The sequence below is a fragment of the Mucilaginibacter sp. AK015 genome (assembly GCF_014200785.1).
Taxonomy (GTDB): domain Bacteria; phylum Bacteroidota; class Bacteroidia; order Sphingobacteriales; family Sphingobacteriaceae; genus Mucilaginibacter.
The window spans coordinates 1,954,680-2,012,350 of record NZ_JACHCV010000001.1 but is presented as its reverse complement, the minus strand read 5'-3'; the positions used below and the strand labels follow the sequence as shown (position 1 = coordinate 2,012,350).

At 45.4% G+C, this 57,671-nt stretch carries 49 protein-coding genes and 1 tRNA gene (2 of these 50 cut by a window edge); 23 read left to right on the top strand and 27 right to left on the bottom strand.

The features are described 5' to 3' along the window. Together HDC91_RS08940 and HDC91_RS08935 are read left to right on the top strand one after the other, a co-directional pair. A protein-coding gene (locus tag HDC91_RS08940; RefSeq protein WP_221262132.1) for an FAD-dependent oxidoreductase crosses the window boundary here: on the top strand, positions 1–669 show its final stretch. It extends 828 nt beyond the left edge of the window; 669 of the gene's 1,497 nt are visible here — the last part of the coding sequence; the start codon falls outside the window, past its left edge; it ends in the stop codon at positions 667–669. Positions 670–674: 5 nt separating this feature from the next. Then, a complete protein-coding gene (locus tag HDC91_RS08935; RefSeq protein WP_183550715.1) occupies positions 675–1,385 on the top strand; it encodes a c-type cytochrome in 711 nt (236 codons plus the stop codon). Between the two features lie 54 nt (positions 1,386–1,439). Here the strand turns inward: HDC91_RS08935 and HDC91_RS08930 are convergent, their stop codons facing one another. Next, positions 1,440–1,907 (bottom strand): hypothetical protein, encoded by a 468-nt coding sequence (locus HDC91_RS08930; protein WP_183550712.1) that lies wholly within the window; start codon positions 1,905–1,907, stop codon positions 1,440–1,442. A gap of 77 nt (positions 1,908–1,984) precedes the next feature. Between HDC91_RS08930 and HDC91_RS08925 the strand changes: the two genes are divergently transcribed. Next, positions 1,985–2,743 carry a DUF72 domain-containing protein gene (locus HDC91_RS08925; RefSeq protein ID WP_183550709.1) on the top strand — a complete coding sequence of 253 codons (759 nt, stop codon included), beginning with the start codon at positions 1,985–1,987 and terminating at the stop codon, positions 2,741–2,743. A 1-nt stretch (position 2,744) separates the two neighbouring features. Here the strand turns inward: HDC91_RS08925 and HDC91_RS08920 are convergent, their stop codons facing one another. The 3 genes from HDC91_RS08920 to HDC91_RS08910 all read right to left on the bottom strand — a co-directional run bounded on the left by HDC91_RS08920 (position 2,745) and on the right by HDC91_RS08910 (position 5,564). After that, a complete protein-coding gene (locus HDC91_RS08920; RefSeq protein ID WP_183550706.1) occupies positions 2,745–4,028 on the bottom strand; it encodes a PAS domain S-box protein in 1,284 nt (427 codons plus the stop codon). A gap of 132 nt (positions 4,029–4,160) precedes the next feature. Then, positions 4,161–4,901, bottom strand: coding sequence for an SDR family oxidoreductase (locus HDC91_RS08915; RefSeq protein WP_183550704.1), 741 nt, complete (start codon positions 4,899–4,901; stop codon positions 4,161–4,163). A gap of 75 nt (positions 4,902–4,976) precedes the next feature. Then, positions 4,977–5,564 (bottom strand): TetR/AcrR family transcriptional regulator, encoded by a 588-nt coding sequence (locus HDC91_RS08910; RefSeq protein WP_183550701.1) that lies wholly within the window; start codon positions 5,562–5,564, stop codon positions 4,977–4,979. A 140-nt stretch (positions 5,565–5,704) separates the two neighbouring features. Between HDC91_RS08910 and HDC91_RS08905 the strand changes: the two genes are divergently transcribed. The 3 genes from HDC91_RS08905 (at position 5,705) to HDC91_RS08895 (ending at position 6,992) form a co-directional block, all read left to right on the top strand. After that, positions 5,705–6,394 (top strand): hypothetical protein, encoded by a 690-nt coding sequence (locus tag HDC91_RS08905; RefSeq protein ID WP_183550697.1) that lies wholly within the window; start codon positions 5,705–5,707, stop codon positions 6,392–6,394. A gap of 145 nt (positions 6,395–6,539) precedes the next feature. Then, on the top strand, positions 6,540–6,743 hold the full coding sequence (locus HDC91_RS08900) for a DNA-directed RNA polymerase subunit alpha C-terminal domain-containing protein (RefSeq protein WP_183550694.1): 204 nt from the start codon (positions 6,540–6,542) through the stop codon (positions 6,741–6,743). A gap of 24 nt (positions 6,744–6,767) precedes the next feature. Then, the gene (locus HDC91_RS08895; protein ID WP_183550693.1) at positions 6,768–6,992 is read left to right on the top strand and encodes a DUF4287 domain-containing protein; all 225 of its coding nucleotides are present in this window, start codon (positions 6,768–6,770) and stop codon (positions 6,990–6,992) included. 49 nt (positions 6,993–7,041) lie between these two features. Here HDC91_RS08895 and HDC91_RS08890 read toward each other — a convergent pair whose 3' ends face one another. The 4 genes from HDC91_RS08890 to HDC91_RS08875 all read right to left on the bottom strand — a co-directional run bounded on the left by HDC91_RS08890 (position 7,042) and on the right by HDC91_RS08875 (position 10,663). Further along, on the bottom strand, positions 7,042–8,505 hold the full coding sequence (locus HDC91_RS08890; protein ID WP_183550691.1) for a glycoside hydrolase family 30 beta sandwich domain-containing protein: 1,464 nt from the start codon (positions 8,503–8,505) through the stop codon (positions 7,042–7,044). A gap of 58 nt (positions 8,506–8,563) precedes the next feature. After that, positions 8,564–9,406: a ThuA domain-containing protein gene (locus tag HDC91_RS08885; RefSeq protein ID WP_183550689.1), complete on the bottom strand. Its 843-nt coding sequence runs from the start codon at positions 9,404–9,406 to the stop codon at positions 8,564–8,566. A gap of 101 nt (positions 9,407–9,507) precedes the next feature. After that, positions 9,508–9,891: a DUF3037 domain-containing protein gene (locus tag HDC91_RS08880; protein WP_183550687.1), complete on the bottom strand. Its 384-nt coding sequence runs from the start codon at positions 9,889–9,891 to the stop codon at positions 9,508–9,510. Continuing rightward, entirely contained in the window at positions 9,869–10,663 is a 795-nt protein-coding gene (locus tag HDC91_RS08875) for a HipA family kinase (RefSeq protein WP_183550685.1), read from the bottom strand. The genes HDC91_RS08880 and HDC91_RS08875 overlap by 23 nt, the downstream gene beginning before the upstream one ends. 599 nt (positions 10,664–11,262) lie before the next feature. Here HDC91_RS08875 and HDC91_RS08870 point away from each other — a divergent pair. Further along, positions 11,263–13,692 carry an AsmA family protein gene (locus tag HDC91_RS08870; RefSeq protein WP_183550683.1) on the top strand — a complete coding sequence of 810 codons (2,430 nt, stop codon included), beginning with the start codon at positions 11,263–11,265 and terminating at the stop codon, positions 13,690–13,692. Between the two features lie 3 nt (positions 13,693–13,695). On the opposite strand, the gene HDC91_RS08865 is transcribed toward HDC91_RS08870, so the two are convergent. From HDC91_RS08865 to HDC91_RS08855, 3 genes are all read right to left on the bottom strand, one after another. Then, the gene (locus HDC91_RS08865; RefSeq protein ID WP_183550681.1) at positions 13,696–14,142 is read right to left on the bottom strand and encodes a hypothetical protein; all 447 of its coding nucleotides are present in this window, start codon (positions 14,140–14,142) and stop codon (positions 13,696–13,698) included. Between the two features lie 93 nt (positions 14,143–14,235). Beyond that, a complete protein-coding gene (locus HDC91_RS08860; RefSeq protein ID WP_183550678.1) occupies positions 14,236–15,222 on the bottom strand; it encodes an aldo/keto reductase in 987 nt (328 codons plus the stop codon). 250 nt (positions 15,223–15,472) lie between these two features. Beyond that, positions 15,473–15,829 carry an endonuclease domain-containing protein gene (locus tag HDC91_RS08855; RefSeq protein WP_183550676.1) on the bottom strand — a complete coding sequence of 119 codons (357 nt, stop codon included), beginning with the start codon at positions 15,827–15,829 and terminating at the stop codon, positions 15,473–15,475. Positions 15,830–16,314: 485 nt separating this feature from the next. Here HDC91_RS08855 and HDC91_RS08850 point away from each other — a divergent pair, with 485 nt between their 5' ends. From HDC91_RS08850 to HDC91_RS08840, 3 genes are all read left to right on the top strand, one after another. Next, positions 16,315–18,063: a family 43 glycosylhydrolase gene (locus HDC91_RS08850; protein WP_183550673.1), complete on the top strand. Its 1,749-nt coding sequence runs from the start codon at positions 16,315–16,317 to the stop codon at positions 18,061–18,063. Between the two features lie 253 nt (positions 18,064–18,316). Then, a complete protein-coding gene (locus tag HDC91_RS08845) occupies positions 18,317–19,273 on the top strand; it encodes an acetyl-CoA carboxylase carboxyltransferase subunit alpha (RefSeq protein ID WP_162431018.1) in 957 nt (318 codons plus the stop codon). Positions 19,274–19,343: 70 nt separating this feature from the next. Then, positions 19,344–19,685, top strand: a complete 342-nt coding sequence (locus HDC91_RS08840; RefSeq protein WP_183550670.1) for a cupin domain-containing protein — start codon at positions 19,344–19,346, stop codon at positions 19,683–19,685. Positions 19,686–20,026: 341 nt separating this feature from the next. On the opposite strand, the gene HDC91_RS08835 is transcribed toward HDC91_RS08840, so the two are convergent. From HDC91_RS08835 to HDC91_RS08810, 6 genes are all read right to left on the bottom strand, one after another. Then, positions 20,027–22,900, bottom strand: a complete 2,874-nt coding sequence (locus HDC91_RS08835; protein WP_183550667.1) for a PAS domain-containing protein — start codon at positions 22,898–22,900, stop codon at positions 20,027–20,029. A gap of 9 nt (positions 22,901–22,909) precedes the next feature. Continuing rightward, a complete protein-coding gene (locus HDC91_RS08830; RefSeq protein ID WP_183550664.1) occupies positions 22,910–23,701 on the bottom strand; it encodes an alpha/beta fold hydrolase in 792 nt (263 codons plus the stop codon). A gap of 164 nt (positions 23,702–23,865) precedes the next feature. Further along, on the bottom strand, positions 23,866–24,519 hold the full coding sequence (locus HDC91_RS08825; protein WP_162431025.1) for a response regulator transcription factor: 654 nt from the start codon (positions 24,517–24,519) through the stop codon (positions 23,866–23,868). Between the two features lie 3 nt (positions 24,520–24,522). Next, positions 24,523–25,311 carry a sensor histidine kinase gene (locus HDC91_RS08820; protein WP_183550661.1) on the bottom strand — a complete coding sequence of 263 codons (789 nt, stop codon included), beginning with the start codon at positions 25,309–25,311 and terminating at the stop codon, positions 24,523–24,525. Further along, complete coding sequence (locus HDC91_RS08815) at positions 25,278–25,934, bottom strand: hypothetical protein (protein ID WP_183550658.1); 657 nt, start codon at positions 25,932–25,934, stop codon at positions 25,278–25,280. Before HDC91_RS08815 ends, HDC91_RS08820 begins: the two co-directional genes overlap by 34 nt. Before the next feature lie 5 nt (positions 25,935–25,939). Beyond that, positions 25,940–26,530, bottom strand: coding sequence for a hypothetical protein (locus HDC91_RS08810; protein ID WP_183550655.1), 591 nt, complete (start codon positions 26,528–26,530; stop codon positions 25,940–25,942). 297 nt (positions 26,531–26,827) lie between these two features. Here HDC91_RS08810 and HDC91_RS08805 point away from each other — a divergent pair, with 297 nt between their 5' ends. The 9 genes from HDC91_RS08805 to HDC91_RS08765 all read left to right on the top strand — a co-directional run bounded on the left by HDC91_RS08805 (position 26,828) and on the right by HDC91_RS08765 (position 43,539). Beyond that, the gene (locus tag HDC91_RS08805; RefSeq protein ID WP_183550653.1) at positions 26,828–27,370 is read left to right on the top strand and encodes a phage tail protein; all 543 of its coding nucleotides are present in this window, start codon (positions 26,828–26,830) and stop codon (positions 27,368–27,370) included. 41 nt (positions 27,371–27,411) lie between these two features. Then, positions 27,412–28,332 carry a methionyl-tRNA formyltransferase gene (locus HDC91_RS08800; RefSeq protein ID WP_183550650.1) on the top strand — a complete coding sequence of 307 codons (921 nt, stop codon included), beginning with the start codon at positions 27,412–27,414 and terminating at the stop codon, positions 28,330–28,332. 40 nt (positions 28,333–28,372) lie between these two features. Then, complete coding sequence (locus HDC91_RS08795) at positions 28,373–35,947, top strand: S-layer family protein (protein ID WP_183550647.1); 7,575 nt, start codon at positions 28,373–28,375, stop codon at positions 35,945–35,947. A gap of 333 nt (positions 35,948–36,280) precedes the next feature. Continuing rightward, positions 36,281–37,201, top strand: a complete 921-nt coding sequence (locus HDC91_RS08790; RefSeq protein WP_183550644.1) for a PorP/SprF family type IX secretion system membrane protein — start codon at positions 36,281–36,283, stop codon at positions 37,199–37,201. Between the two features lie 140 nt (positions 37,202–37,341). After that, positions 37,342–38,007: a hypothetical protein gene (locus HDC91_RS08785; RefSeq protein WP_183550641.1), complete on the top strand. Its 666-nt coding sequence runs from the start codon at positions 37,342–37,344 to the stop codon at positions 38,005–38,007. A 55-nt stretch (positions 38,008–38,062) separates the two neighbouring features. Further along, positions 38,063–39,655, top strand: coding sequence for a hypothetical protein (locus tag HDC91_RS08780; RefSeq protein ID WP_183550638.1), 1,593 nt, complete (start codon positions 38,063–38,065; stop codon positions 39,653–39,655). A gap of 13 nt (positions 39,656–39,668) precedes the next feature. Then, entirely contained in the window at positions 39,669–41,759 is a 2,091-nt protein-coding gene (locus HDC91_RS08775) for a ferritin-like domain-containing protein (RefSeq protein WP_183550635.1), read from the top strand. 18 nt (positions 41,760–41,777) lie between these two features. Further along, the gene (locus HDC91_RS08770) at positions 41,778–42,698 is read left to right on the top strand and encodes a DUF692 domain-containing protein (protein WP_183550632.1); all 921 of its coding nucleotides are present in this window, start codon (positions 41,778–41,780) and stop codon (positions 42,696–42,698) included. Beyond that, positions 42,691–43,539, top strand: a complete 849-nt coding sequence (locus HDC91_RS08765) for a putative DNA-binding domain-containing protein (RefSeq protein ID WP_183550630.1) — start codon at positions 42,691–42,693, stop codon at positions 43,537–43,539. The genes HDC91_RS08770 and HDC91_RS08765 overlap by 8 nt, the downstream gene beginning before the upstream one ends. Before the next feature lie 181 nt (positions 43,540–43,720). Here HDC91_RS08765 and HDC91_RS08760 read toward each other — a convergent pair whose 3' ends face one another. The 7 genes from HDC91_RS08760 to HDC91_RS08730 form a co-directional block, all read right to left on the bottom strand. Continuing rightward, positions 43,721–44,230, bottom strand: a complete 510-nt coding sequence (locus HDC91_RS08760) for a hypothetical protein (RefSeq protein WP_221262131.1) — start codon at positions 44,228–44,230, stop codon at positions 43,721–43,723. A 19-nt stretch (positions 44,231–44,249) separates the two neighbouring features. Further along, positions 44,250–44,323 (bottom strand) — tRNA-Ala (locus HDC91_RS08755). A 485-nt stretch (positions 44,324–44,808) separates the two neighbouring features. Next, positions 44,809–45,069 carry a hypothetical protein gene (locus HDC91_RS08750; RefSeq protein WP_162431227.1) on the bottom strand — a complete coding sequence of 87 codons (261 nt, stop codon included), beginning with the start codon at positions 45,067–45,069 and terminating at the stop codon, positions 44,809–44,811. A gap of 232 nt (positions 45,070–45,301) precedes the next feature. Continuing rightward, positions 45,302–45,970 (bottom strand): response regulator transcription factor, encoded by a 669-nt coding sequence (locus HDC91_RS08745; RefSeq protein ID WP_162431228.1) that lies wholly within the window; start codon positions 45,968–45,970, stop codon positions 45,302–45,304. Between the two features lie 6 nt (positions 45,971–45,976). Further along, positions 45,977–46,774 carry a sensor histidine kinase gene (locus HDC91_RS08740; RefSeq protein ID WP_183550627.1) on the bottom strand — a complete coding sequence of 266 codons (798 nt, stop codon included), beginning with the start codon at positions 46,772–46,774 and terminating at the stop codon, positions 45,977–45,979. Positions 46,775–47,453: 679 nt separating this feature from the next. Further along, positions 47,454–47,828, bottom strand: a complete 375-nt coding sequence (locus tag HDC91_RS08735) for a hypothetical protein (protein ID WP_183550624.1) — start codon at positions 47,826–47,828, stop codon at positions 47,454–47,456. 158 nt (positions 47,829–47,986) lie between these two features. Next, positions 47,987–48,187 (bottom strand): YtxH domain-containing protein, encoded by a 201-nt coding sequence (locus HDC91_RS08730; RefSeq protein WP_183550621.1) that lies wholly within the window; start codon positions 48,185–48,187, stop codon positions 47,987–47,989. Positions 48,188–48,773: 586 nt separating this feature from the next. Between HDC91_RS08730 and HDC91_RS08725 the strand changes: the two genes are divergently transcribed. Continuing rightward, entirely contained in the window at positions 48,774–49,787 is a 1,014-nt protein-coding gene (locus HDC91_RS08725) for an NAD(P)-dependent oxidoreductase (protein WP_183550618.1), read from the top strand. Positions 49,788–49,841: 54 nt separating this feature from the next. Continuing rightward, positions 49,842–50,030, top strand: a complete 189-nt coding sequence (locus HDC91_RS08720; protein WP_162431233.1) for a hypothetical protein — start codon at positions 49,842–49,844, stop codon at positions 50,028–50,030. Positions 50,031–50,153: 123 nt separating this feature from the next. Here HDC91_RS08720 and gldB read toward each other — a convergent pair whose 3' ends face one another. Beyond that, complete coding sequence (gene gldB, locus HDC91_RS08715; RefSeq protein ID WP_370576799.1) at positions 50,154–51,149, bottom strand: gliding motility lipoprotein GldB; 996 nt, start codon at positions 51,147–51,149, stop codon at positions 50,154–50,156. 195 nt (positions 51,150–51,344) lie between these two features. Here gldB and HDC91_RS08710 point away from each other — a divergent pair, with 195 nt between their 5' ends. Both HDC91_RS08710 and HDC91_RS08705 read left to right on the top strand, forming a co-directional pair. Continuing rightward, positions 51,345–52,994 carry an NAD+ synthase gene (locus HDC91_RS08710; protein WP_183550615.1) on the top strand — a complete coding sequence of 550 codons (1,650 nt, stop codon included), beginning with the start codon at positions 51,345–51,347 and terminating at the stop codon, positions 52,992–52,994. Positions 52,995–53,091: 97 nt separating this feature from the next. Further along, positions 53,092–53,709 (top strand): DUF4136 domain-containing protein, encoded by a 618-nt coding sequence (locus tag HDC91_RS08705; RefSeq protein ID WP_162431235.1) that lies wholly within the window; start codon positions 53,092–53,094, stop codon positions 53,707–53,709. A 325-nt stretch (positions 53,710–54,034) separates the two neighbouring features. Here the strand turns inward: HDC91_RS08705 and HDC91_RS08700 are convergent, their stop codons facing one another. Both HDC91_RS08700 and HDC91_RS08695 read right to left on the bottom strand, forming a co-directional pair. Beyond that, the gene (locus HDC91_RS08700; protein ID WP_183550612.1) at positions 54,035–54,262 is read right to left on the bottom strand and encodes a hypothetical protein; all 228 of its coding nucleotides are present in this window, start codon (positions 54,260–54,262) and stop codon (positions 54,035–54,037) included. A gap of 12 nt (positions 54,263–54,274) precedes the next feature. Continuing rightward, a protein-coding gene (locus HDC91_RS08695; protein WP_183550609.1) for a T9SS type A sorting domain-containing protein crosses the window boundary here: on the bottom strand, positions 54,275–57,671 show its 3' portion. Its footprint extends 1,649 nt past the window's final position; 3,397 of the gene's 5,046 nt are visible here — the last part of the coding sequence; its start codon lies beyond the right edge, outside the window; it ends in the stop codon at positions 54,275–54,277.

The following is a 57,671-nucleotide window of genomic DNA, read 5'->3' as shown; positions in this document are numbered from 1 at the left end:
CGCCTTGGCTCAAGACTAAAGCTTAACCACCCGGTGCTGGGCATCAAACACGATAGCAAAGGCGTAACCGTTACCTACAAAGCTTTTGGTTTTGATGAAGAGAAGCAAATTACCGCCGATATATTGGTGAACTGTATTACCCTGCCGATATTTAAAAACATCCCGGTTACACCTGCGTTATCGCCCGCCAAACAATATGTGGTGGATAACATGGCTTATTCCTCACATCCATTTTATGTATTTGAAGCTGCCACCCGCTTTTGGCAGGATGATGGTTTCAAAAGCATCAATATGCAGTTTGAGCATCCCGATATCTCATCCATTTGGGAGGAAACCAACCAGGTGGATAGCAAGCGCATTGTGTTAAAAGCCTATGGCCCCGGCGGCCTGTCGCCGCAGCGCGTACTGGCAGCCTTTCGTGAAGTTTACCCGGGCAAGCATGATACCATTGAACAAGCCCTTACCAAAGACTGGACAAAAGATAAGTTTGCCCCGGCCTGCGAAATGGAGCCTTTCCCGATAGGACAAATGAAAAAGTTTTGGCCGCAGTTGATGGTGCCCGAGGGCCGTATTTATTTTGCCGGCACTTATGCCGATAACATGAGCCGGGGGATGGAATCGTGCATCCGCTCGGCGCAGCGGGTAGCAAAGGAGGTGGATAAGCTATAACGGTTATGAAAAGGCAATTTCTATTTATCACGGCTATCGGTATCGCGGTGTCGATGTTTTCATTTACGGCTATTGTACAGCAAAATACCGCACCGTTGGTTAAGATCACTTCACCAAAAGTAAACACCTTTAGCTGGGGCAGCCTTGTAAGCTACAGCATAAGCGTAGCCGACAAAGAAGATGGCGACTCGAAATTTGATGAGATAAATGGCCTCGAGGTGCTGCTGGAAGTAAAATTCGTGCCGGGTAACGCGAAATTACCACCGGGCAACCAGGCATCGCCCGATGAAGCCGGCTTGGCGGTGATGCGTGCGTCAAATTGTTTTAACTGCCACAACTTCAACAATAAATTAATAGGCCCGTCTTTTAACGATATTGTGGCACGGTACCCGCTTTCGGCGGCTAATGTGGCGTTGTTGACCAAGCGCATAAAAGAAGGATCGGTAGGGGTATGGGGCAAGGCAGCCATGCCAACCCATCCTGAGCTTACCGCTGTCGAGATCGAGGCTGCTGTTAAATGGATGTTTAAGCAGGCAGCAGATCCAAACGTTACCTATTACACCGGGCTGGATGGCATATTCAGGACCAAAGCGGCGCCTGCCGGCAATAAAGGCGCTTACGTTATTACTGCCAGCTATACCGACCACGGCCTGAAAGCCTCGCCCGGCAAACAGCGAATGACCGGCCGGGATGTAATGGTGTTGCAAAGCAAATAAAATTAATATAGCCCGGCAGCGGTTGCTTATTCAGCACCGCCACCGCGCGGCAACTTATTTCTGTTTAACGTAAGTTTCTATGATCTCGTGGTCGATATTCAGGCTGTCTATCTTTTCGATGCCTTTTTGAATCAGCGTATCACCTTTAAACATTACAGTAAAGTCAAAGTCGCGGCCTTCCCATTCGCGGGCGTTCAGATAAGCCAGGTGCTCGGTGTATTTATCACCCTTAAAATCATAAGTGCCGCCGCCTGCCGTATAGGTGGCGTCTTTGCCCTTGCCTTTGCTAAGGTCGTGCCGCATAAACGCAAAGTGCGTGTCATTTAAAATTTTTAGCATTTCCTGGTTGGGCACAGGGTAGTCTTTTACGGTGTCGCCTTTGGTAACCGTTACTGCCGATACCAGTTTCCAGGTGCCGATCATTGGCGAGGCGGCAGGTGTTTCTGATGTTGTAGCGGCAGGCTTTTGCGTGCACGATGCCAGCGCAATGGCCGCAAGGGGTAATAAACGTGTAAGTTTCATTTCGAGATTTGAGGTTTGTTGAATTTACTGCTAATATAAGCGCAACAATAGTAAATGCAACTGTGTTAAGCTATTGTATGGAAAACGCCACGCAAAATTTTTACTCGGGGGCCAGCGGCCTGGTGTTGCCGGTACCCAATAAATCGTTATACCCGCCCGAGTTTCAGGACAGGTCGCGATTGTGTTATTACGGCTCGTTATTTAACAGCATCGAGATAAACAGCTCTTTTTACAGGCTTCCGCAAGCATCAACTGTGAAAAAGTGGACAACCGAAGTGCCTGATGGTTTTAAGTTTACTTACAAGCTCTGGCGCGATATCACGCATAACAAGCAACTGCTTTTTAATCCCGAAGACATAGAGCGCTTTATGCAGGTGATAGATGGGGCTGGCGATAAAAAGGGCAGCCTGCTGATACAGTTCCCGGGGAGCAATGATGTGTCGAACATAAGGCAATTGGAAAAACTGCTGATCAACCTGCAGGATACCGGCTTGTGTGTGGGCTGGGATGTGGCGATAGAGTTTAGGAACAGCAGTTGGTATAAAGATGAAGTTTACGAAATGTTAGATAACTACAACTGCGCAATGGTGATACAGGATATGCCCAAATCGCTTACACCAATGGTAGATATGGCAACTGAATTTAAGTACCTGCGTTTTCACGGGCCCAATGGCGGCTATCGCGGCAGTTATACCGATGATTTTTTATATGAATATGCCCAGTATATCACCGAGTGGCTAAACGATGGCAAAAGGGTTTATGCCTATTTTAACAATACCATGGGCGATGCGGTTAATAACCTGGTAACCTTAAACGCGTATGTAAAGCAACTTTAACTTACTGTTTAAGGTCGATGTCTGTGTTCTCGGTCCTGTCAACAATTGCTTTGATAACGCTGTCCAACTCCTGGGCCGAAGTTTCAAGGAAGCTTATTATCTCTTTATTTACCTCGGTATCACTGTCTGTATTGATCATGGGTATCAACCCCAAAATACGGCACAAAGGTGCGCGCACAATATGCGATTGCATGTAGGCTATTTCGCGCAGTTGGGTGTTTTGTTTTTCAATAGCTTGTGTATATAGTATGCTTTCGGTAATGTCGCGGGCTATCACCAAACGCTCGCTTTTACCCCTGTAAACTATACTGCTGCATCTTACTTCTGCATGAAACTCTTTCCCGTTTTTAGTTTTATGAATTACAATAGAAATAGAAGGTACATTGTGGTCTAATTGTTCAAGTGTTTCAATAAGCTTACCGATCTTTTCTGGCGGCCTGATGTCTTTGATGGTCATCGTGTTGAACTCTTCCCTGGTAAAGCCATATTGCCGTATAGCAGCGCCATTTACCTGCAAAAACTGCAATGTATCCGGATCAAATATCCACATAGGCGATGGGTTGCGGAAAAACAGGCTTTTGTAGTGGCTCTCTGTTTCCGTTAGCTGCGCGTTCAGTGCGGTCGTCTCGGCTATGCGCCGCTGCAAATTTTGCCGCAACCTGGCCTCCTTTATAATGTTTTTTTCGAGGCCTATGATTATATGTCGTAATACGATTACAACCGCTATATTCAGAAATATAAAATTGGAGGTATTGAACACCCAGGTATCAAGGGGATACATGGAAATAAGCGGAGAATTGAACAGCCTGAAATATATTACCCCTGCAAAGAATAGATAGATGCCGAAATTTACCATCAACGACAACAATATGGCACGGCCATTAAACAGCAATGTGATAAAAACAGCCAGCGCCAGCAGGTAAATGCTCCCCATTCCAAAAGAACCTAAAGAAGCCATTACAATAATAGCCAGCACATAAAAAACAATAACTACGTATAATTTTTTGAAAGATGTTTTGATACGTCCGTTAAGGGAAATTGCCGGGATTGTTATAATCGCGAATACATCATATGCCGGAATAAAAATGTGGCCTTTGTTCAACAGGATGATAACGCTGGGAATTAACGCTACAAGGCTTGCAGGTGTTGAGTAAAGGATAATTTTAATGAAAAGATTTTCGCGCCAGGCGGTTAAACTTTCAACTTCATCCCCTGAATTATCTTTAAGCGCGTTTTTGCCAAATATCTTATAAACCTTCCAGATATGATGTAATGAGATAGACATGTTAGGAATTAAGTAATAAGATATTTTTCCCAAGATAATTAAAATATGTTTTACAACGCGGGCGATTTATTTTTTTGTAATTAAAAAGGCCGCTATGAATGCATAGCGGCCTTTTATCGTGATACCCGGCAATTACCAGGGCAGCTCTTCCCCTAAATGGATAAAACGGCCATTGGGGCCATCTTCGCCTGCAAGCGCAAGTTCTACACTGGTTTTCGCGCCGTCAACAATCTCCATTGGTGCAACATCGGTACCGCCAAGCTCGGTTTTAACCCAGCCGGGGTGTGCGGAGTTTACCTTAATGCCGGTGCCTTCCAACTCAATGGCCAGGTGATTGGTAAACATGTTCAACGCGGCTTTTGAAGCATCGTACGATAGTACCTTAATATCCTTGATAGGGCTATCGGTTTGCGCATGCAAAGTAAGCGAACCTAATATGCTTGATAAATTAACAATGCGGCCTGCACTGCTTTTCTTGAGCAACGGGAGCAAAGCGTTGGTTACATACACCACGCTGAAAAAGTTTGTCTGAAACACGTATTCAAATTCTTCTTCATCGGTTGCCGCGGTCACTTTTTCAAACAGCGACCGTTTTGGCGCCACGCCCGCGTTGTTCACCAGTATATCCAGCCTGCCGAATTTTTCTTCTACGTATTTTGCCAAAGCAGCGCGGTCGTCGGCGCTGGTTACTTCCAGTTTGGCACCGTACGCATCAATACCCAGTTGTTTAAGCTTATTTGCCGAATCGTTAGCCACATCTAAGTTACGTGCTGTTAAAATAACGGTTACGCCCTGCTCGCCAAGCTGTTTGGCAGTTTCGAACCCTATGCCACGGTTAGCGCCTGTTATAAGGGCTATTTTTTGATCTTTCATGTTTATGTGTTGTTTTGTTGTGAATTGATTGTTAATTACAGACCGTTCGGTCTTTTTTATGTTATAAAAAAAGTGTTATACTACCTGTGCTTCAATTTCCGCCTTAAGCATTTTAATAATGGTACCGATATTATGGTTATTGCCCATAACGCGGGCTATCATAATTGCGCCCTCCATCATTGTAAAAAGTTTTATAGCAAATTCGCGGGCGTTCCACGATGCGTGAAATTCGCCGGTACCAATGCCTTCAATAATCACATTGGTAACCCGCTTTACCGACCACTCCATACCCTTTCGCACCTTTTCGTTGATCACCGCGTTGGTATCATCCGCCTCCATGCCAAAGTTTATCATAGGGCAGCCGCCTTGCAGCGGCGGGTTCTCGGGGTTGCTTAAAAAATCAAGGTAGGCAAACAGTTTTCCTTTGGCCGTTTTCTCTTTGTTCATCGCTGCCGTAATTTTTTCGCTTAACGATGTCAGGCAGTAATCTACCACGGCACAGGATAACGCTTCTTTACTTTCAAAATGACCGTATAGGCCGCCCTTGGCCATTTTGGTGGCTTCCATTATATCACTCATGGCGGTGCCTGCAACACCTTTTGTATTAAACAGCGGCGCCGATTGCTCTATAATAAACTGACGGGTTCTTTCTGCTTTGGTCATCTTTTTTGGTCGACGGATCAAATATAGACCGTTCGGTCTGATTGTGCAACTGATTGTATTATAAATGTTACTATAATGACAAACGCACTGATTAAACCATAAGCCGCCTGATGCAGTCATACATCAAAAATTAACAAAACATGAAAAAATTACTTTTGATGATAACATTCCTGGCAGGTACGGTAGTATTTGCCCAGGCACAAACCCAAAGGGCACATAAAACCCCTGAACAACGAGCACAGTTTGCAACACAGGCGCTTACTAAAAAGCTAAGCCTTTCGGCAGATCAGTCTGCTAAGGTAAGTGCTATCATGGCTAATCGCGCCGCGCAGATGGATAGCCTGCGTGCAAACAAATCGGCCGACCGCAAGGCGAACATGCAGGCACGCAAAGCCATTGCTGTTAAAACCAATGCCGATGTTAAGGCCCTTTTAACTGCCGACCAGCTAAAAGCGTATGCAGGTTTAAGGCATAACTTTAAAGGCAGAATGCACGGTAAACGCGGTGGCCGCCACCTGGCACCCGAACAAAAGGCACAGCGTATGAGCAAAGTGCTGCAAAAGAAATTAACGCTGTCTGAAGATCAGTACGCTAAAGTGAACGCTATTTTGCTGAAACGCGCTACCCAAATGGATAGCCTGAAAGCAAACCGTTCTGCAACCGACCGTAAGGCAAACAAAGAAAACCGTAAGGCCATAATGAGCCAGACCGACGGCGAACTTAAAGCTGTATTAAATGCCGACCAGCTGAAAAGCTATACCGACATGAAGAACAAGTTTAAAGAAAGAATGAAAAACAGGAGAGGCCCTAAAGCGCCAACTGCCGGATAATTTTTTGTGAGTGAGTGATGATAAAGCGGGCAGCCCATGTGGTTGTCCGCTTTTTTTTGGCCGGCCGTCGTAAACAACCTTTAAAATGTCGCGTATGCACCTTACAGGAGAGAGCGAAAGCAGGTAGATTTGTTTAAAAAAGATAATGAGAGAAGTAAAAACCGACCACCCGTTTAATAAATTATCGCAGCCCGCGCAACGGGCGCTGGCCAATGCGGGTATAACCGGTGTGCGGGACCTATCGCGGTTTACCGAGAAAGAGATCATGAAATTACATGGCATCGGCAAAAGTGCTATACCTGTTTTAAAGGAAGCTTTGCATAAGCACGATCTTTATTTCGCCAATTAACGCTACTATCAATCAACAACAATTATGTCATTCCAGGCGTACTTAAACACGATCAAACAGAAAACGGGCAAGGGCCCGGCAGATTTCAGGGCTATGGCCGAAGAAAAAGGCTTCACTAAAAACGGAGAGCTTGTTGCGAAGGCGGGCGATATCACTACCTGGCTGAAAGCAGATTTTGAATTGGGCCATGGCCACGCCATGGCAATTTTTGCCCTGCTTAAAGGCATCAAGAACGAAGACAGCTTATAAAAAGAGAAGCTCCGCCTGCCGGAGCTTCTCTTTTTATAAGGAACAGGAATTATTGCACTACCAATGTAGCAATGGAATGCGGTTCGCTTACGGTTTTGGCGGCCTTGCCTTTTATCCATAAGCTGTATTCTATCTTCTCGTCGGTACGGTTCATAACCACTACGGCTATCGATCCGTTAGGGTTCTGGTAAGCGGTGGTTAACAGTTTGTCGCGGCTTGCCGAGGCGGCGATGCGTTTAGCGCCCGGTTTAATATATTTAGAGAAATGACCAATATAATAGTACGAATTGGTATAACGCAATTGTCCGGTGCGGGTATCGGCATGTACAGGGGCGAAGCAAAAGTTGCCCACGTGGTTTGGTCCGCCTTTTTCATCTAACAGGATGTTCCAGTCGGTCCAGCCTACGGTGCCGGCATTAAAATCGTTTATCATCGACAGGCCGTAGCGCTCGCCCAGGTTCCAGTCGTCCAAACGGTTAAAATCAAATTTCTCTACGCAGCCTTCAGTAAATATCAGGTTCTTATCCGGGAAGGCGGCGTGGGTAAGGCGGGTGTTCTCAAAGTTCTGGCCCGCGCCTGTCCAGGTTTCGTACCAGTGAAAGCCGATACCCCAAACATATTTGGCGGCCGAAGGGTCTTCTAAAATGGTACTTGCACGCTGGTAAAGCAAGTCGCGGTTGTGGTCCCAAACAATAAGTTTTTTTGCTTTCATGCCTTGTTTCCAAAGTGTTGGGCCTAAATAATTCTTTACAAAGTCGCGCTCCTCTTCGGCTGTGTACTTACATGATTCCCACGTTTGCGTAGCCATAGGCTCGTTTTGTACCGAAAGGCCCCATATTGGTATGCCCTGCGCTTCGTAGGCTTTAATGAACTTCACATAAAAGTTTGCCCAGCTTTGCGCAAACGCAGGTTTAAGCTTTCCGCCGTGCAGTACATCGTTGTTATCTTTCATAAATGCAGGTGGGCTCCAGGGCGATACATACATGGTTAGCTTACCGCCTGCCGCCGCGGTTGCCGCTTTTATGAACGGTATGCGGTACTTTTTATCGTGGCTAATGTCAAAGGTTGATAGGGATTTATCGCTATTGCTAACATAGCTGTAGCTGCCGCTGCTGAAATCGCAGCTTTGGATATTGGTACGGGCGAGGGTAAAGCCAATACCCGAGGTTTTACTGTAGTAAGCTTCTAAAAGCTCTGTTTGCTTATCTTTTGGCAGCTTGTAAAATGTTTCGGCAACGGCATCGGTTAATGCGCCGCCAATGCCAAGCATGGTTTGAAACTGCTTTTCGGGGTCAACAAAAACCACCGTTTCTGTTTCGGGCGGTTGCGGGTCCGACGAGAACTTTAGCTCGCCTGCGGGGGCAAGTCTTTTGTTAGAGCCCTTTTCGGTGACATACATTTTTACCGTTTTATTGGCTGCTGAGTACGGCACTTTCTTTTTTGCGGCGGGTGCCTGGCTAAAAGTGCCTGCCGCGAAGCATAACAGGCCGGCAATTAAAAATCCTTTCTTCATGGGGTGAGGGCTGAAGTTATGGTTTGAATTGATTGAATATTTACGAGGTTAAGTTGTGTTATTTTGTTCCGGCCTTTCTGCCGTTTCCCAGCCATAACAGCGCGTCAATTGTCAGCTTATCCTGTACGGGATTGTTAAATGTTTGGGATAGTTCTTTATTGGTATGATGTTCGTAATCTATATCGTTATGACCAAAGTTAAAGTAGATCATTTTATAATTTTTATTTGTCCACACGATAGGATAATAGCCGCTGTGCCATATCTCCTGCGGTTTGGGGCCGGTGCCTAACGGGAAGCTCACCGGATCTATCGAGGCCAGTATCTTTATATCCGGATTTTTAGTAAGGTCTTTTTCCCACCGGTACCATTCGCAGGGCGAGGTTTTAAAATCCTCCGGCATGTTTTTGGTGGCGGGGTGCATCCGGTCTTCTACCTTTAGAACAGCGAAAACCGGTCGCCAGGTGTTGCTTTTATACTGGCCGGCGCCCAAAAACTCGTTGTGGTACCAATCCCAGTTTTGCGGATAATCTGACGGGGTAAGGGCAAATGCCGCGAAGTGGAAACCCATCCAGCCGCCGCCGTTTTTCATATAGGTTTCAAAGGCCGCGCGCTGGGCAGGGTCCTCCGGCCGGGTATCTAAAAATATCACCACCTTATAATTGGCCAGGAATTTAGCGTTAAGGTTGCTCCAGTTACTGGTAGAGTCGTAGGTGAAATTGTATTTTTTGGCCATTTGCGGGAACCACCTGTTGGCCTCGTGCACGAAGCTGATGTGCGCCTGGTCGTTCTTGGCGGTGTAAAAAGCAATTACTTTGAACTTCTGCTGGGCAAAGGCGCCTGTAAAGATGCACAGGCAAAGTACACATAGCGCAAGCGCCCTGGTTTTAAAAATAAAGGTCATGATATCGCTTTGTATTGGTTTCGCAAAGCTAATTTACTATATTATAGTGTACATTTTAAATGCCCTATATTTTATTCTGCGAAAACGATTGAGTGGACTGCCTACTTTACCAACTGTTCATAAAGTTTTTGAAGCGAATCCTCGCCATCCATACAAAAACCCGGGTGCACCTTTGAGGTTTGTACAACCGTGCTACGCGTAGCGGTAAGCCACCTGAAACGCGATGCTGCATCCAGCTCGCCGATAGGGCCGGCATCCTTACCGCCAATAGCGATTCGCTGAAACGACAGCAGGTTTTCTTCCAGCGCCTCAATATCCAGGTCTTTTGAAAGGGCCAGCAGGCGGTCTTTATCAATGCTGTACCTCATTTTTAAAAACTGCTGTTTTTTGCAAAACAACACCACGCCTACGTTTATAAATTCCTCGCGCTCTACCCTGGGCACAACGCGTATAACGGCATACTCAAATAAGTGCCTGTCTTGCATCGTGCGCCTCCTTTACAAAAATATTCGAGTTAGCTAAGCGGGTGTTCAAAAACTTAGCGTATATCTGCCGCTGCTCGTCTGCAGTTTCAAAAGAGCGGTCGGTTAACCATTCATCGGGTATCAGGTTAACCACCGATTGTATGAAATCATGGGTTAGTATCGCTTTAAAAGCAGCATCAACCGCATCCAGTTCAGACGCCTTGCGCAGCAGCACATGGTCTTTTATCTGCACGAAAGGGCGCATGGCCTGTTCTTCCCATTTTTCCATGCTGTGATGAAAATATAGGGCTGCACCGTGGTCAATCAGCCAAAGCTCCCGGTTAAACATCAGCATATTGGTGTTGCGCGCGGTACGGTCAACGTTCATCAGCAGTGCGTCCAGCCATACAATTTCAGAAGCTGTTTCGGGCGTTACAAAAGTAACTGCCGGGTCGAACGTGATAGAACCAGACAAGTAATGCAGCGCCAGGTTTAGGCCTACGCTAAATTTTAGCAGGTCCTGTATCTCCTCGTCGGGTTCGGTGCGGCCGAAGGCTTCATCAAGGTTGGCAAATACCAGCTCGGGCACTTTAAAACCCAGCTTGCGGGCAATTTCGCCGCCTATCAGGTCGGCAATCAGCGCTTTGGGCCCCTGCCCGGCGCCACGAAACTTAAGCACATATAAAAAGCCGTCGTCGGCCTCGGCAATGGCAGGCAGCGAACCGCCTTCGCGCAACGGGGTAACGTAGCGGGTAACATTAACGGTGCGTAATTGCGGTGCAGTATTAGCCATGGTTGTGTGGGGCTAATATAGGGATAATTGGTAAATGGATTCGCTTGCGTTGTAGTTTACTCACCCCGACATCGCTGCGCTTGTCGACCCTCTCTGCTGCGCAAAGAGGGTGGAGAAATTTCTAATCCTCTTTCCGCTTGCGGAGAGAGGGTGGTCGAGCGGAGCAACCACCGGGTGAGTAAAATATAGGAGCGATGAGGATGTCGGTTAGTGACTCACCCCGCGGCACTGCGTGCGCGACCCTCTCTGCTGCGCAAAGAGGGTGGAGAAAGTCCTAACCCTCTTTACGCTTGCGGAGAGAGGGTAGTCGAGCGGAGCAACGACCGGGTGAGTAAAATATAGGAGCGATGAGGATGTCGGTTAGTTTACTCACCCCGCGGCACTGCGTGCCCCACCCTCCCTGCTGCGCAAGGAGGGGGAAGAATTGTTTTGGGTTTACTCGTAGCGATGGGTTTTATACCCGTCGCTACCCTGGGCACAATCAAAACCTGTCAATCGTATAAATCCGCTTCATCCCGGTTTATTCCCGCCCGTTCTTAACCATTCTGTTACAAAGCAAACAAAACACCTTATTTAGGTATTACCCTTGTAAATGCTATATGCCTAAGTGGTTAAAAACTTCGCTTAAAATAATTGCCGGCCTGGTACTGCTGGTTGTGCTGGTATTGATTGGGGCAACCTTGTATATTACTTACAATAAAGCAAAGGTGCTTGAGATGGTAAACCGCCAGCTGGATAAGAGCGTGGATGGCACACTGATCATCGGCGATATGAAGCCCCGTTTCTTCAGCGGTTTCCCTGATGTTTCGTTAACCCTGCAAAACGTACTGATACGCGATAAAAAGTACGCGCAGCATAAACATACCCTGCTGGATGCCAAAGATTTTAATATATCATTAAATACCGTAGCCTTGCTTAGGGGTGTTATAGATATTAACCACATTGATATCAGCAATGCGGCTATCGACCTGTTTACGGACAGCACCGGGTACAGCAATACTGCCGTGTTCAAAAAGGATAACAAAAAGGTAAAGGATAACCCATCGGAGAGCAGTTCGTCTACCATGTTAAAAAAATTCAGCTTAAGTAATGTTAATTTTACTATAGATGACCGCAGCAAGCACAAGCTGTTCAATTTTGCGGTGAACGACATTAGCGGGAAAATGCGGTATCCGGATAGCGGCTGGCGTGCTGATTTCCATTTGGATGTACAGGCCAAAAGCATGGCGTTTAACAGCCTGCGAGGTAGCTTCATCAAAAATAAACAGCTAAAAGGTGATTTTAAGGCCGGGTATAACGAAAAAAGCGGGAAGATAAATGTGGCTGTTTCGCCACTAAAAATTGGCGATGATCCTTTTAAAATAAACGCCGTTTTTGCAACTGCCGATAAGCCATCGGCCAGTTTTACTATAAACATTGTTGCCGACCAGATAATGTGGCGGAACGCTTCGGCTTTGCTGGCACCCAATATTACACAGGTGCTTAACCGCTTTAACATCAGCAAGCCTATGGATGTAACCTGCAGCCTGAACGGCAGCTTTGCAGGCGGCAGCGGCGGCCCTAAACTGTATGTTACCGCTAAGGTAAGGAATAGCAAAGTAACCATACCCGGCGCCGAACTGGACAGTTGCAGCTTTGATGGTATTTACAGTAATAACTATATTAAGGATAAGGGCTACGGCGATGATAACTCCTTTATTAAACTGATGAGGCTTAAAGGCAGCTATAACCATTTGCCTTTTACCATAGATACCGGCAGCATTGTTAACCTGCTGAAGCCCATTGCCACAGGTAATTTTAAATCGAGTTTCCCGGCAGCCGATCTTAACTGGTTTTTGGAAGATGATGTGGCCAAGTTTAATAACGGATCGGCAGATATGAACCTGCGTTATAAGGCTGATATCATCGATTACAAAATAAACAAACCCATCATCCGCGGATCCATCAACCTGCGCAATACCGATATTTATTACCTGCCCCGTAACCTCAAATTAAAAAACAACTCGCTGTCGCTGAACTTTGTTGGCGACGATCTGATACTAAACAACATTCGGCTGCAAAGCGGCCGCAGCGTTGTAACGATGGAAGGCCGGGTAAATAATTTTTTAAATCTTTATTACAACGCCCCCGAAAAGATATTGCTTACCTGGCAAATCCACAGCCCGCAATTATATCTTAACGAGTTTATGGGTTTTCTAAGCCCGCGTAAAGGCGCCCCCGCCGCAAAAAGCCGGGGCAATAGCGGCAACGTGGTCGATCAGTTAAGCAATGTACTTGAACGTGGCAAGGCCGAAATGCACATGCAGGTAGGCAAGGTTTATTATAAAAAGTTTTTAGCTACCGATGCCAATGCGCACCTCATTACCACCGACGATGGCGTGATTATTAAAAATATCAGCCTTAAGCACGCCGGAGGGTCGCTGCGGGTAAACGGCAAGGTGATGCAGGGCAACGCGTTAAACAGGTTTGATGTAAATACAACCATTAGCCACGTTAATATGCGGGAGTTCTTTTTAGCGTTTAACAATTTTGGCCTGCAGGATTTCACTGCCGAGAACCTGAAAGGATTTTTATCGGCCAAAACAAGTATTACCGGTGGTGTAACCGATGCAGGCAACCTGGTTCCCCGATCGATAAAAGGCACGCTCGACCTTAATTTGCAAGATGCCGCTTTAATTAACTTTCAACCATTAATGGGCGTGGGTAAATTCGCATTCCCTTTCCGTAATCTTAAAAACATCACCATACCTAACCTTGACGCGCACTTTTTGGTAAACGGTGATATGATCACCATAAAACCAATGCAAGTAAGCAGCAGTATACTGAATGTGGATGTAGCCGGTGTTTACGGCTTAACCCATGGTACCGATATTGCCCTTGATATCCCCCTGCGTAACCCCAAGGATGATTTCAAAATAAACGACCTTGCGGAGCGTGCAAAAAAACGATACAAAGGCATTGTACTACACATACGCGCCCACGAAGAGGACGGAAAAATGAAGATAGGGTGGAACAAGAATCACAAGTAGCGCTTATATCAACCGCTTGCAGGTAGCCACTAATACCCCTTTATCGTATATCTCCAGGTTGCCTTCGTGGTTTATTTTGTAAACTTCGTCGGGACGTTCAACGCTGATGTATTTATCGCCGTCCTTTTTTATTTCAGATGCCGCCGGGGTAATGGGCGGGGTATCGTTAAGCATAAGATTAGTGCCGGTAAAAGTAATGGCTTGTATATAAATCTTATGGCCGCTGCTGATCACTTCGTAAGCTATTTCTTCGCCTTTATCAGATTTTATAGCCTCATCGTGCCATGCACCCACTAACTTACCCGAATCAACAGCCGCCCCGTGCTTAATTAATGCAGTGCTATCTTTCGCAGGTTTATTGGTTTTGGCCGATCTGTCGCATGATGCGATGGTAATGATAAGTAACGCAAGCGCCGATAGTTGTGCAAAACGGTTTATAATGTTGGTCATAGTTTATAACGGATTAAAAGGCGAAGATAGCAAATACCTTTATATGCTTTTTTCCGTGTACTGTGAAGTTACTACGAGGCCGCACCGAAGTGATCAATTCTTATCCACAAACTTTAAATTGCCCGCGTTATACCTGTCGCCGGTATCGGGGAATTTTTTCAATAAAACTTCAATTTCCTCAAGAATTTTTGGGGACAGTTCTACATCTACACTGCCCGCGTTTTCCTGTAGGTACCTGCGTTTTTTGGTGCCTGGGATTGGGATAATGTTATCACCCTGTTTCAGTACCCAGGCAAGCGCTAATTGCGCCGGGGTACAGTTTATTTCGGTCGCTATATCTGCAAAACCTTCGGCCAGCAAGCGGTTGTTCTCGGCATGGTCCTGCTGGTAGCGTGGCAGGGTTTTCCTGAAATCACCCTCTTTCAATTCGCTTACATCCAGTTTGTTGGTAACCAACCCCCGTGCCAGGGGACTAAACGGAACAAATGATATGCCCAGTTCTTTACACAAAGGCAGTATTTGGGCTTCCACATCGCGGGTTAACAACGAATATTCGCTTTGCAGGGCGGCAATGGGGTGCACCCCATATGCACGGCGGATGCTGTTAGGCGATGCCTCCGAGAGGCCTATATATTTTACCTTGCCCTCCTTTACCAGGTCGGCCATGCCGCCAACGGTTTCTTCAATGGGTATATTGGGGTCTACACGGTGGGCGTAATAAAGGTCTATCACATCCGTTTGCAGGCGTTTAAGGCTGGCCTCTACCGCAGTACGCATGTAAGCGGGCGAGCCATTGAAACCCGAAAGCTTGCCGGTGCTATCGGCAGTAAACCCGAATTTGGTGGCGATGAATATTTTATCACGGTTAGGTTTTAATACCTGCGATACCAGTTTTTCGTTTTGCCCGCTGCCGTAAACATCGGCGGTGTCCCAAAAGTTTATGCCGAGTTCAAGGGCTTTGTTAAGGGTAGCTATAGATTCGGCATCATCAGGTTCGCCGTAAGCGTGGCTCATACCCATGCAGCCCAGGCCAATTGCCGAAAGCTGCACACCGGTTTTGCCTAAAGTTCTGTATTTCATAGTTGGTAGTGTAAATGTAAAGTGAAGGTACGGGTAGTATCTAACATAAGCAACGCTGTAACCCGCTTGTTGTTGTAATATTCGGTAAGGTGACAAAATTGACGGGCAAATCGCTCGTACAGTTTTACTCACCCCGCGGCACTCCGTGCGCGACCCTCTCTGCTGCGCAAAGAGGGTGAAGAAAACGATCAAGCCCCCCCTCTTTGCATAGCAGAGAGGGGGCAGGGGGTGAGTGAAAAAAGCGATAACTCTACAAGTATTCCGTAATCTTATTCAATACGGCATTCATGTTTTCCTCAATTTCTCTGTTCTCAAACCGCAGAATTGTCAATCCTAATTCTTTTAACACTGCATCTCTGTTTTTATCGTATTGCTTTTTTAATAAATGTATCGGACCATCCGCTTCAATGACCAACCGTGCCTCAGCGCAATAAAAATCAGGTATGTAATATTCGTATCTACCCAATGCTGACCTTATGCAAACAGGGTGCTGCCTCAAAAATTTCTTGCCCATTAAAGCGCGATCGCGCAATAAATTCCAAAGCAAGTTTTCTGCGGGAGTTTGCCTTTTTCTCAAATCCCGGCATAACTGAATAATTGAAGGCATGGCTGAATTTACAAAAGTCTTTTTAAAAATATAACACAGCGTCAGTTACTCACCCCGTCCCGACAGCTATCGGGATACGTGCGCAAAGAGGATAAAAAAAAGTAATCAAACACCCCCTCTTTGCGTAGCAGAGAGGGGGCACGGAGTGAGTAATCTCCGCATGCCTCGCAGAGAGGGCAAGAGAAAAGCGATCAAACACCCCCTCTTTGCATAGCAGAGAGGCGGCAGGGGTGAGTAAGACTCCGCCGTTAGATGGTTCCCAGACAAATCGCTCGTACAGTTTTACTCACCCCGCGAAACTTCGTGCGCGACCCTCTCTGCTGCGCAAAGAGGGTGAAGAAAAAGCGATCAAGCACCCCCTCTTTGCACAGCAGAGAGGGGGCAGGGGGTGAGTAAATCTCCGCCAAAACAAGTTCGGCATGACGCATACATATATCCCCATAAAAACAGATATTTGATCTGCTAACCAATTTGCATCATCCGCTATGAAACTACGCGTCTTATCCATACTTATATTAGCGTTTGCCACTAACGCATCGGCACAAACCAAACGCCTTACCTATTGCAACCCGCTAAACCTCGATTACGGCTATACGCCATTTGAAAATTTTGCGGCATGGGGTAAGCACCGCGCCACTGCCGACCCAACCATGACCCTCTTTAAAGGCAATTACTACCTGTTCAGCACCAACCAGTTTGGCTATTGGTGGAGCAGCGATATGCTGAACTGGAAGTTTGTATCGCGCAAGTTTGTACGGCCATATAACGAGGTAAAAGGCGATGAGCTTTGCGCGCCCGGCACATTAGTTTTGGGCGATACCCTGCTGGTTATCGGCTCTACCTACAACAAGGATTTTACCCTGTGGATGAGCACCGACCCGCGTACCGATACCTGGAAAGCAGCCAAGGATTACTTTAAGGTTGGCGCCTGGGACCCGGGTTTGTTTGCCGACGATGACGGCAGGGTATATATTTATCATGGCAGCAGCAATACCCTGCCGATGTACGGGCAGGAGATAGACCGCAAAACATTTGAACCCATCGGCCCTAAAAAGGAGATGATCAAACTCGACTGGGAGAAACACGGCTGGGAGCGCTTTGGCGAGAACAATGATAACGTATTCCTGACCGGTTTTATGGAAGGCGGCTGGATGAACAAGCATAACGGCAAATACTACCTGCAATATGCCGCGCCGGGTACCGAAGGCCGCGGTTACGGGGATGGCGTATATGTGGGCGATAAACCGCTTGGTCCGTTCACCTATCAAAAGCATAATCCCTTTAGCTATAAGCCAGGAGGCTTTGCAAAAGGTGCCGGGCATGGCGCCACCTGGGCCGATAAGTATGGCAACTACTGGCACATCAGCACTATGGTTGTTGATGTAAAGAACAACTTTGAACGCCGCATAGGCTTTTGGCCGGCCGGGTTTGATAACGATGGCGTGCTGTATGCCAATACCGCCTATGGCGATTATCCGCATTACCTCGCTTCAGGCAAAGAAGATCACCTTAAAAGCAATTTTACCGGCTGGATGCTGCTGAATTATAACAAACCGGTGCAGGTATCGTCAACCCTGGGGGCTTATGTGCCGAACCTTGCGGTGGATGAGGATATCAAAACCTATTGGAGCGCAAAAACCGCCAACAAAGGCGAATGGCTACAAACCGATCTGGGCGACGTAAGCACCGTGCGGGCGATACAGATCAACTACGCCGACCAGGATGCTATGTTTATGGGCAAATCGCTGGGCGTATTTCACCAATATATCATCAGCTCATCCATTGATGGTAAAACCTGGAAAACACTGGTAGATAAAAGCAGGAACAAAACTGATGTGCCGCACGATTATGTAGAGCTTAAAACCCCTGCTAAAGCACGTTATTTAAAAATAACCAACCTGCATATGCCTACGGGCAAGTTTGCGCTATCGGGTTTCAGGGTGTTTGGTAAGGGCGCCGGTACACCGCCCGATACCGTTAAAAACTTTATTGTGCTGCGCGGCAAAGCCGAAAGCCGTAACTCGTGGCTGCGCTGGCAGCAAACCGATGGCGCGGTAGGCTATACCATTTACATGGGTACCGAGCCGGATAAGCTGTACAATAACATCATGGTTTACAACGCTAACGAATACTACTTTAACGGCATGGAAAAGGATACGCCATATTATTTCCAGATAGAAGCCTTTAACGAGAACGGGATAAGTAAGCGTACTAAGGTAATGAAGGTGGAATAGATATCCGCCTGGTGACACTTGTGTCAGCGATAATGTCAGCTATCTGATTATGAGGCGTTCACGAGTGTTCACGGTGTTCACGTGCGCCGAACGTGAACGCCCTTTGTCATTCATAACGAACGGGTTAGCCTTTGGCGTAAAATTTGCACGTTTATGCTTTCGCCGGGGCATATCAATAAATTGCAGGCAACGAAATATCTTAATTAAACAATATGCCGTTTGATTTATTTAATTTAGCGGCCAATAAAATTGTATGAAGATTACATTTGATTTTGAAAAACCACTGGCCGAGTTACAGGGGCAGATAGAAAAGGTAAAACAGGTAGAAGAGAAGAACAAGCTCGACATGTCTGCCACCATTGCCGAACTGGAAGCCAAGATGGAAACCGCCAAGAAAGAGATATATGCCAACCTGACCGGCTGGCAAAAGGTGCAGATATCGCGCCATCCTGAGCGTCCGTATACCCTGCAATATCTGGAACTAATGTGCGACGACTTTATAGAAATGCACGGCGACCGTACCGTAGGCGATGATAAAGCCATAATCGGCGGTTTTGGTACCCTTAACGGGCAAACCGTTATGTTTATTGGTCACCAAAAAGGCCGTAATACTAAAGAGCGCCAGTACCGCAATTTTGGTATGGCCAACCCCGAGGGCTACCGCAAAGCATTGAGGCTGATGAAAATGGCCGAAAAGTTTGGTAAACCTGTGGTTACCCTGATAGATACACCGGGTGCGTTCCCCGGCCTTGAGGCTGAAGAGCGTGGACAGGGTGAAGCGATTGCCCGCAACCTGTTGGAAATGGCTGTACTTAAAGTGCCGGTTATCTGCGTGGTGATAGGTGAAGGTGCATCGGGTGGGGCTTTAGGTATAGGTATTGGCGACAGGGTGCTGATGCTTGATAACTCGTGGTATTCAGTTATCTCGCCCGAAAATTGTTCAACCATCCTGTTCAAAACCTGGGAGCAAAAAGAGCGCGCAGCGGAGATGCTTAAACTAACTTCAACAGAAATGCTAAAGAACAAACTGATAGACGGTGTAATAAAGGAACCGCTTGGCGGCGCCCATCAGGATCCCGTTGCTATGGCTGCCATTTTAAAGAAACAATTGCTTAAAGATCTTAAAACTTTAGGCGAACGTAATATTGACGAACTGGTTGCCGAACGTATAGAGAAGTTTTGCAGCATGGGGGTTGTTGAAGAAAATTAATTCTCTCTAACACAGGATAGAAAGCGGCCAATGGCCGCTTTTATTTTTATGGGGTATCACAAAACAAAAAATGGAAACTCAGAACCTAACGGTAGTTGATATAAATGAAGAAACTGCAATTGAGGCAGCATACAAGAATATACCGGTTGCTACGGTGAACAGCCATGTAGTAAGGCTAAGTGTGATGACGGAACCCTACTTCTGGCATTTTCACCCCGAATCTGACGAAAGCTTTTTGGTGTTGGAAGGCTCGGTATTTATCGACCTGGAAGACAGTACAGTTGAGTTATTTCCCAACCAGTTATTTACCATTCCTAAAAATGTTATCCACCGTACCAGGCCAAATGGTAAACGGTCTGTTAACCTCACCTTCGAAAGCCAAAACATTACCACAGTTAAGGTTGAAATATAATGCGGACACAGCTATTGAACCGCTGGATATTGCGTGCATCTCGATTGTTATCACGTCCATTGTTCCGATGATTGCACCATTACGCTTGTTAAGCGCGACACCTTGCCAAGGGGCGGTAGCGGCCGCCTGGTATCATTGCCGTTGACGATATGATAACCGATCGCGCTAAATGAGTACAAAATCATGGTTAACATGGTTAACACAATTAAGCTGTTTTTTTAGTTAAGATGTTGATTATCAATAATTTAATTAAAAATCGTGTTAACCATGTAATTGTCTGTCCACGGCAAGGCAGGTTGTATTGCATATACGCTTAAAGAAGCAATAGCGCTATGGAGCCTTTATAAAGGTAATTCAAAATAAAAGGTGCTGCCGTGGCCCAGCTCGCTTTCGGCCCAGATCCTGCCGTTGTGCTGCTTAACAATTTCTGCACTTACGTACAGCCCTATACCAAAGCCGGCTATATGCTGCGTATCGGCCGAATCCACCCGGTAATAGCGATCGAATATTTTTTCCAGGTCATCTGACCGCATGCCCATCCCTTTATCTTTAACGCTAACCATAACATAATCGCCCTTAATGTTGCAGGATACATCGATATCTGTATGCTTAGGGGAATATTTTACAGCATTGCTGAGCAGATTTGACAGAACCGAGCCGATCTTGTTGCGATCTGCAACTATTTCAATCTCATTGCATGCCGCCAGTTTTATGGCGTGGGCATTGGTTGTTAATTGCACTTCATCTATCATTTCCCTGATCAGCTTGTCGAAATTAAACCGTTGTTTTTCAACGATCATTTTCCCTGACTCCAGGCGGGAGATATTAAGAAAGCCGTTGATCAGGTCGGTCATTCGCTTAACCTGCAGATTGGCTTTTTCCATGGCACCCTTCAGGAATGGATCTGGCGAGTGCCTGAGCTTGGCGTTAGCCACCTGGATAATGGCGTTTAACGATGTTAATGGAGTTTTTAGTTCGTGGCTGGCCATGCCGATAAAGCCATCCTTTTGGCGCTGCACTTTTTTACCGGCTTCCAGTTCCTCCTCGAGCCTGTTTTTGGTGGTGAGCAGTTCTTTTTCGTTTTCTTCTATACGCTGGCGGGCTATTACCTGCTCGGTTACATCAATAGTGATGGCGATAATGCCGATAATGAAGCCCTCTGAGTTTTTGAACGGTTCATATACAAAATTTTGATACACCACCTCTTCTTTTCCGTTGCGCAACAATGTAACCGGCATTTCGCTGGTGGTAAAAGCCACACCGGTATTATATACCGCCGCCATTACTTCCTCAAGTCCCTGGTTGCGCGCGTCGGGCAGGGCTTCAAACACGGGGCGGTTCAAAACATTTTCTATACGCTTGCCCCACAGTTCTACCATCAGCCTGTTGGCCACTTTAATTACATGCTCGGGCCCCACAAGTATACACATGGCAACCGGTGCCTGCAATATCATCTCGTTAAGGTTCTTCTCGTTGCGTTCTACCGCCTGTTTGGCAACGTTCAGGTCGGTTACATCAGCGGCGGTGTTAATTACTCCGTACACATTGTCGGCGGCATCAAACAGCGGTGTAAAGCTGTAGTTGAAATAGTAAATTTGTTGTTCGCCATCAACAAGTATATCCACCCGCTGGTTGCGGGCATGGAAAGGCTCACCAGTTTTAAATACGGTATCGAGCTGCGAAAATATCTCCTGGTTTTCAAGTTCCGGAAGTATCTCTTTATATGATCTTCCAATCACATCGTTGCCCTTTCCCCATACGTCGATAATGTTTTGATTGGCAAGTAGTATCTTCATGTCGGCCCCGATGTAAACACCTATCGGGAACGGGGCGCTTTCTACCACACTGCGAAGCCGGCTTTCGCTTTCTTCAAAGTTCGCTATCATTTCGCGCAGGTTTAGTTGCGTTAAATTCAGCTCTTCGTTTGTTGTGCCCAGTTCTTCGTTCATGGCGGCCAGTTCTTCGTTAAGCGATTGTTGCTCGCAATAGCTTACCTCAAGTTCCTTACGTGCGCTCACCTGGCTGGTAATGTCTTCAGCTGCCACTATCACTCCGGTAACCACGCCATCTTCACCGGTTATCGGGTCGTAGTAAAAGCTTACGTATTTCAGCTGCTCCTGGTTATCTATGGTTAAACGAAGCGCTTCCTCCTGTTGCCCGTAAGGCTCACCTGTACGCATTACATTGCGCAGCAGTTCGGGGAAAGGCTGGTCGCTCAGTTCGGGAAGTATATCCAATAATTTACGGCCCGTGATCTCAGGTAACGATTTGTTCCACAAGGCCGCTAATTGCTGATTGGCGATCTCAACAATGAAATCGGGCCCCTGAAGGATCATCAGGGCGTAATGGGCGGTCATAACAAGCGTACGGAGGCTGCGCTCGCTTTGCTGCACCTGCTCGCGGGCGTATACCATGTCTGTAACTTCTATAACAAATACCATTACCCCGTCGATGATGTCGTGGTTATTGGTGCGTGGCTGATATATAAAATTAAAATAGCGGTCCTCTATGGGGCTATCGAGCGTGCGGCGCAGCGGAACCAGCAATTCTTTACCTTCAAACATACGCCCTGTTTGGTACACATCCTGCAGAATGCCCGATATCTCCTGCCCCTTTATCTCCGGTAATGCATCCAGCAGGGGCTTGCCTAATAAGTGGCGGCCGGGAAATAGCTGCTGGTAAAGCGGGTTTATAAATTCAAATACAAACTCAGGGCCATCCAGCACACATATACCCGCGGGCATTTGCATAAAAAACTGTGATAGTCGCTCCCTTTCTTTTTCAGCCTGTTTACGTGCCAGCAATAGCTCCTGCTCATAGCGTTTACGGTCGGTGTTATCAGTTAATATACAATCAACCGCCAATAGTTGTCCGTCATCATCTTTAACCGATACTGCTCCAAAAAGCACATGCACTATCTCTCCGGTCCGGGTTAGCAATTCGTAGCTTAGTTCTTTAACGCTGCCGCTTAAGTTTAGCATCGGCCGGAAAAACATTTCGTAATGTATCTGCCCGCCTTTTGAAAGCAGTTCGCTGAACTTCATTTTGCCGGTTACTTCTTCGGCAGTGTAGCCCAGCCAATTTAAAAGGGTTTGATTGATCCTGATGATCGTACCGGTCGCCGTAAAGGTAACATAACCGCAGGGTGCCTGATGGTATAAACGCTGCGGGTCCATCGCTGCTTTAAGAAGGTTGTCTTTAATTTCGTCGCTCATTAATGCCTGCTATATAAAAGCTTTAATCGCTTTGATGGTCTCCAGTGGTTCGCTAATATGAGGGCAATGACCTGTTGCGTTTAACATAACAAACTCGTTGCCGGGTGTGTGTTTTTTTACAAATTCGCCAACAGCCACAGGCGCAATGATATCATCGCTGCACTGCAGGGTGAGGCTTTTAACGCCCAGTTTGGCCAGGTCGTCCCGGTTATCAGAAAAAAATGTGACCCGTGCAAATTCCCGGGCAACCTCCGGATCGGTAGCGCAAAAGCTACTGGTTAAAAAAGCGCCCAACTCCGGGCGGTCGGCGTTGCCCATAATGGCCGGCGCCATAGTACTTGACCACCCCAGGTAATTACTCTCCATAAAATCGAACAGGCTCTCCATGTCCGAACGTTCGAAACCGCCCGTGTAATCCTGGTCGTTAAGGTACCGGGGCGATGGCCCTATAAAAATGAGTTTTTTAAAATAAGCAGGTTGTTGCACGGCTGCCAGTAAGCCGATCATGGAGCTGACCGAATGCCCTACGAAGATAACGTCCTGTAAGGAAAGGGCCTCGCAAACGTCAAGCACATCTTGTGCGTACCCGTCAAGGCTGCCGTATTTTGCGGAGCTGTACTGACTCAGGTCGGATTGTCCGGAACCAACATAGTCAAAAAGCACTACCCGGTAATCGTCTGAAAAGGCATCTACAACAAATTGCCATGACCGCTGATCGCAGCCAAAACCGTGTGCAAACAGCATAACTTGCTGACCGTTCCCGATAATATTAACATTGTTGCGTTTAAGAATAGAACTCATAAGTGTAAGGAAGAGCTAAGTGGTTTACCGGACGTTACGGCTAAGAAACAGATTTGATACTTTATTGTTTGGCGTACGCAAAACGATGACCACTTATTCACCTTTAGTTACTATGGAAAAGCCACATCAAAAGCCTGTCCCCCGCAAAAACAAACGGCAGGTTTTTATATCTTAATCAGATCGTTCTTTAAGGCGGATATAACCAGGCCTGTTCTTGATTTTACCTCAAATTTTTGAAACAGCGCCTCGCGGTAATTGTCAATGGTGTGAGGGCTAAGGTTCATCATGTCGGCAATTTGCTTGTAGGTAAGGTCAGAGCAGCACAGCTCTAAAAATTTAAGCTCGTTTTGGTTAAGGCCAACAGGGGCGTTTTTAAGCGGCTGATTGTTTTGGATGTTGCGTAGTAATTTTCCCGACACAAGCTCGTTGATATAAAAAGATTGCGCGGCTATCCCTTTTATTGCGTTCACCAGGTCGGCAGCTTTTGATTGTTTTAGCATATAGCCCCCTGCGCCGCTTTTAAGCATGCCTATTATTGGTGTGTCTTCTTCAAACATGCTTAAGGCAAGCACACTTATGCCTGGGTGGTTTGCTTTCAGCCATTTTGTGCTCTCGTAGCCATTCATTACCGGCATGGTAATATCCATTAATATAACATCCGGAAGGGGGTACGCCGGCAGTTTTTTGATCATATCGGCACCGTTATCAGCGTCAAACAAAACGTTTATCTCGTTAGATTCGGTTAGCAGGCGTGCCAGCCCCTGGCGAAATAAGGTATGATCGTCTACAATGGCAATATTTACTTTGTCGGTTTGCATCAGCTATTGGTAAGGCACTTTTACGGTTATGGCAGTCCCGCTATTTTTTGTGGAAACAATGGAAGCTGTGCCATTTATCATGGCGCTTCTTTTCTTAATATTATAAAGGCCCATACCATCCTTCCGCTCAGATATTTTATCCACATCAAATCCAACGCCGTTGTCGCGGACGGTGAGCCGTAAGTCATCGTTAACCGCTTCTAAAGTAATAAATATCGCTGTTGCTTTTGCATGCTGAATAATATTATTTATGATTTCCTGAAACAGCCTGAAAAGGATCATATCTTTAGCACTATCGCGGGCAAATGGGATATTATTGTGCTCAAATGTAATCGTAAACCTGTCTGACCGTTTTAGCCATTCCAGCTCAAATTCAATCGCTGCCGGCAATCCTTTACTGATAATTTCCTCGGCATGCAACAGGCGCGATAACGCTTTTACTTCCTTTATCGATCGCAGGGTGAGGTCTTCAACCAAAGCTAATTTTTCGGCGGTGTTTTGCTGATCGGTAAGATTAACTGAGCTTAGTGTGATTGTGGTAAGGCTAAGTAACTGGCCAATATTATCATGCAGGTCGTAGGCAACGGTTTTAAGTGTTTGCTCCTGCACCTCCATCTGGGTTTTAAGCAGCTCATTTTCGAAATTTTTTTGCAAAGTAACGGTTTCCTCCTGGTGCTTCTTCTTCCGCCGGTTGTACGATAATACATACAGGATAAGAAACAGGGGCGCTATCAGGAATATAATAGATGTTAACCCTATCAGGGAGATGATTTCCTTTGACGATATCTGCATATAAAGGCGTATGACCAAAAAAGATACATAATAATATCCAATACGTTAAATATAATATACCTGATGGACCTGCTGAAGGTAATGTTCTCGTAATGCGACAAGTAATCTAAAAAATTATTGCACGCTGTGCTTCCAAAATAAAAAAACAGCGTGCCGCTTACCCACCAAAAAGGCGCCGAGAAAAGCAGCGGCTCAAAACGTTCATCGCGCAGTTTCAGGTAGTAAAAATACAAGCAGGCCAATACAAAAACTACCGACATTACTGATGCCGTGGTTGATACAAACTGGCTAAAATGATGGTAAAGCAGATCGGTAACATACATCACCGTAAAAAGGCATAACCATGTAACCAGCCATATAACTTTATAATTATAGGCCTTGTACAGGTGAAAGAAAAAATAGCTTGTAAAGCCGCATTCAAACAATAAGTATACGTTGTATATCTGATAATTTGATACGCCCGCAAATTCCCTTATATATATGCCTGCAACCTCTACCGAGCAGGTTAAAAGTAAAAACGGAATAAATAGCTTCCAGGCCAGGGTCTTTTCCCGGTAAAGGAAAATAACTGCGGCCAGGAAGCATAAAAACTCTGATGCGGTATTAATAGTGACGAAGATCATTACAATTAGGGAAGGAGCGTTGCGCCTGTTTCACTGCATTTTACCGGCGGCGGGCAAAGCTCGCCACGGTTCTCTGGTGTGCCGCCTACCATAAAACCTAATACAGGTTTATTTGATTTTGCCGGTTTGCTGGTGTAATAATCGCGGTGAAATTTTTGGTTTACCGCGTTTGTACTGTCTTTGGTTGATACCAATACCAGGGTATTGTAGCCCCAATAATCGCGCGGGGGCACTATGCCGCCAATGATCTTACTGTTATATGATGTATCATAACTGGCCATGTAAAAGCGGATGCCGTCGCCGCCTTCACTTTTGATCTTATCAAGCAAAGCCTGTAAGCGATCGGCGCTGAACCAAATACAGCGCGAGTTTGGTTTCTTTTTTATTTTCCCCACACCTTTTTCAACATACTGCGAATCTACCCAACCTGCGTGTTTTTCGTAGTTATTTACATAGGCTTTAGCCTTTTCGTAGCTAAGGCTATCATAATTAAACTGCGACCCTTTTGAACTGGCAAGGTCGGCGTGTTGATTTTGGCAGGCGCTAAAAGCAAGCGTTGCTAAAACTGCATACAATAATGGCTTTTTGAATGACATAATAGTTTGGGATTAAGGTTTACCGAAAGTGGCCATTTAAACACAGATATACAAATTAATGCCTTGCCTTTTTTCCACCTTAACAGATATAAAAAAAAGCTGATTTTACCCTATACAGAATGCTATTTATAATGGAGATTTGTTATGCAAACGGCAGCGTTGATGAAAGGGGAAAAGCGGATTTAAGAAAAGGCTAACGTTTTGGAATAAATATTATTGCCAATTAATTAAATATTTTATCTTTACAATCTAATTAATCAAAATATTAACAATATCTAAACCTTATCACTTTAAACTATGGAACCTTTATTGGGAGAGATCAAAATGTTTGCCGGAAACTTTGCGCCTAACGGCTGGTTTACCTGCGAAGGGCAAACCTTGTCTATTAATCAGTATACAGCCTTATTCAGCATATTAGGCACCACCTACGGCGGTGATGGTATGACGACCTTTAAATTACCCGATCTGCGCGGTGCCTTCCCTACACAATGTTCAAATATTGGCGGTTCACACCCGGGCGGCACTTACTCATTAGGCCAGATAGGCGGTCAGCAGCAAGTTACTTTAACTACACCTCAGTTGCCTCCGCACACCCACGGTATCAGCGCGGTAACTCTTGGTAACCAACCACAGCCAAACGGTAATTATCCTGCAGGTTTACTTGTAGATCCTAACACCGGCGAAGGCACAAACAACTGGTCTAACGAAGCGCCTAATGCTACACTTAACCCCGCAACAATAGGGGTTGCAGGTGGTGGCCTGCCGGTGAATATTACGCCGCCGTTCCTTGCCATGCAATATATCATTGCCTGGAGCGGTGTATACCCTTCAAGACCGTAATAATCAATGGATATTGATTTGATAAATCTTTTTTAGCGCCAATGAAAATTGGTGTTGTATCAAATTCAAAAATATGCATACCCCTGCTTTCGTACCTAAGCAGTATAAAAGCAGGGGTTATGTTATACTTCGGCAAGTCGGTTAATGCTGACATCAGCGTAAACGAACTGGCCGGCCTTTGCCGCATGAACAATATACAGTTCCATGCCGAGGATGAAACAAAAGAGCTGTACAACTGGCAGCAACTGAACGAACCGGACATAATATTTATAACCGGTTACGGTCATAAAATAGCGGTTAAGGATTTAAGCGGCGTGCCGAAGGGAATATATAACATACACTTTGGCCGGCTACCGCATTACAGAGGCCCGTCGCCGGTTTTCTGGCAATTAAAAAACGGGGAAGCGCAAATTGGCTTAACCATGCATCAATTAACCGATAAGCTGGATTGCGGAGCGGTTGTTTGGGAGCAAAACATCAGGAACGAAGAATACCATACTTACAATTATATAAACCAGGCTTTTAGCCAGCTTCAGGTAAACGGAGTAGCGCAACTACTTACCAAACTGAATAATAAGCAAACGCCGCACTTTAAAGCGCAAAACGAAACCGACGCCCGATATTACAACAAGCCGCAGCTGGCCGATGTGATGATAAACTGGGACACAATGGACGCGAAAGGGGTACTTGATCTGATAAAGGCCTGCACATCGTGGAATAATGGGGCAGGCACTTTAATAAACGGGTACGAGTTGAAAATATTAGATGCCGAAGCTGCTTCATCAGAAGCCAATAACATACCCGGAACCATTACTATAGCAAATAACAAGTTTACTGTAGCCTGCATAAATAAGCAAGCTTTAAGCATAAACTTTTTTAATATAAATAACACTTGCATACCAGCCCGCCATGCAGGCTTTTACGGTTTAAAAACCGGGCAAACATTCATTAGTAAAATATAGCCGCATTACCGGTAAAACATAGAACGCTAAAAAATTAATTATGAAAACACTTTTACTCTTTGTTAAAAAGTTAATGATCAAAAGCCGAACAGCAATGTCGGCGGCTGTGCTATTGCTTGTTTTGTCGGGTATAACCCAAAGCACGCATGCGCAGGTTTACTACTTATTAACAAGCGGCAAGGGTAACGTAAGCGACCCCGCTAACGCACTCAAAAAAATTGATTACAATGGCGCCAACGACGTAAACGTTACTACCGGCTTCCCTAACCCGGGGCTGATTGAAGTTGATGCACCCAACAACCGTATATTTACCTATAACGGTTTTTTAGGTAGCAGAGTTATTAATGTTATTAATATGACCAGCGGTGCGGTTATCAATACCATTTCTTTACCTTCAGGTATTCAGGTATCCGGCCCCTCTGTTACAGCAATTAAATACGACCCTATTAACGATTGGTTATATTACGTGACCAACAGTAATACAGGCACCGCTAATGATCTGAACGCCTTATACCGTTCTAAACCTGATGGTAGCCAAAACACAACGCTGGCAAAACAATTTGCGCTATTGCCAAATTGGCTGGCACTTGATATACCTAATAACAGGGTATTTATTAACGAGGGGATTTTTAATGCCCGTAAAATATTAACGTTTGATTTGGGCAGTAATACCGTAACAGCTAATGCTGCAATGTCTAATATTGTAAACGCCATAAGTTACGACCCTGTTACAGATTATATCTATTATATCACATCCGATAACGACCAATTAAATACCGGTACTACCAACGGTACAACCAACGATGCATTAAGAAAAGTGCGCCCGGGTGGCGCAGGCGGCGAGATAGTCGTTCGGTCATCGGTGGTAATAAGCCCTCAATACATGGCATTGGATGCCGGTAACAACAGGGCTTATGTTTATAATGGGTACTACGGCTCATCTACAACTATCAGGTTAAGCAACACCGGTATTTATGCGGTAGACCTTACCACAGGTAATACTACCCTAACGCTTGACCATTCGGGGTTACAAAACACGCCGAATTATATCAGGGTTATGGGTCTTTTTGCCCCGGCCCGCCCAATAGTTAATACAACAACAGTGTCTACGTTCTCGTCTTCATCGGCAACTTTGGGTGGTAATGTAACACGCAGCGATGCAGCCGTAACAGCACGGGGAGTGGTATACAGCAGCAGCAACGCTACACCAACCATAGGTGCAGGCGGTGTTACCCAGGCAGCCAACGGCAGCGGGACAGGTTCGTTCTCTGCAAGCGTTACCGGGCTTAGCGCATCAACAACGTATTATGTAAGGAGCTACGCCACAAGTGGCGCCGGTACTACTTATGGTGCCGTTACTTCATTTTCAACACAATCAAATGATGCAACGCTTTCCGGCCTAAGCATAAGCGCGGGTACATTAACCCCTGCCTTTTCAAGCGCTACTGTTTCATATACGGCTTCGGTATCCAACGCTACATCAACAATCACGGTAACGCCTGCAAAAACCAACGGCAACGCAAGCATAACGGTTAACGGCACGGCTGTTAACTCGGGGTCGGCATCGGGCGCTATAAATTTAAACATTGGCGATAACGTTATAACAACTGTAGTAACCGCGCAGGATGGACTTACTACCAAAACCTACACACTTACTGTAAATCGCGCTAAAGCAGCACAAACCATCACATTTGCCGCTACAGCTACCAAAACCTATGGCGACGCCGATTTTGCGCCCGGCGCAACTGCAAGCAGCGGCTTAACCGTTAGCTATAGCAGCGATAATACCAATGTTGCTACCATAGTGGCCGGTCAGGTTCATATTGTAGGTGCCGGTACGGCAAACATCACCGCGTCTCAAGCCGGCGATGGCAACTACTTAGCGGCAAGCAACGCAGTACAAAGCCTCACCGTAAACAAGGCGTCGCAAACTATAACCTTTAGTGCCCCGCCAGCAAAAGTCTACGGTAATGCCGATTTTGCACCGGGCGCAACAGCAAGCAGCGGCTTACCGGTTACCTACAGCAGCGATAACAGCGCCGTGGCAACCATTGTGAGCAACCAGATACATATTGTAGCCCCCGGTTCGGCAACCATCACCGCGTCTCAGGCGGGAGATGCCAACAGGTCAGCGGCAACAAGCGTTACACAACTATTTACATTTGACAAAGCCACCGTTACGGTAACAGCCGCGGCTAAAACAAAAGTTTACGGCGACAGCGACCCTGCACTAACTTATACCGCAACAGGTGTAGTTGGCACCGACGCACCAACAGGCGCCCTGACAAGGGCACCAGGCAGGTTTATTGGCGACTATGCCATTACCCAAGGTACTTTATCGTACGGTGCTAACTATAATATTAACTATGTGAGCGCCAATCTAACCATTACAAAACGGTCTATCACTATTATACCGGTTGATAAAACAAAAGTTTACGGAGATCCTGACCCTAATTATCCTTACCAGCTTCTGGGCGGCGCTTCACCCGAGGACGGGATGACCGGTCAATTTGAGCGTAACGACGGCGAGGATGTAGGGACTCATAGCATATTAATAGGTACTAAAAGACCTATTGACCTGAGTAACGGCCAGCCAACCGCAAGTAATTACAATATTACCTTTATACCGGGCACCTTAACTATTACAGCTAAACCATTAGCCGTTAATGTCTATTCCCAAACAAAAACATACGGCGATGCCGACCCTACGCTTACTTATACCAGTGCGCCTTTAGCATTTTCAGATACATTTACCGGCGCGTTGACACGCGACGCAGGCGAAAATGTAGGTACTTATGCTATCAACCAGGGTACATTAGCATTAAGCAGCAATTATAATATCATATTTGTCGGTGCCAATTTAAACATTGGTGTAAAGACACTAAATGTAACGGCTAACGCACAAACCAAAACTTATGGCGATGCCGACCCTGCATTAACCTACACGGCCGATGCATTGGCAGCGGGCGACAGCTTTACAGGCAGCCTTACCAGGGAGGCCGGCGAGAACACCGGAGCTTATGCAATTACCCAGGGCACATTAGCATTAAGCAGCAACTATACGCTAAATTATACCGGCGCAAACTTATCAATAAATAAAGCTACCTTAACTTACGTGGCAACACCCGCAAGCCGCCCATATCAAAACCCCGACCCAACCTTTACCGGTACAGTAACAGGCTTTGTTAATGGCGATGATCAGGTGTCTGCAACGGCCGGCACTTTAAGCTTTTCAACTACAGCAACACAAAGCAGCCCTGTAGGGAGCTACCCCATAGCAGGGGCGGGCTTAAGCGCAGCTAACTATGATTTTGTACAGGCGGCAGAAAATAGCACCGCATTTACCATCACGGCATCTAACAACGCAACGCTTTCGGCATTAACTATCGACCAGGGTACCTTATCACCAGCGTTCAACAGTACCGATTTTAACTATAGCGCTAATGTTGATAATACAGTAACCTCATTTAATTTTTCGGCTACGTCAAGCAACCCGGATGCAACTATTTTGGTAAACGGGCAACCCTATGCATCGGGCACAACCAAAAACATAGCGCTGAATACCGGGGGTAACTATATTATTATAAACGTAACAGCGCAGGATGGTACAACAGTAAAAGGCTATTCGTTGAATATATTCAGGGCCTACTCAACCAACAACCAACTGGCGAGCCTTACTTTAAACGGTGTAACCTACAGCCCTTCGTTTAATACCAATACGCTTGATTACACCGCGTCTGTTGCTAATCTTGTCGCTTCAACGGATGTAACTGCAACCGCTGCGGATAACACCGCTAAAGTGTTGGTAAATGGTTACGACCTGGCGCAAAGCAGCCCGGTAACTGTTTCATTAAATGTTGGTGAAACCGTGGTGGGGATAGTTGTTAAAGCCGAAAACGGTGACGACAGGGTATACAAAGTTATTGTAACACGCGATAAATCGGCTGATGCTACGCTGGCATCTATTGGAAACAGCAGCGTAACTTTAAACACGCCATTTATCAGTGCGCTGCATACATATAGTGCAACAGTAGCGAGCAACATCAGTTCACTCAACTTTTTACCAATCGCCTCAAGCGATAAGGCTACCATAAAAATTAATGATCAAAGTTTAAATACGGCTTTAGGTAATAACGTTAACCTGGCATTTGGCGCCAATACCATTGTTTTTGATATAACCGCGGAAGATGGCACACATACCGGCAATTATACGTTAAACGTTTACAGGGCGCGATCATCAGATGCCACCCTTGCTAATCTATCTTTCCCGTCTATAACATCACTGAATGAAACGTTTGACCCCGCGGTGTATTCATACACCGCTACTGTAGCTGATTCTACCTATACAGGGATCCCGTTAACTGCAGTTTCTGCGGATGTTAATGCTGTTGTTAAAATAGACGGTACGGTAGTTCCACGTTTCCAAAATTACAGCCTGCCCGTGCATGGCGGCCCAAATACCTATAAAATAGTTGTTACCTCGCAGGACACCAGTGCAGTTAAAACCTATACACTGGTACTTACACGTGCAGGTACGCCTCCGCCGGTACTTTCGCCCGTTGCCGAATTGGCGGCAATAACCATTACCGGTGGTACAGGCTTCTCCAAAAATTTCAATTTATCATTTGACGAACTTACAACAGTTAACGCGCCGAACAGTGTTACTGCAATAGCCATACTCCCGGTTTCGGCAAATTCGGTATCAACAGTGACCGTTAACGGCCAAACTGTGCCTTATGATAATTTTACCGGTCAGTTGCCTTTAGCGGTTGGCGATAATACCTATACCATAATTGTGACCTCGCAGGATGGAGCAAATACCAGGACCTATACACTGCACGTAAACAGGTTGCCTTATGCCGATATAACACTTGCCTCGTTAACCATAAACAAAGGAACTTTGACCCCCGCGTTTTCTCCGGGCACAAAAACTTACACGGTAACTGTACCTAATATTGTAAATGAATTGACCGTAACACCGGTAGCCAGCAGCAATACCGCAACTATAGCCATAGGCGCTACTACCATTAACGCATCAACACCATCGGCTACGGTTAGTTTACCATTTATAAACAACCCTGCAAACAGGATAAGGGTTGTGGTAACAGCTCCCGACGGCGTGAACACACAAACGTATACGTTAAATGTAACCCGCGAACTTTCAGCGGTAACGGCAGCCAGTTTTGTGTTGACACCATCATCAAAATTAGTGGCAAGTACGGGTGCTGCGAATGTAAACTATGTTACTTCTGTTGACCCTGCCACAACAAGTGTGAGCATAAAACCAACTTTAGTTGATGCAGACGGTACGGTTACCATTAATGGCAACCCGGTTACATCCGGCACGGCATCCGCACCCATAACGCTTAGCGGTACTGCAACACTTATAAACATAGTTGTAACAGCGCCCAATGGCAGCACCGTAAGAACATATGGCATCACGGTGAACCGTATGGGCTCGAACAATTCTACCATCGATTTAAAACTTACGCCTGCCTCTAAACTTATTGCAACCACAGGCACCAGCACTGTAAACTATGTAACTTCGGTAGACCCTGCTACAACAAGTGTAACGGTTACACCGGTAGCTCAAAATGCAGGTGCAGTTATTATGATAAATGGTGAGCAGGTTAACAGCGGTACACCGTCAGGCGCAATTCCGTTAAACGGGGGTACAACGGTGATCAATACGGTGGTAACCTCGCAGGATGGTACATCTGTAAAAACGTATAGTGTTACTGTAAACCGCACAGGATCAAATAATGCAATTGCAACTTTGAAAATTAACCCGTTATCTACACTAACATTGGTTGATGGCCCAAGTACGCAAAATTACATAACATCGGTTGACCCCGGAACAACAAGTGTAACGGTTACACCAACCGCCCAAAATGCAGGTGCAACCATAACGGTTAATGGCGCTGTAGTAGTAAGTGGCACGGCATCAGATCCGATTGCGCTTTCGGGAGTAAGCACAACCATTAACACCATAGTAACTGCCCAGGATGGCACAACCATTAAAACATATAGCATTACTGTTAATCGCACCGGATCAACCAACGCCTTTGCAAGTTTAAAACTCGACCCGGCTTCGCCATTGGTAAGTGCAGATGGCCCCGGCACAGTTAATTATACAACTACGGTAAACCCTAACACTTCAAGTGTAAAAGTTACAACAAATACACAAGAACCTAATGCAACTATAAAGGTAAATGGCGTATCTCAAATTAGCGGCGTCCCTTCGGCCCCTATACCGCTTACCGTAGGTGTCAACACTATCGAGACGGTGGTTACCGCGCAGGATGGTGTTACTGCCCGCTCGTATATAATTACAGCAACCAGGCCAAAATCAAACAACGCCATAGCCAGCCTTAAACTTACCCCCGCTTCATCATTGGTTGCGGCAACCGGCCCAAGCACGGTTAATTACGCTGCTTTTGTAGCGCCATCAACTACAAGCGTGATAATTACACCAACAGCTGGAGACGCAAACGCTACCATTAAGGTAAACGGGGTATCGGTAGTAAGCGGCAGTCCTTCGGCCCCTATAGCGCTTAACGCCGGCGCTACGCTCATCACCACCGTAGTAACTGCCGATGACGGTACCACAGTAAGGTCATACAGCATAACCGTGAACCGCACCGGTTCAAATAATGCTATTGTGAAACTGAAGCTTACACCCGCATCAACCCTTATTACAACCACTGGTGTAAGTACTGTTAATTACAATGCCATGGTAGCGCCCGATATAACCAGCGTAAACGTAACCCCGGTAGCGCAGGACCCTACAGCTACGATAACCATAAATGGGGTAAACGTGGCTACAGGTACGGCTTCGGCGGCTATTCCGCTCAATGACGGCCCTACGCTTATAAATACGGTGGTAACTGCACAAGACGGTGTTACAATAAAAACATATAGTATTACGGTATACCGTACCGGTTCAAACAATGCTATATTGTCTTCTATCAGATTAAGTCCTAACAAGCTTCTTACTGCTACCACGGGGAGCGCAACGGTTAATTACTCGGCTAATGTAGATTTTGGTACCACCAGTATTGCTGTGGTTCCGGTAGCGCAGCAAGCCGATGCCACCATAGATGTTGCGGGCGAGTTGGTAGCCAGCGGTGCAACATCAACCCCTATAGCATTAAGCGTAGGTGCCAATACTATCCTTACCACTGTTACAGCGCAGGATGGTTCAACAGTAAAAACCTATGCCATAACAGTGAACAGGGCACCTAATACCTTTATGGTTAATAAAGCAGATAGCAAGCTGCTGTTTGCCAATAATACAGGTAATAACCTGACGCTGGCAGATGATGACGGAGTTGTAGTGCACCAGGGTGTATCACCAAATGGCGATGGCTCAAATGATTTCCTTTACATTGAAGGTATCGATGCTTATGCAGGCAACAAGCTTTCTATCATGAACACCAGCGGCAGCCTGGTATTCCAGGCCAGTAATTACGGTAAGGACGGCAATAACGTTTTTGATGGGCACTCAAATAAAACCGGTGCGCAGCTTAAACCGGGCACTTACTACTATAGCCTGGAATATAAAGTTGGAAACAACAACAAACGCAAAACAGGCTATATCATACTGAAGTATTAAAATAGCTTTTACACAAATTTAAAGCCCCCTGCTGTACAGCAGGGGGCTTGTGTTTTCAGAATTTTCTTAAGTTTTTTACCCTGTTTTTTGAAATAAATAAGCTGTTTTTACCCTATAGTACCATTGATTTTTAACACAGATTTGTAACAGGGGAGCAACAGCATTAAGCCATTTAATCTGGATATTAAATGCCATTAATATTGTAAATTGCCTGCAAATAATTGCCCTGATCAAGACCATTGTGAGATGTGAAAACGTGAGCGCAGGATTTTTAAAAGTAACCCTATTTTAAACAGATTAACAAAACGACAAGTGGCCCGAAAAACCTTAAGCATGTGTATTAACGCTTACAAAAAGCAACTTTTATTTATTTTATGCTTAATACTGCTTGCTGGGGAAAACAGGCTTATGGCACAGCAGCAGATATACGCCTACAGCCAGTATGCCGATAATTTAACACCCATAAACCCTGCATACTCCTTATTGGATAAGGCAGGCAGCGTTAGCCTGATGGGGCGCAAGCAATTCATAGGGGTAGAAGGCGCCCCCACCAGTTTGTTGTTCAGTGGCAGCCTGCCGGTAGAGTCGATAGGCGGGGCGGCAGGGATATACGTGCTAAACGACCAGGTAGCAGTGGAGAAGCAATTGGAAGTGAACGCTTTTTTTGCCAAAGCTGTACAGCTATCTGCAAACGATTACCTTGCGGTATCGTTAAACGCCGGTGTGCGCAACTATACTGCCGATTACTCGTCCCTTGACGCCTATGACCCGCAGTTTAGGGATGATGTGCGCGAAACAAAGCCAAATATTGGTTTTGGGGTGATGTTTTACAGCAGTAAATACTATATCGGCCTATCCGTACCCGAACTCACTATCCGTAGTTTGGGCAATGCATCTGTGCAGGACGCCAACTATCTGAAAAATCACTACTACTTTTCGGGCGCATACCTTGCCGACTTAAGCGAAGACATCAAGTTTAAACCATCAACCCTGGTATCATTTGTAAACGGGGATAATATGCTGGCCGATTTTACGGGCACCATTTATTTAAAAGAACAACTTGGCCTGGGTGCGGGGTATCGCACCAATAAAAGGGCTTCGGGCATTATATCTGTAAATACAGATACGTTTAAAGTAGGGTATAGTTACCAGTTTGGCGTATCATCAGGTAACCTTGGCGGCTTTAATACGGCCATACACGAGGTGAGTTTGAGCTACCGGTTTGGTAATACCGCCGAGCGAAAGCTGTTATAATACAATATCTATTGCTGTAATTTTTACGGCATTGGGATGCGATAGGTGTACACGCAAATTCGATTTATGGTAACTCATAATATAATGGCGGATACCGAAAAGCCTTAACAGAGTAGGTAAAATTCCTTAACCGTAATAAAATGGCCTCACCTATCACAAGTATCCCCGCTGCAGAACAGCAGCACATGCTTTTTCTGTTTTTGCCGCTGGAAAGTAAAGCGTCAACAGAAGTTGCAAAATCAATTGCAAGCCTTAATGCCGAAATAAAAGGCAACGCGGATCTGCGTGCCGCTACCGGCGTGCATTTTTTTATGATCTATCACCTGGAAGACGGCAAAAAACCGCAGCCAGAGCTGCCTGTAACCAGTTTCCAGACCATGCCCGGCAAAGATCTGCTGGTAGTGCAATCTATCTACGATGCCGATTTTGCCCCGTACATCGAATCGTTTGTAACCAACCCCATTATAGCTATCGGTTTAAACGGAATTGTAAACGCCATGGACGAGACAGGTATTATGGATCCTAACGACCCAACTTCGGCCGCTTTTATTAAGAACAATGGTGGTGTGGCCGCTAATCCTGATGGGTTTAATTGCCTGCTTATGCGTTATAACTTTGGCGACCCAACGCTGCCGGCAATGGCAAAAATACCTTTACCAAGTAAGGCTAAGTATGTATTCAGCGGTACTTTTCCGGGCCTTACCGTTGGTAAGATACTACAAAACTATACCGATGCCGAAACACTATGGCCTGCAACGCCCGTCGATATACATTTCGAGCCATCGACACCGCCGCCTGCGTGCTAATTCATCATCCAGATCCCCGCGAAAGCGGGGATATTTAACTTATTAAAACATAACAATGAGTGCATACCTGAATGATGTAGCCGATAGCGAAGCCCCCGTACCACAATTTGATGATATTCAAGGGCTGATATTACGCGGATATAACTTTGACTATATCCGTTACCTAATTTTCACCATTGATGCCAATAATGTCGACGGCGCGCGCGAATTGATTGGTAAGCTGTTGCCCGGCAGTAATTCGCTTTTGAACATTACTACCGCGGCCCCATGGCCCGATGATGAAAAGCCACCATATTGCCTCAATATCGGCGTTACAAGCTTTGGCCTTAACCTGCTGATAGGGCAAAAGAACTATACCGATGTTAAATTTGCCAGTTTCCCGCTTTTTAGCTTGTACGATGGCGGTGCGGCTACCAACGCCGCAAGCGTAGGCGATACCGACGACAGCGCACCGGTAAAATGGTGGAAACGATCGGGCGGGTGGCAATCACCTGCCGACCCGAAGCCGGACGGCTCTGACCTGCATATCCAGCTAACTATTTACACCCAAAGCGAGGGCGAACGCAACACCTACTATGATAAGCTGATGGGTATGATACCCGTAAAAAATAATGTGCCTGCACTAACATTAGCCTTCTTAAAAGATTCGAATCCGCTTTTGACCGGTATAAACTATATCCATTTCGGATATAAGGACAGCTTTTCGCAGCCAAGGTTGAGCAAAGTGCCCTGGAACACAAAGCAGCAGCGCTTGCTTAAAGGCGTAAGCACTATTGACGACCGGCCTATTGTACCGCCTTACCAGTTCGTTATCCAAAAAAAATATAAGGATGATAAAGAGAATTTGGTGCCTAATTATTATGCCCACCCATTGATCCTGAACGGCAGTTTCGCCGCCTTCAGGTTACTTTACCAGGACGTAAAAGCCTTTAACGCGTTCATAAATAAAACGCCGGGTGTTGATCCGGCCCTGGTTGCAGCAAAAATGTGCGGGCGCTGGTTTGATGGTACGCCGCTGGTGGTATCGCCCAACGGGCCTAAGGAAGGACTGAAGGATTTTGATTACACCAATTTTAATTATATTGAACCAACCACTAATCAGCAAGGGGTAAGGGAAAACGACTCGCTTGGACAGCTGTGTCCTTACGCGTCGCATATCCGTCGCACCAATCCGCGCGACGATGCGGCGGTAGTTGGTAACCAAAACAACCCTGATGGTTCGTTAAACTACGCATCAACCCGCCGTATAATGCGCCGGGCAGGTGCCTACGGGCCCGATTATGTAGAAGGGGAAGCAGACGGCATACAACGCGGTTTGGTAGGCCTGTTTATTTGCGCCAACCTGCAAAGCCAGTTCCAGTTTATTATGCAAAGCTGGATAACGCGCAATGGTTTCCGCACTACAGATGCCAGCCCCAACGCAAGCGGGTTTGACCCATTGTTTGGGCCGCCTAACGCTAAGGTAGATGCTTACAACGAGTTTGCTTACCTGCCGGATGGTTCAACCAAGCAACCTTACGAACAGATACATGGCCTGGAACGTTTTATACGTACCGATGGCAGCTTGTTCTTGTTCCTGCCGGGTATCGCGGCATTAAAATGTCTCTCGCAGGGCATCGTACCACCAACCCCAAAACCAACCCTATAAATACCTTATTAAAATGGAACCAACACTTTTGTTTACTGACGATGACCGGTTGAAGAACCGACCGGTATCAAAAAAAGACATCGACGAAAAGGCCTTGCACGCGCTTGTGCAATCGGCCGTAAATGTCGAGTTATTCACCATCCCCCTGTACATGACCTCGCTTTACTCGTTAAAGGGAATGCACGAGATAAACAGCAAGGGAAGCAACTTTTATGAAGGCCGCACATGGCCGGGCATGGCAGCATCCGCGCATCCAAAAACCGCTAATGAAAACGCTTTTAACGCTGTATTTAGCGTATTTGTGGCCGAAATGCTTCACCTGCAGATCATCTCGAACATTGCCAATGTTGTTGGCTACGAACCTAAATTTACTTGCGAGCCTTTGCAGGACGAGAAAACGTTCGCCTGGAAATGCTACTCGCCAAATTCATCGGTCCTGCCCGGTATCCTTGATTTTAAAGATACCGTTAAAAACAAAAATGTGAAGGTAAAACTGGGGCCGATGGATGCCGACCAGTGCCAGCTATTTTTGGCTATTGAGCAAACTGAGAAGGACGCCATGAAAGATTTTGAACCGGATAGAAAACACATATACAAAGAGGTTGCGCCCTACGATAACTGGCAGGAAGGCCAGCCTTTACCGCCATTTGGATCGATAGGCAACATGTACAAGCAAATATGGAACTATCTGTCTATCCGGTATACCGATGGCGTTACCCTATGGGATATCGTTTTCAAAAAAGGCTTAGATAAAGCCAGGGAAAAATCTACCAAAAGCGGCAGTAATCAATTCATAAAAACAGCTGTACAACGTGAAGTATTTAACCCGGGCAGGCTTGATCCAGATTATGATACAAAAAAACCAGAAGACTGGCCTGCCGATGAATATCCGTTGATGCCTACCAGCATTGAACATACCGAAGTGCTGAAGGCGCAATGGGATGTGCTGAACATGATAAACGGTATCACAGATCAGGGCGAAGGCGGCGGTGTTATTGAAGAGATATTACTTCGCGTAAGCAAAGCCCGTATGCTGCAAACGCCGTTAACCTTAAAATCGGTTAAAGATCAGTTCAGGCCAAGCTGCCCGGTGTTGCGTAACAAATACCCGTCGTATAACGCCACAGGCGAGCAGATAGATTCGGCAAAGGCCGAAGCCCGCGGGCACTTTGGCGGCATGGACCACTTTGAAACCTTTCAGTATGTGCAAAAGCTTATACAAAGCGGCGAGATCGAGACCTGGGACCAATGGCATGCAAAGGGTAATAAATGGACGGCGGAACTGCTGCAAACGGCCGCATATAATCCGGACCTGTATCCGAAATTGCCAAAATCAGACGAGATAGCGCAGGCGCTGAATAATTTGAAACTGAACGATGCTGAGGGCAAAAATTATGAATTATTTAGCCGGGCATCAACAGGTGCAATTGCAGGTGTTACCCGCGTATTGAACGATTATTTCCAGAACCCAAAAACCGCCTTCCCATACCCGTCAATGGGAGGCTCGGGCGACAGGATGTCTATTTGCTGGGCTATATTCGGTAAAATACCAAATATAGCTTTAGGCATTACCCCTGAAGGCGCCCCACCAATAGATCGTAAAAACCATATATATCATGCCTGCCAGGGACTCAACCTGGATGAAAGCTTCCGGGAAGACCCGGCAAGTTGCGCGCAAGTGGGTATGTTCCATACCTGCAAGGGCTCCAACGAGTGCAAAGGCGAAGGGGGCTGCGGCTTTGTACATTCGGCCGGTAGCGGCGGCAGTGGCTGCGGAGGTTCTACCGCTGAAAATCCGCCGCCGTTCAGTCCGCCGTCTGATAATGCCTGTGGGGCGTTAGGCGGATGCGCTGTGCCGATATCAGCATCGCAAATGTATCCGGACCTGCCTGAAAAAACTGCTTATGAAATGCAGATGTACAATTTTGGGCCGGCACCAACGTATACACCCGACGCCTTAGGGACTTTTAATTACGCCAAAGGCGATCTGGTATATGATGTAGCATGGAGCACTTACGCCGAAGTAATGAAAAAACGAGGCGTAACCGTTGGGGATAAGCCTAAACCAAGCGATATTCGTATAGCGTTGCCGCCTTCAACCTAAAAAATAATATTGCTGCATATGAGCATAAAAACTACGCCACGCCTGGGCCTGCCAAATTTGGGCCTTGGCGTGGGTTTACGTAACAAACATTTTAATTACCTGCTCCGAAACCCGGTGGGGGTAGACTGGTTCGAGATCATCAGCGAAAACTTTATGGATGACCACGGCTTTGCTACCCACGTTTTAATGCATGTGCGCAAGCAGGTGCCGGTGGTAATGCATGGGGTATCATTATCTGTCGGCAGTACCGATCCAATCAATTATACCTACCTGCAAAAACTGAAGGAATTGGCCGTAAAAATTGAACCCGAATGGATATCAGATCACCTTTGCTGGACAGGCGTTGCCTATACCAACACGCACGATTTGCTGCCCATGCCCATGACCGAAGAAAGCCTTGCGCATGTAGCCGATCGTGTGCTAAGGATACAGGATTACCTGCAGCGCCCGCTGATATTGGAAAACCCCTCAACTTACCTGCAATTTAAGGCATCGACCATGCCCGAGTGGGAATTTCTGTCTGCCCTGGCTAAACAAACAGGTTGCGGTTTGCTGCTTGATGTAAACAATGTTTTTGTATCGGCGCATAACCACGGCTACGACGCGGTAAATTACATTAACAGCCTGCCGCATGAACATATTGTACAAATGCACATTGCCGGCCCTACTGATTGCGGCGCTTTACTGGTAGATACCCACGACCAGCCTGTACCATCAGAGGTTTGGGGGCTATATGCACAAGCGCAAACCCTTACCGGCGGCGTAAGCACCTTACTGGAGTGGGATGCACAGATACCCGAATACCCCGAATTACTGGATGAACTTTTTAAGGCACGCGAAGTGTTAAAAGGAAATATCCCCCAAACGGCTATTCATCAAACGCCGGATATGCCGGTATCAAACCCTGTCAATTTTCAATTACAAGCATCAAATGGTTAAACAGGATACCGCTTTACTGCAAAACTGGCTGCGCACGATTGTGATGGCGCCCGGGTACCTTACGCAAAAAATTGGGCTGGCAAACAGGCTTTACCGGTTGCACGAAGGCGATGTGGTGGCCGAAGAGGGGGAAGCATCGGTGCATGCGCGGTTAAATGTTTATAGTTCGGGGTATATGCTCAGGCTGCTGGATTGCATGTATGCCGACTATGCCATCAGTAAAAAGTTTATGGGTGATGAATTATTTGATCAGTTCGCGAAGGCATACCTGATGTATCATCCGTCAACATCGTTCACATTATATGACCTTGGGAAATACTTTCCTGATTTTTTGGATAAAACCAAACCACAATTCCCCGAAGGTGAAGACGGAAGCTGCTATGATATCCCGGCTGCTTTGGCGCGGGTAGAACGGGCGCGGCAGGTAGCCATGCGCGCGCCGGGTACCGAGGACAACGCAACCAATAAAAACCAGGTTGATCTGCAGGGCACGCTTTTCGGTACATTCAACGTCAGCGTGCCCGGGTGCCTGCAATTATTAGAACTCGAGTTCCCGATGAAAGCTTTTTTTGAGGCAGTTTATCGTGACGAAGCATACGAACTTCCGCCACCGCAAAAAACTTTTATGGCCGTCAGCCGAAAAAATTATCATATTGTTTTAGAAGAGATAACTGAAACACAATACCGCTTATTGGATGAATGCCGCAACCATACTACCTTTTACGAAGCCATAAGCGCCGTGAGCGTAAGCCAGAGGGTGCCAACATCCGACCTGATGGCCGACGCCTGCCTGTGGGTGCCATACTTCTGTAAATGCGGGTTCATAGAAGTGGTGGATTAACTTTTGAATGGTGAGCGGATAAACGTTAAAGTAATTGTCTGTTCAAAAAGCAATTTAGCAACTGACGCTAATCACGAAGATAGATTCGAAACTGTAAATCGCGGTTTCATAAAAAAGGGTTTTGCAATGGCACCAATGGCAATTGCATCGCGTTGGTAAATGGGTGAAGTTCAAATCGACTTTATCGCGCAGTTTGGTCGCCGAAGTATTTCAATACTCTGTCAATCTTTCTCTTATTTTGTTGTTGCAATAAAGATGGATATAAATTCATCACTGCATTTACCATCATAATGGTTATTCCGAATAGCCATTCGGATTTATAGAATTTCAACAAAGCAAAAATCGCCACAAAAATAAAGCCTATTAAATGGTCTATCTCTGAACTTGTCATCTCGTCCCTCAGCTTGCGCAACCCGGTTCTTTCAGTTGCTTTCAGTTTTTGATTGAGGAACTTAAATGGTGTGTTCAGTACGATCCACCTGACAATGCCCACACCGACCCATTTATTCCATTTGTCGTTTTTTATAAAATTTAAGTCGGATAATTTATTGTAAAGTGATGTCTTTTTCAGAATGGCATTAATGACCATCCCGACAATAAAAGAAATGAATGTTATAGCAATACTGAATGATATATACTTATAGGCCATAGGTTTGGTCATCAAAAAAAAACAGGCACTTATGGTGTTCATAAGTGCCTGTTAGTCAAAGTGGAGAATATCGGAGTCGAACCGATGACCTCTTGCATGCCATGCAAGCGCTCTAGCCAGCTGAGCTAATCCCCCGTAGTAGTATTGGTCCCGTAGGGACGGCAAAAGTAACAAATTTTGTGAAATGACAAATACTTGTGGCAATTTTTATTATCAGGTTGAAAAAAGATGTAAAAAAGTAAAGCCCCTGATGGGCAGGGGCCTTTACTAACCAATTATAAACCTAAATTATGAGAAGACTTGTTTGTTATTTTTAATAGTGTAAAAGTAACACTAAGTTTTTAATTGCGAAAATTTAATTTGTAATTTATTTGTAACATTTTAACAGATATTCCTATTAAATTACCGCATTCGCAATGATAGCGCAAATATATTAACAACTGTTTAAATTACCATTAAAAAAATGTATAAATGTTTGTTAGACGGCTAAAAAATTGCAAACGCTATAATTATGAGGGATATACGTATTGATACCGTGCGATCATTAATAAGGGCGTTATAAAAAAGCGGCGTTTACCCGGGTAACCGCCGCTCGCGTGATTAGGTATAGGTAAGGTATTTTAAGCAATAACTAATTGTATACACTGGCGCACGGTAAGGTTTTGTGATACAGCGCCATCTGCAACTCTTTTACCTGTCTGGTACTCATTCGCAATTACACGCAGCTTTTCTTCAAGTTTCCTGCAAAGCTCTTCGTCTTTATCATAGCCAATTGATTTAAGCGGAGTGTTTGTAAGCAGGTTATAACAATGGTCTACCGGCAATCCGCAGATACTTAAAATATCGTATTTGATTTGATTACTAATAAATATTATATCCATACTGCAATACTCAGAAGGGTAATTAGCGTAAATATACCTTTTTGTTTATTATGCTTTATATAGCACAAGCCCGATACGATAGCTAATATTGTTCAATAATTAAATATTATTGCTTTTACGAAATTATTATGCAATATGTTTGTATATTGATTAAAACTTTAATTAAAAATATCTGTGGAGGAGATATACCGTATAACTACTCGATTTTAAAATCACGTAGTTATACGTGGTTTTACAGTGGGGCGTCAACAAGGCGGTATTTAAGGGCAAAAAGAACCAAACCGGCAGTATTACGGCATTTAATTTTATTGATCAGGCTGTTGCGGTGCCCCTCTATGGTGCGCACGCTTAAAAAAAGCTCCGCAGCAATTTCAACGTTGTTGAGTTCCTTGCATATCAACTTTAGCACCTGTATCTCGCGTTTGGTTAACGTTACCGGCAATCCGTTTAATGCATCCTGCATAGCCTGGCGATGATTGGCACTGTTACGTAACGCTTTTTGCACATGCTTATTAAAGTAAAAGCCGCTTTTATATACGGTATTAACGGTTAGCAGTAATTCGTCCTTATCGCAGTTTTTTACCAGGTATGATGCCGCGCCCGCGTTGATCATTTGCGTTATCAGCATTTCATTTGCATGCACCGTTAATATAATTACTTTAATGTCCGGGTAATTTGTATGCAGATACTTATTTAGCTCAATGCCGTTTATGCCCGGCATGTCCATATCTATAATGGCAATATCAATCTGGATATTAAACTTTTTTAATGTATCAATAAAAGCCTGTCCGCTTACACATTCTGCCAATAACCTAAAATTCTCTACAGAATTGACCAACAAGGCCAGGCTTTGCCTGAAAAGGTTTTGATCATCAACTATCGCGATATTAATTTCTTGCATAGCGGTTTAGGGTAAAGGATATTCAATTTTAACATTGAAACCTTTTCCTGAATATGGCATAATGTTATAAGTGGCGTTGATATTTAGCAGGCGGCTTTCGATATTTTGCATACCCATACCTGTTTTTATCAGCGCGGCATCTGCGGGTACGCCCTTCCCGTTGTCGGCGTAATCAATGTATAATTTGTTATCCGCAACGTTAAGATCAATAGTTGCCTTGTCCGCGCCCGAGTGTTTAATGGTATTATTTAACAACTCTTCTAAAACCCGGTAAAATGCTGTAGAAACAGATAGCGGCAATTGCCCAAGCACCTGTTCGGCATTATTTGTAAGTGCGATCTCCAGTTTGCCCGATTGATTGATAATGGTGCAATGCTCTGTTACGGCCGCGGCCAGCCCGTAATACCGCAAGGTAGTTGGCGATAGGTTATGCGAAATATTGCGCACGTCCTTAACTATTTTATCGATAATGGTTTTGGTAGATTGGGTAAAATCCTGGTAAGCCTTGTCTTCGCCGCCTGCCGGTTTAAACATTTCTATCAGCAGCCGTAAGCCCGATATGGTGGTGCCTACATCGTCATGCAGGTCCTGCCCAATACGCTTGCGCTCGGCTTCCTGCGATTCAATAATGGCCTTTAGCAGTTCTTTTTGATGCTCTATCTGGGCTTGCTGAAATTTTTGACGCTGTTTTAACAGCCGGTTTTGATTGCGCACGGAAAAGAATATGAACGACACGACCAGCAGAAAGGTCCCGGTCATTCCTAATATTACTAATATGTAGATGTTATCGGTTGTGTTTTGCATTTATAAAATCCTACGGCAAATAAAACATATTCCAAAATCAGTATAGTATCGTGCACACTCCAAACAACTTGGTTAACATGCTGCCCTGCATTTAGCAAATAATTTGAAAATATGAACATGAACAAACAACTTGCAAGATATATAAGTATCCCGGCGTTTATCCAGTTGTACATATTGTCGCCCCAGTTCCCTTCTTCGTTATTTTGTTTTGATATATATAGTAAACTGTATATGATAAGTATAATAGCCCCAACAGGCCGTGTATAAGTGTTAAACTCAATTTTATTTTGAATAAAAAGAAAATTAACGATACATAAGATGGTAAATACGGCAATCGCGACATACATCATATTCTGATATTTTTTTGCAGAGAAACAACTGTAAAACAACGAAAGGAAAAAAAATTCGATAATAGTGTATATGCTGAGTAAATGGGCTGTGAAATGATGAAAAGCTATTAATATTAAATTGACAAGGTTAGATAATCCAGATAGTATCAGGAACCAAAAAATGACCTTTAAAGGTTTGGTTAAAGCCTTATAGTTTTTTAAGGCTATTAAAACCGGTATTAGAATAGTAGCCGGTACAAAGTACATTACATAAAACAGGTATAACATTAATATGCTTATAAGCCTTAAATATATGGAAGCTTATAAGCATATTAAAATAAATACAAAATTTATGAATCTAACGTATCTCCGGGCGATGTAACACAAGTAGGCGGGCAGGCAGTGGTTACATCGTACACGTTACTTTGCGTATCGCCAGCCCCGCCGCCAACCAGCGGCAAAGTAAGCAATTCTTCGCCAGCTGAAACAGGCACCAGCATAAGTTGTGCGCTTTCTGCATCAGCCGGGTCTGTCAGTCCGATAAACGCTTTTACGGCCTCAGCCTCCGGGTTGTACAGTATTATGTTTTGAAAATCGCAAATAGGTATCAGAAACGACCTGGTTACAAAAGCCGGATTGTTGTTACTGATAAACGTGCGCCAGTTTGCGGCCCACTCTTTTGCGGTGGAAACTGGGATCGTTCCGTCTGGATAATTGACTGGCATAGTTTTAATGTTAAGGGTTAAGTAATTGAGTTTAAATAATATTAGTAATGTGCCGATTTATACAGCACCGTAAATATAAGTTTTAAAAATGCAAAAAGCCCTTACAGTTATTGTAAGGGCTTTTATGCACCAAAATGCTTTTTACTATTAGTTAAATACTAATAACCTCCGCCGGGTCGCGCCTGTTGCGCCGCCTGTTCAACTTTCTCGGTGGCGTACGTTTTGGCCTTGTTAAACCATTCAGGTGCCTCCTCGGTAATATCATCAAGGATCGACCGGCCGTTAGGGCCTTTTTTGGTAATATAATTTATTCCGTACCCAATGGCCGCGCCAACTGCTATAAATTTTAATAAGCCCATGATTGTTTTATTTTAAGTAAATGTTATGTAGCTACAGATGCAAGTATGATGCCAAATAGCATTATTTGTTACAATCAATAAACCAGGCGGCGTGGCAGGCGGAATGTTGAAAAGTCTGCTATGCGCACTCGCCAACCACAATTTTTTTATAGCTGCACGGCTTAATAGCGTTATGTATGGGGAATTAAGTCAACACCTGGTGCGTATGCTGCACAGGTATTTTCATATAAAACGTCGGTACGCTCCCTGTAACCATTGCTTTTATTATTGTTTTGGTAAAAAATTATGTGCCCTATATGGTATCCGGTTTCAGACATGCAAGTCAACGTGGCGTCATTTGTAACGGCGTTACAGGTATATCCAGGCGCGTCGACAGTTCAGGCATCAATTTCAAAACCGAAACTAAAGGCAATTAATGGAGGTGCACAAAACAACAGATACCCCACGCGGCCTGGTTTTTGCAAGCAGTAGCTGAATATCTACAACAAAAGGTACTAAATAGCATCTTATATGCTATTTAATGCTTAAATTAGGGTATTGGTACAACTATATTATAATACTTTTAACTCAACAAGATTTATATAACATGATCACATCATTGGTAACCGGCGGGGCCGGCTTTATTGGTTCGCACGTAGCAAAGCATTGTTTAAACCTGGGGCATAAAGTTATAGTTTTAGATGACCTGAGCGGTGGTTTTGAAGACCACGTGCCCGCAGGTGCAGAATTTGTGCTCGGATCGATCAATGATGTAGCTCTTCTGGAAGATTTGTTTGCCGAACATAAGTTTGATTATGTATATCATCTGGCGGCTTACGCTGCCGAGGGCTTGTCGCATTTTATCCGTCGGTTCAACTATAACAACAACCTTATCGGCTCGGTAAATCTGATAAACCTGGCGGTATTGTATAAGGTAAAGTGCTTTGTGTTTACCTCGTCTATAGCCGTTTATGGCGCCGGTCAGCTGCCCATGTTAGAAAGCATGGTACCACAGCCCGAAGACCCGTACGGTGTGGCAAAATACGCGGTAGAAATGGATTTAAAAGCGGCACATCATATGTTTGGCCTTAACTCGGTTATTTTCCGCCCGCATAATGTGTACGGCGAAAACCAAAACATAGGAGATAAGTATCGCAACGTTATCGGCATATTCATGAACCAGATAATGCAGGAAAAGCCAATGACAATTTTTGGCGACGGCGAACAAACCCGTGCGTTTAGCTATATTGATGACGTTGCGCCGCATATTGCAAATTGCGTAAATGTGCCCGCGGCTTATAACCAGGTATTTAACGTAGGCGCCGATAAACCGTATACGGTTAACGAACTGGTGCAGGTGGTGGCCAAAGAACTGGGCGTGCAGCCAAAAGTTACCCATCTGGAAGCCCGTAAAGAAGTTATGCATGCGCACAGCGACCATTCAAAGGCGGCCGGCGTATTTGGCAACAGCAAAAACGTAAGCCTTGAAGAGGGTATCGCTAAAATGGCCGCGTGGGCGAAGGTAGTAGGATCGAGGGCCAGTGCGGAGTTTGAAAATATAGAGATAGAAGAGAACCTGCCCCAAGGCTGGAGCAAGAAACAAAAGGCGATTAATTCGTAAAAACATTAGCGCATTTTGGTAAACATTTATATTTTTGTGCCAAATAAAGTAAAAATGGAATCATCAACGCAAAAAGCTAACGCAGAGGGTCACTATAAATTTTTAGTTATCGCTATCCTTATCGGTATTACAGGTATATACTTACGTTTTGCCAGTTTTAAGTATGCAGATGCAATAGCCAACGTGATATTTATTTTAGGTATAATACTTGCCCTGAGAGCTGTTTTTCGGATACTGAAGTAAGTTAATTAAACAATATAATGAAAGCGCCCCAGTTTTGGAGGCGCTTTTTTTATGCATTCACTTTTAAAGGCGCGATCCCTCGCGTCTGCATAATCTATAACCCGGGTTTAAGGTATCGCGTTTCTATTCTGCTGCATTTTTTGGCCGGTATTTAGATTCGTTCAGTATTTTCTGGGCATCGCGAATGTTCATTAGCTGTTGCAGGGTAACCTCGGGGTGCTTCTCCATGTATTGCCGTACAATTTGCCAGCCTGTCCACACCGCAAGTTTTGGCGCCGAATCGTTTTTATCGCCAAGGCCGGGTGTAAAGGGCGCCTCGCCCAGGTATTTTTGTATTTTTTGATAATCAGTTTCGTACAACAGGTTCTCTTCTAAAAAGAAGCCCCAAATATTGGCCTTAAAATCTTCACACCATTTTAACTGCTTTGCCGTATAACCAATTTTTGTGGAGTCGGGCGCATCAGGCAGGGTTTGGTCCATAAAGTACAAGATCTTACCATTGTACACCATTTTTGCCAATAACGACTTATCCTCCGGGTTTTCGGGGAACATATCTTCACGGGCCATACCTTCAATTACGCGGGGTGCAATGTTATCTGGTGTAAACCTGCGGGATATGTAGTGCGGAAAACTTTCAACCAGGGCAGGATAAAACCTGGAATCGGCACCCAGAAAAAGGTCTAGCCCAATGGCAAAATAGTCATCGCCAATAGAAGTTTGCGCTTGAAATCCAGACCAATACGCGTATACCCTGGGCATTTTTTTTTGCGGATAGTAATATTTTAACCTGCGAAAGGCATCCGTAAGCTCGGCATTTTGCTTTTTAGTATTTGCGTAAACGGCATCAACATCATGTTTTAAATCCATGTATGATTTACTGGCAAAGATGGCTCTTAGGGTTTTAAAATAAGCGGTATCGCGCACGGTCCCTATTTTTAAAATACGTTCAATAAAGTCCTGGTAAAAATTGCCGTACTTTTTTTGGAGAAATGCCGCCTGCTGCGCCATGGGATTATTACGCATGGCGTCAAAGTCAAGATCAAAGCGCTCAATTTTTACGTCTACCGGGATATTGCTTACATCAATCTTTTTGTTGCGGTTACATGCGGTAAAAACCACGCAAAGTGAAAAACTTATGCAAATAAGTATTGTTTTACACGAATAAGACATCATAATGGCGTTTTAGCAAAAATAATTTTTTTATTTGCATTAAGGCGTTTATGGCGAGTTAAGAAGTATTATTGAATTGTTACCTTGTTAAAATAACCAGGTTAAACTCTCGCTGTTAAACTGCATACTAGTCAAATATAAGTCATGAAAATAGCATTAGCTCAGCTTAATTACCATATAGGTAACTTTGAATCTAACACTGACAAGATCATTAACGCCATTCGCCAGGCAAAGCAAAACAGCGCAGACCTGATCGTTTTTTCCGAGTTATGTATATGTGGTTACCCCGCGCGCGATTTTTTAGAATTTAACGAGTTTATAAGCTTGTGCGACGCAGCTGCAAGAAAAATTGCCGGCGAATGTATCGGCATTGCCTGTATAATAGGCCTGCCCACACCAAATCATAACCCCGAAGGTAAGGACCTGAATAACTCGGCCTATTTTATAGAGAACGGCGAAGTTAAAGCCATTGTAAATAAAGCGCTTTTGCCTAACTACGATATTTTTGACGAGTATCGCTACTTTGAGCCATCCACTACCTTTAATTGTATAGATTTTAAAGGGAAACGCATTGCGCTTACCATATGCGAAGACTTATGGAACACCATTGAGAACCCGCTGTATGTTACCCGCCCTATGGATACGCTGATAAAGCAAAGCCCCGATGTGATGATCAATATCGCGGCATCGCCTTTTGCCTACAACCATGACGAGGAGCGCATTGCTATTTTAAGCGATAATGCCCGCCGTTACAACCTGCCGTTGTTTTATGTAAACCATGTAGGTGCCCAAACCGAACTGATATTTGACGGCGGATCGTTAGTGTTTGATAAAACGGGAAAAACGGTAGATGAAATGCCCTACTTTACCGAAAACGTAGCTTATTATACTTTGCATGACAACGCAGAAATAACCTTTGAACATCCTACCACCCAGAAAGCCGCGCGCGAAAGTGATATAGAACAGATACACCAGGGCCTGGTATTGGGCATACGCGATTACTTTTACAAATCGGGCTTTAAACAGGCTACGTTAGGCCTGTCCGGGGGGATAGATTCGGCCGTGGTGTGCGCATTAGCCGCCGAAGCGCTTGGCCCCGAAAATGTAATAGCGGTGTTGCTGCCGTCTAAGTTCTCCAGCGAACATTCGCTCAAGGACGCTGAAGACCTGGTAAAAAACCTGGGTTGTAAATCAGAGACCATAGCTATCGAAAAAATCACCGATGCATTTGAGAGCGCGCTGCATCCGCAATTTGCGAACCTGCCGTTTAACATAGCCGAAGAGAATATACAATCGCGCAGCCGGGCGGTATTACTGATGGCCATGTGCAACAAATTTGGATACATTTTGCTTAATACGTCAAACAAAAGTGAAACGGCGGTAGGCTACGGAACGCTTTACGGCGACATGTGCGGTGGTATTTCGGTTATTGGCGATGTGTTTAAAACGCAGGTTTTTCAACTGGCCCGCCACCTGAACCGCCAACGGGAGATAATACCCATAAATACCATAGTGAAGCCGCCATCCGCGGAATTAAGGCCCGACCAAAAAGACACCGACTCGTTGCCGGAATATGATATATTGGATGCTATTTTGGTGCAGTATGTTGAACGGCGCTGCTCATCGGCAGAAATAATAAAGCAAGGTTTTGACGAAGCCACAGTGCGAAAGGTGCTTAGGCTGGTGAACCTGGCCGAGCATAAACGATACCAAACGCCGCCCATTTTAAGGGTATCGCCAAAGGCATTTGGGATGGGGAGGCGCATGCCAATTGTAGGTAAATATTTAACATAAGACACCAAATTGCGGCTACTATTTTTTGATTTGCTGTTAAAGCGATTAAACCTTTGCGTTTATAGTAGTCTAAGACTTAAAAATTAATGGTAAGGCAATGAGAAAATATATCTATTTAATGCTGACAGTAGCTTTTGTATCGCTGCTATCGGCCTGCAGCAGTTATAATTACTATACCGCTGCGGCAAACAAAACAAACCTGTCCGCTTATCGCACCTTTGCCTGGGCAGCCCCGCAAAAAGCCCGTAATAAGCAATGGCGGCCGCTTGATGAGATTGGCAGCGGCAAGGTGCAGGAAGCCGCCAGACAAGCCCTGGTTGCTAAAGGATTAACCTTCCAGAATCAAAACCCCGACCTGTTGGTACGTTATTTAACCGTAACCGGCCGCGGCACTAAAACAGAGTTTTATTCGCCATATTACGGTGGTTTTTATGGCGGCGGATGGGGTTACGGCTGGTATCGCCCTTATTTTGGTTATGGCTGGTACCGCCCGTATTATGGCTACGGATGGGGCCCAACCTTTGCACAAAAGGTGCATTATAAAGAAGGTACCATTATTATCGACCTTATTGACAGCAAAACCAGGGAGGTGGTATGGCGCGGTTACGGCGTTGGCGAATTGCATAACCCCAAACAAACGATGCGCGATATCCCGAAAGTTGTTGAAGGAATAATGAAACAACTGGAACTGGCTCCGCCCGCCCGCAAATCCTAAAAAGGAACACATATTAAAAAGGGATGCAAGCTTGCATCCCTTTTTAAATTATAACTGTTTGGTATACAGGTATGTTCACGTTCGCGCCATGTGAACATCGTGAACATTAGTGAACGCTTGATTATCAATTATTTAGTACGGACACATTCTTGTCAGTAGGCAGGTTTTGCAGCTCATAATACTTATCCCTCTGTTATTAACCTATTAAGAAGCGGTGTTAAACTTGCCAAAATAATAAGGGTAGCTTATAAACAAAAAGGGATGCAAATTTTGCATCCCTTTTTAAATATTTTGAATCATTATCGTACTAAACCCAGGGCTTTAACTAAATACTAAGCGCCTTTTGTTTTTTATACAAGTGGTAAGCGTAAAAGGCAACCGCGGCAAACAGCAAAACATACACCCAGGTATCAAGCGGCAAATCGCAGGCAGGCGGTTCGTACGGTACATCCGGGTCGCTTGGCGGTTCCGGATCCTCGCACTGTGCAAAAACTGTTACACTAAAAAGTAAAAACGAAAATAAAACAAACAGTGTTTTCCTCAATCTTATCACAATCGCTCTTTGTTAATTTTTTACAAATTTACCATTTCCTACCACAGTTTTATTACCGTTGTTTATCACCTGAACAAAATAAGTGCCGGGCAACAGGTTGTTCACATTGTTTTGCCAAACGGTATTTGTTGTCGTAACCGATCTTACTACGCTTCCGTTGCCGCTGGTTACGGTTATAGTATAGGATGTAGCGCCCTCCTGTGGCAGTATTGCCACATTTACGGTGGTAGTAACCGGGTTAGGGTATATATTGATATTGCTAACCACTATGTTTTGCCCTTGTTTGGAATACATCAGTTCCCTGATCTCCGAATAGCTGATCTCTCCGTTTAAATCGGTTGTTTTTAAGCGATATTGGTTTTTACCTATTACCGGGAACCTGTCTGTCAGGGTGTAATCACCGTTGCCGGTTGATTTAAGGCTGCTAACTACCTCCCATGTTTTACCATTATCGGTGCTGCGTTCTACAACAAAGCCGGTGTAATCGCTTTCATTTTCGGTTGTCCAGCTCAGTTCGGCACCTGATGTGGCTTTCGAAGCCGAAAACTTTAAAAGGGTGAGTGCGTAATCGGGGTTCTGGCGTATCACAAGCGCAAAGCGGTTAGCACCGTATGTAGCCGTATCGCTCAGTGTAGCATTAAAATTATACGTTTTATTGGTGCCGATGTCTAACGAATCCTTTCTCCATTTATCCATCAGCCAGATAGAATATAATTGCGGTACGTTCTTCAGTTCGTTAAGGTTAAGCTGGTATATACCTGTTGCCGGTACTTTTACGGTTAAAGGTATAGTAAGCGATTTAGCAGGATAAGGCAACTCGTTAATTGCCAGCTCTTTATTATCTGTCGAACGGGTTGACAGGCTTATTACGTTATTTCCTTTCAGGTATTCTGCATCTTCGTTTTTGGCAAAGGTTGGTTTGGCAGTGCTTTTAAAAAACACCAGCGATTCCTCTTTATTATTATCGTCCTGTATAACCTGTAAACGTAGATACTGCACCGGCGGCTTTGTAACAGTGGGCGCTGCCATAGTAGCGGCAGCGGCTGTTGTTGCCGCGGCGGTGCCCATCAGTGTTTGCCTGCTCAATTGCTGTGCATTTAACTGGCCGGCCTGGTTAGGGGCCGACATCAATACCGACGAAGCAGTTAATTGCGTATTTACCTTAGCTGCCTCGGTAAAAGTAAGTGTTGGGTTTTTATCAGTAGCCCTAACAAAAAATGCCTGGCCGCTTGGTATAACATTCGCGTTTGATAGCGCGCTGTTATCAAAGTTTGTACCCACGCCCGCATGCCCCGCTATATAAGTAGCATAAGCCTTTAAACGGGGGTTATATATGCGGATAGTGCTATCGATATGTGTGCCTGATATAGCAGCTGTACCAAATTTATCCCAGTCAATCGAGCTCGCGTACGGGTTGCCCACCAGGTTATAACCGCGTACCGCCGTGTTTGCTATAGAATCGGTATATAATAACTTTCCGGCACCGCCGGCATTCGTCCAGTGCGTAACGGTTATCGCGCCCTGGTTTAAATAACCTGTAGAAGTAAATGTTGCAGGCTGCGCAACAGATTGCGGGTCGGTTGGATTTGTAGTGGCCGGCCCTCCTCTGAAGAAAAACAGTATACCATTACCTGCCGGCAGCGTAAACGTATTTACTTCACCATCCAGGTTAATATTGTATGCCGGCGTGTTGTTGATCTTATTGATACCCCGGAAGTTACCCGATATGAACGAGGTATAAGCCGGAACAAGATTTTCGCGGTAGGCATATATCGATGGATTAGCCGGCGTCGAATTGCTAAATCCGCCGCTACCAGATGTGCCGGTGATCCATGATTGGGTTTTCGGATAGCTTAGGTTAGGCCAAACCGCAAGGCTGCTCGACTCCGATACCGCTGATGACAATAAGCGGTACCCGCGGCTGTATGATTTTCCGCCGGTTATATAACGTTCAACATTAACGTTACCCGTGATGCTTGTACCAGACGGAAGTTCGGTAACCGTTGCCGAGCCGCTGGTATCGGATTTTAGCGTTAACACGCCGCCTGTGGCTAATGTTACCTTACCCGACAGCGTTAGCTTACCGGTACTGGCAACGCCGAAACCGGCACCCGTACCGCCTAATGTTTTGATACGGTTGGTGCCGCCTGTATTGCTAAAGGTTACATCATTAAATGTAAACGCGGTTGCAGCATTGTTATTAATGGCTTGCACGTTTGTCCTTTTGAAAACGATGGTACCGGCACCACCGGTAAAGGTTCCGCCAACATCGTTAGTGAAGGTAGTGGAGTTGAAATTAATGTTACCGCTGCCTGCCGTAAATGCCCCTGTGTTTGTAAAGTTTCCGGTTACATCCATAATGCCGGCACCGGCATTAAAGGTACTGTTGTTAGTAACAGCGCCGCTAAAAGTTACATTTCCGGTACCTAACGTTACAGTACCGCCCGCGTTATTTGTTAAAGCGGCAAAAGTACCTGTACCTGACGCAAGGTTTAAGCTGCCGCCCGAGTTGTTTGTGAATGTTCCCGAGGTAGTAAAAGTACCTGCGGCCGACTGTGTGATAGTACCCGTATTGGTAACGGCAGCCGAGAAGGTTATACCGTTGCTGCCTGTATTGGTGATAGTACCCGAGTTTGTTGTCGCGCCTGCTACCGTCAAGGTCCCGGCAACAGACATATCGCCGGCATTATTTAACTGCGCGCTGCCTGTTAACTGTAATGTACCGCCCGAGGCTACAGAAGAAGTTGCCCCGCTTGAAATAGCCAGCTTTCCGGTGCCGCTGCTGGTAATAGTGCCCGTAGACGACGCATTTACGGTAACGCCGTTGCTTAGGGTTAACGTTTGCGTGGTGTTTATGGTTAAAACCGGTGCATTATTATTGCCAAAGGTGATGCCGCGTATTGTTTTAGATGCGCTGACAGTAGGCTGGTTATAAGGGTATTGATAAGCTACTACACCAATACGTACCACATCGTTTGTACCGGGCGTTGCGCCGCCCCCACCGTTTAAGGTACGGTAGTTGCCGGCATCGGTAAAGCTTGTGCTGCTGCTGCCCACCCAATCGTAAGTAGCTGCGATGGTAAAAATGTTACCATTCGATGTACTTAAGTTGGTGTATTGTTTATATGGCGAACTTTGGGTTAACGATGCTGTTCCGTTAACAAAATTATATTGTAAGGTGCCTGTGCTGTAACTTGTGCTTGCGGTAAAATCGGCCACCAGGAAATAATAATAGGAGCCGTTGCCGGTAAAGCTGTTTAGGTTTTGGCTTAAACCGGTTATGCTTGTACTGGTGCCCGGGAAGCTAACCGAGGCGCCCGTATTTACAGCATCAGCAAAATAAGGCGTGGCCGACCGGTAAAGCTTGCCTTGTGTAAAATACGCGTTGGTGCTTACACTGCTTGGTATA

Excerpts from the sequence above, each read along its gene's own strand:
- HDC91_RS08785 (WP_183550641.1), top strand. The coding sequence starts at position 37,342 with ATGGCCTCACCTATCACAAGTATCCCCGCTGCAGAACAGCAGCACATG.
- HDC91_RS08860 (WP_183550678.1), bottom strand. The coding sequence starts at position 15,222 with ATGAAATACAGAACTTTAGGCAAAACCGGTGTGCAGCTTTCGGCAATT.
- HDC91_RS08830 (WP_183550664.1), bottom strand. The coding sequence starts at position 23,701 with ATGAGTTCTATTCTTAAACGCAACAATGTTAATATTATCGGGAACGGT.
- HDC91_RS08835 (WP_183550667.1), bottom strand. The coding sequence starts at position 22,900 with ATGAGCGACGAAATTAAAGACAACCTTCTTAAAGCAGCGATGGACCCG.
- HDC91_RS08840 (WP_183550670.1), top strand. The coding sequence starts at position 19,344 with ATGGAAACTCAGAACCTAACGGTAGTTGATATAAATGAAGAAACTGCA.
- HDC91_RS08800 (WP_183550650.1), top strand. The coding sequence starts at position 27,412 with ATGAAAATTGGTGTTGTATCAAATTCAAAAATATGCATACCCCTGCTT.
- HDC91_RS08815 (WP_183550658.1), bottom strand. The coding sequence starts at position 25,934 with ATGATCTTCGTCACTATTAATACCGCATCAGAGTTTTTATGCTTCCTG.
- HDC91_RS08850 (WP_183550673.1), top strand. The coding sequence starts at position 16,315 with ATGAAACTACGCGTCTTATCCATACTTATATTAGCGTTTGCCACTAAC.
- HDC91_RS08825 (WP_162431025.1), bottom strand. The coding sequence starts at position 24,519 with ATGCAAACCGACAAAGTAAATATTGCCATTGTAGACGATCATACCTTA.
- HDC91_RS08805 (WP_183550653.1), top strand. The coding sequence starts at position 26,828 with ATGGAACCTTTATTGGGAGAGATCAAAATGTTTGCCGGAAACTTTGCG.
- HDC91_RS08880 (WP_183550687.1), bottom strand. The coding sequence starts at position 9,891 with ATGCAAGACAGGCACTTATTTGAGTATGCCGTTATACGCGTTGTGCCC.
- HDC91_RS08900 (WP_183550694.1), top strand. The coding sequence starts at position 6,540 with ATGAGAGAAGTAAAAACCGACCACCCGTTTAATAAATTATCGCAGCCC.
- HDC91_RS08925 (WP_183550709.1), top strand. The coding sequence starts at position 1,985 with ATGGAAAACGCCACGCAAAATTTTTACTCGGGGGCCAGCGGCCTGGTG.
- HDC91_RS08740 (WP_183550627.1), bottom strand. The coding sequence starts at position 46,774 with ATGCAAAACACAACCGATAACATCTACATATTAGTAATATTAGGAATG.
- HDC91_RS08745 (WP_162431228.1), bottom strand. The coding sequence starts at position 45,970 with ATGCAAGAAATTAATATCGCGATAGTTGATGATCAAAACCTTTTCAGG.
- HDC91_RS08795 (WP_183550647.1), top strand. The coding sequence starts at position 28,373 with ATGAAAACACTTTTACTCTTTGTTAAAAAGTTAATGATCAAAAGCCGA.
- HDC91_RS08760 (WP_221262131.1), bottom strand. The coding sequence starts at position 44,230 with ATGAACACCATAAGTGCCTGTTTTTTTTTGATGACCAAACCTATGGCC.
- HDC91_RS08910 (WP_183550701.1), bottom strand. The coding sequence starts at position 5,564 with ATGACCAAAGCAGAAAGAACCCGTCAGTTTATTATAGAGCAATCGGCG.
- HDC91_RS08885 (WP_183550689.1), bottom strand. The coding sequence starts at position 9,406 with ATGACCTTTATTTTTAAAACCAGGGCGCTTGCGCTATGTGTACTTTGC.
- HDC91_RS08895 (WP_183550693.1), top strand. The coding sequence starts at position 6,768 with ATGTCATTCCAGGCGTACTTAAACACGATCAAACAGAAAACGGGCAAG.
- HDC91_RS08890 (WP_183550691.1), bottom strand. The coding sequence starts at position 8,505 with ATGAAGAAAGGATTTTTAATTGCCGGCCTGTTATGCTTCGCGGCAGGC.
- HDC91_RS08750 (WP_162431227.1), bottom strand. The coding sequence starts at position 45,069 with ATGGATATAATATTTATTAGTAATCAAATCAAATACGATATTTTAAGT.
- HDC91_RS08930 (WP_183550712.1), bottom strand. The coding sequence starts at position 1,907 with ATGAAACTTACACGTTTATTACCCCTTGCGGCCATTGCGCTGGCATCG.
- HDC91_RS08735 (WP_183550624.1), bottom strand. The coding sequence starts at position 47,828 with ATGCCAGTCAATTATCCAGACGGAACGATCCCAGTTTCCACCGCAAAA.
- HDC91_RS08915 (WP_183550704.1), bottom strand. The coding sequence starts at position 4,901 with ATGAAAGATCAAAAAATAGCCCTTATAACAGGCGCTAACCGTGGCATA.
- HDC91_RS08780 (WP_183550638.1), top strand. The coding sequence starts at position 38,063 with ATGAGTGCATACCTGAATGATGTAGCCGATAGCGAAGCCCCCGTACCA.
- HDC91_RS08855 (WP_183550676.1), bottom strand. The coding sequence starts at position 15,829 with ATGCCTTCAATTATTCAGTTATGCCGGGATTTGAGAAAAAGGCAAACT.
- HDC91_RS08875 (WP_183550685.1), bottom strand. The coding sequence starts at position 10,663 with ATGGCTAATACTGCACCGCAATTACGCACCGTTAATGTTACCCGCTAC.
- HDC91_RS08820 (WP_183550661.1), bottom strand. The coding sequence starts at position 25,311 with ATGCAGATATCGTCAAAGGAAATCATCTCCCTGATAGGGTTAACATCT.
- HDC91_RS08725 (WP_183550618.1), top strand. The coding sequence starts at position 48,774 with ATGATCACATCATTGGTAACCGGCGGGGCCGGCTTTATTGGTTCGCAC.
- HDC91_RS08870 (WP_183550683.1), top strand. The coding sequence starts at position 11,263 with ATGCCTAAGTGGTTAAAAACTTCGCTTAAAATAATTGCCGGCCTGGTA.
- HDC91_RS08920 (WP_183550706.1), bottom strand. The coding sequence starts at position 4,028 with ATGTCTATCTCATTACATCATATCTGGAAGGTTTATAAGATATTTGGC.
- HDC91_RS08775 (WP_183550635.1), top strand. The coding sequence starts at position 39,669 with ATGGAACCAACACTTTTGTTTACTGACGATGACCGGTTGAAGAACCGA.
- HDC91_RS08905 (WP_183550697.1), top strand. The coding sequence starts at position 5,705 with ATGAAAAAATTACTTTTGATGATAACATTCCTGGCAGGTACGGTAGTA.
- HDC91_RS08710 (WP_183550615.1), top strand. The coding sequence starts at position 51,345 with ATGAAAATAGCATTAGCTCAGCTTAATTACCATATAGGTAACTTTGAA.
- HDC91_RS08770 (WP_183550632.1), top strand. The coding sequence starts at position 41,778 with ATGAGCATAAAAACTACGCCACGCCTGGGCCTGCCAAATTTGGGCCTT.
- HDC91_RS08810 (WP_183550655.1), bottom strand. The coding sequence starts at position 26,530 with ATGTCATTCAAAAAGCCATTATTGTATGCAGTTTTAGCAACGCTTGCT.
- HDC91_RS08845 (WP_162431018.1), top strand. The coding sequence starts at position 18,317 with ATGAAGATTACATTTGATTTTGAAAAACCACTGGCCGAGTTACAGGGG.
- HDC91_RS08720 (WP_162431233.1), top strand. The coding sequence starts at position 49,842 with ATGGAATCATCAACGCAAAAAGCTAACGCAGAGGGTCACTATAAATTT.
- HDC91_RS08935 (WP_183550715.1), top strand. The coding sequence starts at position 675 with ATGAAAAGGCAATTTCTATTTATCACGGCTATCGGTATCGCGGTGTCG.
- HDC91_RS08865 (WP_183550681.1), bottom strand. The coding sequence starts at position 14,142 with ATGACCAACATTATAAACCGTTTTGCACAACTATCGGCGCTTGCGTTA.
- HDC91_RS08705 (WP_162431235.1), top strand. The coding sequence starts at position 53,092 with ATGAGAAAATATATCTATTTAATGCTGACAGTAGCTTTTGTATCGCTG.
- HDC91_RS08765 (WP_183550630.1), top strand. The coding sequence starts at position 42,691 with ATGGTTAAACAGGATACCGCTTTACTGCAAAACTGGCTGCGCACGATT.
- HDC91_RS08790 (WP_183550644.1), top strand. The coding sequence starts at position 36,281 with ATGTGTATTAACGCTTACAAAAAGCAACTTTTATTTATTTTATGCTTA.
- HDC91_RS08730 (WP_183550621.1), bottom strand. The coding sequence starts at position 48,187 with ATGGGCTTATTAAAATTTATAGCAGTTGGCGCGGCCATTGGGTACGGA.